Source organism: Pararhizobium polonicum, assembly GCF_001687365.1.
Taxonomy (GTDB): domain Bacteria; phylum Pseudomonadota; class Alphaproteobacteria; order Rhizobiales; family Rhizobiaceae; genus Pararhizobium; species Pararhizobium polonicum.
In genome coordinates this window covers 1-55,273 of record NZ_LGLV01000018.1, presented here as the reverse complement: position 1 = coordinate 55,273, position 55,273 = coordinate 1, and the positions used below count along the sequence as shown (strand labels likewise).

57 protein-coding genes are annotated in these 55,273 nt (G+C 62.1%); 32 read left to right on the top strand and 25 right to left on the bottom strand.

Going from position 1 to position 55,273, the window contains the following annotated elements; all coding sequences use genetic code 11:
• Positions 1-156 precede the first annotated feature (156 nt).
• Both ADU59_RS25165 and ADU59_RS25160 read right to left on the bottom strand, forming a co-directional pair.
• Entirely contained in the window at positions 157-786 is a 630-nt protein-coding gene (locus tag ADU59_RS25165) for a hypothetical protein (RefSeq protein ID WP_068957797.1), read from the bottom strand.
• A gap of 80 nt (positions 787-866) precedes the next feature.
• Entirely contained in the window at positions 867-1,706 is an 840-nt protein-coding gene (locus ADU59_RS25160) for a DUF937 domain-containing protein (RefSeq protein WP_068957795.1), read from the bottom strand.
• Positions 1,707-1,905: 199 nt separating this feature from the next.
• Here ADU59_RS25160 and ADU59_RS25155 point away from each other — a divergent pair, with 199 nt between their 5' ends.
• Positions 1,906-2,340 carry a GNAT family N-acetyltransferase gene (locus ADU59_RS25155; protein ID WP_068957793.1) on the top strand — a complete coding sequence of 145 codons (435 nt, stop codon included), beginning with the start codon at positions 1,906-1,908 and terminating at the stop codon, positions 2,338-2,340.
• A 10-nt stretch (positions 2,341-2,350) separates the two neighbouring features.
• Here ADU59_RS25155 and ADU59_RS25150 read toward each other — a convergent pair whose 3' ends face one another.
• The 5 genes from ADU59_RS25150 to ADU59_RS25130 form a co-directional block, all read right to left on the bottom strand.
• A complete protein-coding gene (locus ADU59_RS25150) occupies positions 2,351-3,724 on the bottom strand; it encodes a glutamate--cysteine ligase (protein WP_068957791.1) in 1,374 nt (457 codons plus the stop codon).
• A 146-nt stretch (positions 3,725-3,870) separates the two neighbouring features.
• Complete coding sequence (locus ADU59_RS25145; RefSeq protein ID WP_068957788.1) at positions 3,871-4,608, bottom strand: 16S rRNA (uracil(1498)-N(3))-methyltransferase; 738 nt, start codon at positions 4,606-4,608, stop codon at positions 3,871-3,873.
• A gap of 11 nt (positions 4,609-4,619) precedes the next feature.
• The gene (locus ADU59_RS25140) at positions 4,620-6,125 is read right to left on the bottom strand and encodes an inorganic phosphate transporter (protein WP_068957786.1); all 1,506 of its coding nucleotides are present in this window, start codon (positions 6,123-6,125) and stop codon (positions 4,620-4,622) included.
• Positions 6,126-6,239: 114 nt separating this feature from the next.
• On the bottom strand, positions 6,240-6,746 hold the full coding sequence (locus ADU59_RS25135) for an NUDIX hydrolase (protein WP_068957784.1): 507 nt from the start codon (positions 6,744-6,746) through the stop codon (positions 6,240-6,242).
• Between the two features lie 283 nt (positions 6,747-7,029).
• Entirely contained in the window at positions 7,030-7,824 is a 795-nt protein-coding gene (locus tag ADU59_RS25130) for a FadR/GntR family transcriptional regulator (protein WP_099050932.1), read from the bottom strand.
• 175 nt (positions 7,825-7,999) lie between these two features.
• On the opposite strand from ADU59_RS25130, the gene ADU59_RS25125 reads away from it, so the two are divergent.
• Together ADU59_RS25125 and ADU59_RS25120 are read left to right on the top strand one after the other, a co-directional pair.
• On the top strand, positions 8,000-9,283 hold the full coding sequence (locus tag ADU59_RS25125; protein WP_068957783.1) for a DUF3422 family protein: 1,284 nt from the start codon (positions 8,000-8,002) through the stop codon (positions 9,281-9,283).
• Between the two features lie 39 nt (positions 9,284-9,322).
• The gene (locus ADU59_RS25120; RefSeq protein WP_068957781.1) at positions 9,323-10,762 is read left to right on the top strand and encodes a DUF6880 family protein; all 1,440 of its coding nucleotides are present in this window, start codon (positions 9,323-9,325) and stop codon (positions 10,760-10,762) included.
• Here the strand turns inward: ADU59_RS25120 and ADU59_RS25115 are convergent.
• Positions 10,747-11,643 (bottom strand): LysR family transcriptional regulator, encoded by an 897-nt coding sequence (locus ADU59_RS25115; protein ID WP_068957779.1) that lies wholly within the window; start codon positions 11,641-11,643, stop codon positions 10,747-10,749. The genes ADU59_RS25120 and ADU59_RS25115 overlap by 16 nt on opposite strands.
• 118 nt (positions 11,644-11,761) lie before the next feature.
• Between ADU59_RS25115 and ADU59_RS25110 the strand changes: the two genes are divergently transcribed.
• From ADU59_RS25110 to glcF, 3 genes are all read left to right on the top strand, one after another.
• Positions 11,762-13,201: an FAD-linked oxidase C-terminal domain-containing protein gene (locus ADU59_RS25110; protein ID WP_068957777.1), complete on the top strand. Its 1,440-nt coding sequence runs from the start codon at positions 11,762-11,764 to the stop codon at positions 13,199-13,201.
• Complete coding sequence (gene glcE, locus ADU59_RS25105; RefSeq protein ID WP_068957775.1) at positions 13,198-14,400, top strand: glycolate oxidase subunit GlcE; 1,203 nt, start codon at positions 13,198-13,200, stop codon at positions 14,398-14,400. The genes ADU59_RS25110 and glcE overlap by 4 nt, the downstream gene beginning before the upstream one ends.
• Positions 14,401-14,602: 202 nt before the next feature.
• Positions 14,603-15,904, top strand: a complete 1,302-nt coding sequence (gene glcF / locus ADU59_RS25100; RefSeq protein ID WP_068957773.1) for a glycolate oxidase subunit GlcF — start codon at positions 14,603-14,605, stop codon at positions 15,902-15,904.
• Here glcF and ADU59_RS25095 read toward each other — a convergent pair.
• The 3 genes from ADU59_RS25095 to ADU59_RS25085 all read right to left on the bottom strand — a co-directional run bounded on the left by ADU59_RS25095 (position 15,895) and on the right by ADU59_RS25085 (position 18,339).
• On the bottom strand, positions 15,895-16,572 hold the full coding sequence (locus tag ADU59_RS25095; RefSeq protein WP_068957771.1) for an outer membrane protein: 678 nt from the start codon (positions 16,570-16,572) through the stop codon (positions 15,895-15,897). The two genes, glcF and ADU59_RS25095, sit on opposite strands and share 10 nt — an antisense overlap.
• Before the next feature lie 132 nt (positions 16,573-16,704).
• Complete coding sequence (locus ADU59_RS25090; protein ID WP_068957769.1) at positions 16,705-17,397, bottom strand: L,D-transpeptidase; 693 nt, start codon at positions 17,395-17,397, stop codon at positions 16,705-16,707.
• Between the two features lie 168 nt (positions 17,398-17,565).
• Positions 17,566-18,339, bottom strand: a complete 774-nt coding sequence (locus tag ADU59_RS25085) for a L,D-transpeptidase (RefSeq protein ID WP_068957767.1) — start codon at positions 18,337-18,339, stop codon at positions 17,566-17,568.
• 252 nt (positions 18,340-18,591) lie between these two features.
• On the opposite strand from ADU59_RS25085, the gene ADU59_RS25080 reads away from it, so the two are divergent.
• A complete protein-coding gene (locus ADU59_RS25080) occupies positions 18,592-19,221 on the top strand; it encodes a DNA-3-methyladenine glycosylase I (RefSeq protein ID WP_068957765.1) in 630 nt (209 codons plus the stop codon).
• 1 nt (position 19,222) lies between these two features.
• Here ADU59_RS25080 and ADU59_RS25075 read toward each other — a convergent pair whose 3' ends face one another.
• The 4 genes from ADU59_RS25075 to ADU59_RS25060 all read right to left on the bottom strand — a co-directional run bounded on the left by ADU59_RS25075 (position 19,223) and on the right by ADU59_RS25060 (position 20,889).
• The gene (locus tag ADU59_RS25075) at positions 19,223-19,435 is read right to left on the bottom strand and encodes a hypothetical protein (protein ID WP_068957762.1); all 213 of its coding nucleotides are present in this window, start codon (positions 19,433-19,435) and stop codon (positions 19,223-19,225) included.
• Between the two features lie 125 nt (positions 19,436-19,560).
• The gene (gene copM / locus ADU59_RS25070) at positions 19,561-19,956 is read right to left on the bottom strand and encodes a CopM family metallochaperone (protein WP_068957760.1); all 396 of its coding nucleotides are present in this window, start codon (positions 19,954-19,956) and stop codon (positions 19,561-19,563) included.
• A 53-nt stretch (positions 19,957-20,009) separates the two neighbouring features.
• Positions 20,010-20,450, bottom strand: coding sequence for a hypothetical protein (locus tag ADU59_RS25065; protein WP_139093220.1), 441 nt, complete (start codon positions 20,448-20,450; stop codon positions 20,010-20,012).
• A gap of 22 nt (positions 20,451-20,472) precedes the next feature.
• The gene (locus ADU59_RS25060) at positions 20,473-20,889 is read right to left on the bottom strand and encodes a hypothetical protein (RefSeq protein WP_068957756.1); all 417 of its coding nucleotides are present in this window, start codon (positions 20,887-20,889) and stop codon (positions 20,473-20,475) included.
• A 283-nt stretch (positions 20,890-21,172) separates the two neighbouring features.
• Here ADU59_RS25060 and ADU59_RS25055 point away from each other — a divergent pair, with 283 nt between their 5' ends.
• From ADU59_RS25055 to hisG, 4 genes are all read left to right on the top strand, one after another.
• Complete coding sequence (locus ADU59_RS25055; RefSeq protein ID WP_083198413.1) at positions 21,173-21,796, top strand: helix-turn-helix domain-containing protein; 624 nt, start codon at positions 21,173-21,175, stop codon at positions 21,794-21,796.
• Positions 21,797-21,895: 99 nt separating this feature from the next.
• Positions 21,896-23,407 (top strand): histidine--tRNA ligase, encoded by a 1,512-nt coding sequence (gene hisS, locus ADU59_RS25050; RefSeq protein WP_068957753.1) that lies wholly within the window; start codon positions 21,896-21,898, stop codon positions 23,405-23,407.
• Positions 23,408-23,686: 279 nt separating this feature from the next.
• Positions 23,687-24,838 carry an ATP phosphoribosyltransferase regulatory subunit gene (locus ADU59_RS25045; RefSeq protein ID WP_068957751.1) on the top strand — a complete coding sequence of 384 codons (1,152 nt, stop codon included), beginning with the start codon at positions 23,687-23,689 and terminating at the stop codon, positions 24,836-24,838.
• On the top strand, positions 24,835-25,533 hold the full coding sequence (gene hisG / locus ADU59_RS25040; RefSeq protein WP_068957749.1) for an ATP phosphoribosyltransferase: 699 nt from the start codon (positions 24,835-24,837) through the stop codon (positions 25,531-25,533). Before ADU59_RS25045 ends, hisG begins: the two co-directional genes overlap by 4 nt.
• 53 nt (positions 25,534-25,586) lie before the next feature.
• Here the strand turns inward: hisG and ADU59_RS25035 are convergent, their stop codons facing one another.
• Positions 25,587-25,910, bottom strand: a complete 324-nt coding sequence (locus ADU59_RS25035) for a type II toxin-antitoxin system RelE/ParE family toxin (protein WP_068957747.1) — start codon at positions 25,908-25,910, stop codon at positions 25,587-25,589.
• 6 nt (positions 25,911-25,916) lie between these two features.
• Positions 25,917-26,180 (bottom strand): ribbon-helix-helix domain-containing protein, encoded by a 264-nt coding sequence (locus ADU59_RS25030; RefSeq protein WP_068957745.1) that lies wholly within the window; start codon positions 26,178-26,180, stop codon positions 25,917-25,919.
• A 188-nt stretch (positions 26,181-26,368) separates the two neighbouring features.
• On the opposite strand from ADU59_RS25030, the gene ADU59_RS25025 reads away from it, so the two are divergent.
• Complete coding sequence (locus ADU59_RS25025) at positions 26,369-27,076, top strand: glutathione binding-like protein (protein WP_068957743.1); 708 nt, start codon at positions 26,369-26,371, stop codon at positions 27,074-27,076.
• 93 nt (positions 27,077-27,169) lie between these two features.
• Positions 27,170-28,387 (top strand): NAD(P)/FAD-dependent oxidoreductase, encoded by a 1,218-nt coding sequence (locus tag ADU59_RS25020; RefSeq protein ID WP_068957741.1) that lies wholly within the window; start codon positions 27,170-27,172, stop codon positions 28,385-28,387.
• A 9-nt stretch (positions 28,388-28,396) separates the two neighbouring features.
• Here the strand turns inward: ADU59_RS25020 and ADU59_RS25015 are convergent, their stop codons facing one another.
• On the bottom strand, positions 28,397-28,846 hold the full coding sequence (locus tag ADU59_RS25015; protein ID WP_068958014.1) for a hypothetical protein: 450 nt from the start codon (positions 28,844-28,846) through the stop codon (positions 28,397-28,399).
• Between the two features lie 318 nt (positions 28,847-29,164).
• Here ADU59_RS25015 and ADU59_RS30415 point away from each other — a divergent pair, with 318 nt between their 5' ends.
• Entirely contained in the window at positions 29,165-29,500 is a 336-nt protein-coding gene (locus ADU59_RS30415; protein ID WP_139093219.1) for a hypothetical protein, read from the top strand.
• Between the two features lie 49 nt (positions 29,501-29,549).
• On the opposite strand, the gene groL is transcribed toward ADU59_RS30415, so the two are convergent.
• Positions 29,550-31,193 (bottom strand): chaperonin GroEL, encoded by a 1,644-nt coding sequence (groL, locus tag ADU59_RS25010; RefSeq protein ID WP_068957739.1) that lies wholly within the window; start codon positions 31,191-31,193, stop codon positions 29,550-29,552.
• Between the two features lie 67 nt (positions 31,194-31,260).
• Positions 31,261-31,557, bottom strand: coding sequence for a co-chaperone GroES (groES, locus tag ADU59_RS25005; protein ID WP_068957737.1), 297 nt, complete (start codon positions 31,555-31,557; stop codon positions 31,261-31,263).
• Between the two features lie 269 nt (positions 31,558-31,826).
• Here groES and ADU59_RS25000 point away from each other — a divergent pair, with 269 nt between their 5' ends.
• The 5 genes from ADU59_RS25000 to ADU59_RS24980 all read left to right on the top strand — a co-directional run bounded on the left by ADU59_RS25000 (position 31,827) and on the right by ADU59_RS24980 (position 36,294).
• Complete coding sequence (locus ADU59_RS25000; protein WP_068957735.1) at positions 31,827-32,660, top strand: chromate resistance protein ChrB domain-containing protein; 834 nt, start codon at positions 31,827-31,829, stop codon at positions 32,658-32,660.
• Complete coding sequence (gene chrA, locus ADU59_RS24995) at positions 32,653-34,023, top strand: chromate efflux transporter (RefSeq protein ID WP_068957733.1); 1,371 nt, start codon at positions 32,653-32,655, stop codon at positions 34,021-34,023. The genes ADU59_RS25000 and chrA overlap by 8 nt, the downstream gene beginning before the upstream one ends.
• 123 nt (positions 34,024-34,146) lie before the next feature.
• Entirely contained in the window at positions 34,147-34,995 is an 849-nt protein-coding gene (locus ADU59_RS24990; RefSeq protein ID WP_068957732.1) for a TIGR01459 family HAD-type hydrolase, read from the top strand.
• 48 nt (positions 34,996-35,043) lie between these two features.
• Positions 35,044-36,042 carry a bifunctional riboflavin kinase/FAD synthetase gene (locus ADU59_RS24985; protein ID WP_068958012.1) on the top strand — a complete coding sequence of 333 codons (999 nt, stop codon included), beginning with the start codon at positions 35,044-35,046 and terminating at the stop codon, positions 36,040-36,042.
• A 12-nt stretch (positions 36,043-36,054) separates the two neighbouring features.
• Positions 36,055-36,294, top strand: coding sequence for a BrnA antitoxin family protein (locus tag ADU59_RS24980; protein ID WP_068957730.1), 240 nt, complete (start codon positions 36,055-36,057; stop codon positions 36,292-36,294).
• A 213-nt stretch (positions 36,295-36,507) separates the two neighbouring features.
• Here the strand turns inward: ADU59_RS24980 and ADU59_RS24975 are convergent, their stop codons facing one another.
• Positions 36,508-36,759: a DUF1902 domain-containing protein gene (locus tag ADU59_RS24975; RefSeq protein ID WP_068957728.1), complete on the bottom strand. Its 252-nt coding sequence runs from the start codon at positions 36,757-36,759 to the stop codon at positions 36,508-36,510.
• A gap of 340 nt (positions 36,760-37,099) precedes the next feature.
• On the opposite strand from ADU59_RS24975, the gene ileS reads away from it, so the two are divergent.
• The 3 genes from ileS to ADU59_RS24960 all read left to right on the top strand — a co-directional run bounded on the left by ileS (position 37,100) and on the right by ADU59_RS24960 (position 41,240).
• Positions 37,100-40,003 (top strand): isoleucine--tRNA ligase, encoded by a 2,904-nt coding sequence (gene ileS, locus ADU59_RS24970; protein WP_068958010.1) that lies wholly within the window; start codon positions 37,100-37,102, stop codon positions 40,001-40,003.
• 137 nt (positions 40,004-40,140) lie between these two features.
• Positions 40,141-40,758: a hypothetical protein gene (locus ADU59_RS24965; protein WP_068957726.1), complete on the top strand. Its 618-nt coding sequence runs from the start codon at positions 40,141-40,143 to the stop codon at positions 40,756-40,758.
• Complete coding sequence (locus ADU59_RS24960) at positions 40,740-41,240, top strand: GNAT family N-acetyltransferase (protein WP_244506508.1); 501 nt, start codon at positions 40,740-40,742, stop codon at positions 41,238-41,240. The genes ADU59_RS24965 and ADU59_RS24960 overlap by 19 nt, the downstream gene beginning before the upstream one ends.
• Positions 41,241-41,251: 11 nt before the next feature.
• Here ADU59_RS24960 and ADU59_RS24955 read toward each other — a convergent pair whose 3' ends face one another.
• Positions 41,252-41,701, bottom strand: coding sequence for a nucleoside deaminase (locus ADU59_RS24955; RefSeq protein ID WP_068957722.1), 450 nt, complete (start codon positions 41,699-41,701; stop codon positions 41,252-41,254).
• A gap of 76 nt (positions 41,702-41,777) precedes the next feature.
• Between ADU59_RS24955 and ADU59_RS24950 the strand changes: the two genes are divergently transcribed.
• From ADU59_RS24950 to ADU59_RS24940, 3 genes are read left to right on the top strand one after another with little or no spacing between them, the layout of a single operon-like run.
• Entirely contained in the window at positions 41,778-43,802 is a 2,025-nt protein-coding gene (locus ADU59_RS24950; protein ID WP_068957719.1) for a pseudouridine synthase, read from the top strand.
• Positions 43,803-43,808: 6 nt separating this feature from the next.
• Complete coding sequence (rsmD, locus tag ADU59_RS24945; protein ID WP_068957718.1) at positions 43,809-44,366, top strand: 16S rRNA (guanine(966)-N(2))-methyltransferase RsmD; 558 nt, start codon at positions 43,809-43,811, stop codon at positions 44,364-44,366.
• Between the two features lie 19 nt (positions 44,367-44,385).
• Complete coding sequence (locus tag ADU59_RS24940; protein WP_068957716.1) at positions 44,386-45,255, top strand: patatin-like phospholipase family protein; 870 nt, start codon at positions 44,386-44,388, stop codon at positions 45,253-45,255.
• Positions 45,256-45,261: 6 nt separating this feature from the next.
• Here the strand turns inward: ADU59_RS24940 and ADU59_RS24935 are convergent, their stop codons facing one another.
• Positions 45,262-47,121: a monovalent cation:proton antiporter-2 (CPA2) family protein gene (locus ADU59_RS24935; protein WP_068957714.1), complete on the bottom strand. Its 1,860-nt coding sequence runs from the start codon at positions 47,119-47,121 to the stop codon at positions 45,262-45,264.
• Positions 47,122-47,294: 173 nt separating this feature from the next.
• On the opposite strand from ADU59_RS24935, the gene ADU59_RS24930 reads away from it, so the two are divergent.
• The 5 genes from ADU59_RS24930 (at position 47,295) to ADU59_RS24910 (ending at position 51,951) form a co-directional block, all read left to right on the top strand.
• Positions 47,295-48,641, top strand: coding sequence for a TldD/PmbA family protein (locus ADU59_RS24930; protein ID WP_068957712.1), 1,347 nt, complete (start codon positions 47,295-47,297; stop codon positions 48,639-48,641).
• 62 nt (positions 48,642-48,703) lie between these two features.
• Positions 48,704-49,516: a 3'(2'),5'-bisphosphate nucleotidase CysQ gene (locus tag ADU59_RS24925; protein WP_068957710.1), complete on the top strand. Its 813-nt coding sequence runs from the start codon at positions 48,704-48,706 to the stop codon at positions 49,514-49,516.
• A gap of 60 nt (positions 49,517-49,576) precedes the next feature.
• Positions 49,577-49,813 carry a DUF4170 domain-containing protein gene (locus tag ADU59_RS24920; RefSeq protein ID WP_037161704.1) on the top strand — a complete coding sequence of 79 codons (237 nt, stop codon included), beginning with the start codon at positions 49,577-49,579 and terminating at the stop codon, positions 49,811-49,813.
• Between the two features lie 91 nt (positions 49,814-49,904).
• A complete protein-coding gene (waaA, locus tag ADU59_RS24915) occupies positions 49,905-51,218 on the top strand; it encodes a lipid IV(A) 3-deoxy-D-manno-octulosonic acid transferase (RefSeq protein ID WP_068957708.1) in 1,314 nt (437 codons plus the stop codon).
• Positions 51,219-51,243: 25 nt separating this feature from the next.
• Complete coding sequence (locus tag ADU59_RS24910; protein WP_068957706.1) at positions 51,244-51,951, top strand: HAD family hydrolase; 708 nt, start codon at positions 51,244-51,246, stop codon at positions 51,949-51,951.
• Between the two features lie 18 nt (positions 51,952-51,969).
• On the opposite strand, the gene ADU59_RS24905 is transcribed toward ADU59_RS24910, so the two are convergent.
• Complete coding sequence (locus tag ADU59_RS24905; protein ID WP_068957703.1) at positions 51,970-53,067, bottom strand: flagellin N-terminal helical domain-containing protein; 1,098 nt, start codon at positions 53,065-53,067, stop codon at positions 51,970-51,972.
• Between the two features lie 42 nt (positions 53,068-53,109).
• Between ADU59_RS24905 and ADU59_RS24900 the strand changes: the two genes are divergently transcribed.
• Together ADU59_RS24900 and lpxK are read left to right on the top strand one after the other, a co-directional pair.
• On the top strand, positions 53,110-53,316 hold the full coding sequence (locus ADU59_RS24900; RefSeq protein ID WP_068957701.1) for a hypothetical protein: 207 nt from the start codon (positions 53,110-53,112) through the stop codon (positions 53,314-53,316).
• Positions 53,317-53,388: 72 nt separating this feature from the next.
• Positions 53,389-54,426: a tetraacyldisaccharide 4'-kinase gene (gene lpxK, locus ADU59_RS24895; protein WP_068957699.1), complete on the top strand. Its 1,038-nt coding sequence runs from the start codon at positions 53,389-53,391 to the stop codon at positions 54,424-54,426.
• 42 nt (positions 54,427-54,468) lie between these two features.
• On the opposite strand, the gene ADU59_RS24890 is transcribed toward lpxK, so the two are convergent.
• Positions 54,469-54,699, bottom strand: coding sequence for a DUF2093 domain-containing protein (locus tag ADU59_RS24890; protein WP_068957697.1), 231 nt, complete (start codon positions 54,697-54,699; stop codon positions 54,469-54,471).
• Positions 54,700-55,273 lie beyond the last annotated feature (574 nt).

Sequence of the window (55,273 nt, the reverse complement as noted above, 5' to 3'; positions counted from 1 at the left end):
GCCCGGTGCATGGTCCAAGGACCGGCATCGGGCTTTTTCTTTTTTGGGGGGCGAGGGTGGTGATAGAGGAAGGCTGCGGTTTGGCGAAAGTTTAATATCTGGCCGTCGGCCAGCCTCCTCCGATTTGCGGAGGCACCGTTGCGGGCGTCAAAAACGTCAGTCGTCGAACCGCTCTCGCAGAAACTGCCCGCCGCGACGTAGGGCACTGACAACGCTCTCACCATCCCACGAGAATTCCAGCAGCTTCTGATGGCCTTCTTTGGTGACGCTGATGATTACGAGGTTGGGTTGGATCCTCGTGGAACTCCAGTCGTACACGTATCCATCATCCGTTATTTTTCCCGAAAATATCTCGGTAAGGCGGCGCTCGACAGTCCGTCCGACCGGTTCCCACGTATGATCATTGGCCAGTGTCCTGACTTGATTGTCAAAATGGTCTGTGTCGAAAACGATGGGCTTCCGGTTGAGGCACGACCATTCTACTGATCTCGTCGTCCTCTTTATATCCACGACGAGATCATCACATCCTAAAACTCCGCAACCGCAACGGCCTAGGATAAGGCGGCTTCGACGCTCTTCGGTGAGCTGACTGACAAGATCAGGCGGATCGAGGCCCAAATGCCCTTCTCCGATCCAGTCGGTGCCATCAACGATCAATCTAACTTCGTGGGTGTTGTCGTCCGGATTAGGGAGGATTCGATACGAAAGGCTGCTCATCGTGAAGTAACAGTACAATCGCAGTTCAAAGTCCGCAATGGTCCAGCACTGGCCTGTTTTTTTGATCAAATGGCGATCAATTCTCGATGACCATCAACCTCTACGCCGTGAGGTGTGTTTAATATCGCCAGCCCCAGGAGGCATGCGGATCAAGCCTTCGTATTCTTCCGATACGTCTCGAACAACCCGTCGATGCTCTTCTGATATTCCTTCTGCGCCTCCAGCCCGCTGTCGAACATGCTGTTGAACATGTCGGTAAACGGCGCCATCGGGTTCTTGTCCGCAGGCTTTTGTTCGGGGGCAGCCGTGGCACTGCCGCTCATCATGTCCTGGAATGCCTTGATGAAGGGATTGTTGGCAAACATGTCGGGCGCGGTCGGCTGCTTTTCTTCCGGCTTGCCCATACCGAAGAAGCCTTGCATGGCCTGGGTGAAGGGATTGTCGAAGGGATTGGCGGCAGGCTCGGGCTTTTTGGCAAAGCCGGAAGCTTCCAGCCACGGCTTCATCATCGCTTCCATCGGCGTATTGGCAAAGGGGTTCTGCATCGCGCCCGCCTGGCCGCCCATCTGTCCCGAGGCTTGCTTGAACAGCCCGCCCATGATGGCGCTGGCAATCACCGGCAGCATCTGCTTGTAGATTTCCTGGCCGATGCCGGTCATCTGGGCTGCCTGCGCGGCAATGGCCCGCGACATGTCCTTGGAGCCGAACAGCTGGCCGAGAATGCCATTGCCGTCAGCCATGCCCTGCGGCGTGAAAGCCTTGCTCATGTCCTCGAAATATTGCGCGTGGTTGCCGCTGGACATGGCGGTCAGCAACGCGCCGAAATCATAGGGATTGGCGGTGTTGCGCTTGAGCGCGGTGGAAAAGGCCGGCATCAGGGCCGCCGTCGCCTTGGCCATCTGTTCCTGGGCAAGGCCGAACTGTTTGGCCATCACGTCCATGGCATTGCCGTTCTGCGCCTGCATCATCATGTCAAAAAGCGGGATCATATTCCGTCCTCTCCTGCAGGCAGCACAACGCATGTCGTTGCACTATAACGGGAAAAAACCGGGTGCAAACCGCTTTTTGTTAGCCGGGAAATGCGGGGGATAAAGACTGCGGCAAAACAGGAAGCCGGACCCGGCGACTGCCCAAGCCGCCGGTCATCGCCTATGATGGCCGCGACATCTGCAGATTGGACATGGCCGCATGAAAACGCCCCTCATCGATATCATATCCGAAAACCCCGCACCGGAGCATCGCGCCGCGATTGTCACTGCGCTGGACGAATATAACAAAGCCAACAAGGGGCCGATCGAGGACAAGGCGGATTTCGCCATCCTCATCCGGGATCCCGATACGCACAAGGTGGTCGGCGGGCTCTACGGTGTGGACGGCTATGGCTGGGCCTTCGTCAAATACCTGGTGATACCGGATCGATATCGCGGCCAGGGCCTCGGCTCGCGCCTGATCGCCGAAGCGGAGACGATTGCACGGGCGCGGGGTTATCTCGGCGTCTGGCTGGACACGTTCGAGTTCCAGGCCAGGCCCTTCTATGAAAAGCTCGGCTACGAAGTGTTCGGCGAACTGGAGGGCGGGCCGAACGCCATTCCCCGTTATTTTCTGAAAAAGCGGCTATCCTGAAGGTTTGCCCTCAATACTGGTAGTCGGTGAACACCGGATCGACCGAGCCGTTCCAGCGGCCGTTGTAGAGCGACAGAAGATCTTCGGCGAGCGTCGCCTTCTTGGCCAGCACCTCGTCGAGCGGGGCGAGGAAGATGCTTTCATCCACCTCGTCGCCGTTCAGCCGGTTGCGGTTCTTCAGGCCGAGACGGGAAATCGACAGAACCTCGCGGGCAACGTCGAACAGCGAAACGCCGCGATGCGTCGCCGCAAGGCCTTGCGCCGGCACGGCATTGCGCATGGCGACCGTTTCCTCATAGGTCCAGTCGCGCGTCAGGGCTTCGGCGGCATCAAGCGCTGCGTCATCATACAGCAGGCCGACCCAGAACGCCGGCAGCGCACAGATCCGGCGCCAGGGGCCGCCATCGGCGCCGCGCATCTCAAGGAAGCGCTTCAGGCGAACGTCCGGGAACAGCGTCGAGAGATGGTTGGTCCAGTCGCCCATATTGGGCTCCCAGTCGGCAAGTTCGCCCTTCAGTGCGCCGTTCATGAACTGGCGGAAGGTGACATGCGTACAGTCGTGATACTTGCCGTCGCGCACGACGAAATACATCGGCACGTCGAGTGCCCATGTGACGTAATCCTCGAAGCTGAAATCGCTATTGAAGACCGCAGGCAGTACGCCGGCGCGCTGGTTGTCGGTATCGCGCCAGATGTCGCCGCGCCAGGAGAGCAGGCCGTTCGGCTTGCCGTCGGTAAAAGGGGAACTCGCAAACAGCGCCGTCGACAGCGGCTGCAGCTTCAGCGATACCTGCATCTTGCGGCGCATGTCCTCTTGCGAGGAGAAATCGAGGTTCACCTGGATCGTGCAGGTGCGGTACATCATGTCGAGGCCCTGGGTGCCGACTTTCGGCATATAGCGGCTCATGATGTCGTAACGGGATTTCGGCATGCGCGGCGTTTCTGCCAGCGTCCATTTCGGTGAGCCGCCGATGCCGAGGAAGCGGATGCCGAGCGGCTCGGCGATCTCGCGCAACACCGCCAGGTGACGGTTGGATTCCTTGCAGGTCTGGTGCAGGTTTTCCAGCGGCGCACCGGATAGCTCGAACTGTCCACCGGGCTCAAGCGAGATCGCGCCCTGGCCGGACTGCTCGGCAAGGCCGATGATATTGCCCGCGTCGATGATCGGCTCCCAGCCGGTCTTTTCCGCCATGCCGTTCAGAAGCGCCGAGATGCTGGCTTGCCCGAAATAGGGAACCGGGCTGTTGTCGGCCTTGAAGAAGGCGAACTTCTCATGCTCCGTTCCGATGCGGAACCTGTCCTTCGGCTTGTTGCCATCGGCCAGATATTCGGTCAGGTCTGCGACGGAGGTAACCGGCGTCTGGTCGGTAGTATCTCTGGCCATGGGCGTCTTCTTTTGAACGGACAGAACCTGCCGGGCGGCAGATATCAGGAGGGTGATTGAACCGGATTGAAGTGTGGTGCAAGTGAAATTGTTTCACGGTGGGTTCAAATTTTCAACACGACCAACGCACTTGAAACAGGCCTTTGTTATTGCCAGTCGCCGATCGCTGCCTGGATCACGGCCATTGCCGCGACAGCGGCCGTATCCGCCCGCAGAATCCGGGGTCCGAGCGGAATGGCGGTGACGAAATCGAGACTGCGCAGCAGCGTCCGCTCGGCATCGGAAAATCCGCCCTCCGGGCCGATCAGCAACGCCAGCTTGCGCTCTTTTATCCCGGCCAGAACCGGCAGCGGATTCTGGCCCGCATCGCCCTCGTCGCAGAAGATGATGCGCCGCTCGGCCGGCCAGCCGGCCAGCAGGTCTTCGAGCTTGCGCGGTTCGGTAACCTGCGGAATGCCGAGAACGCCGCATTGCTCCGCCGCTTCGATGACATTGGCGCGGACGCGGTCGATATTGCTGATCTTGCCCTGGACATGCTGGGTCATCACCGGCTGCAACAGGCCGGCCCCCATCTCGACGGCTTTCTGCACGAGATAGTCGAGCCTGCCCACCTTCAGCGGCGCAAACAGGTAGTGCAGGTCGCACGGCGTCGGCTGCGGCCGCGTCTGTTCGGTGGCTGTCAGGAACAGGCGTTTCTTGGTGGGAAAGGAGAGGTCTGCCCGCCATTCGCCATCGCGCCCGTTGAAGACGAGAACGGCATCATCAGCCTCAAACCGCAGCACGTTGACGAGATAGTTGAACTGCTCGCGGGTGGCCTCGACGATCGTCCCCTTTGCGAGCGGCGCCTCAATGAAAAGCCGCTGCATGCGGAAATTGGCACGCATATGATCAATCCTCAGATGAAAAACGCCGACAGGATATAATAGACGGCAGCCGAGAGCGCCGCCGAAACCGGAACGGTGATGACCCAGGCGGCAACAATGGTCATGAAATGCGATCGCCGCACCAGACGCCGCCGCTGCGATTCTTCCGGGCTGTGCACGGCATGCCGCTCGAAATCTGCCTGCCCGGTTTTCCGGCGGACATAGTCAAGCCGCCGCTTGGAGTTGCGCGTGTACCATTCGCGGAAAAAGCCGATGCCGAAAACCGCGCCGACCGCCGTATGCGTGGTCGAGACGGGCAGGCCGAGCGACGTTGCCAGAATGACGGTGATCGCGGTTGCCAGCGCAACGCAGAAGGCGCGCATCGGGTTGAGCTTGGTGATCTCCTCGCCGACGACGCGGATCAGCTTCGGCCCGAACAGCAGCAGTCCGCAGGAAATGCCGAAAGCGCCGATCAGCATGACCCAGAGCGGAACATAGGTCGTCTTGAGGATCGCCAGCCCATTGACGTTGGCCACGATCGCCGAAAGCGGCCCGACGGCATTCGAGACGTCGTTTGCCCCGTGGGCAAAGGACAGCAGCGCCGCCGACAGGATCAGCGGCATCCGGAACAGCTTGCGCAGCGACTGGTTGCGGTTGTCGAGCCCGCGCGCCTGACGGACGATCCATGGCCGGCTTGCAACAACGGTGACAGCTGCCACGGCCAGGCCGATCAGGATGCCGTTCGTCATGGAGATTGCCACGACCTTCTCCAGCCCGATCAGGGCGAAATAGGCGGCAAATGCGCCGGTCATCACGGCGATCAGGATCGGCGTCCAGAAGATGGCGGCGTCGATCTTGTCTTCGCGGTAGATGATGAAGGTCTTGACGAAGGCAAGAAGCAGCGCCGCGATGCCGCCGCCGAGGATCGGCGAGACCATCCAGCTTGCCGTTATGCCGGCGAGCGACACCCAGTGGACGACGGAAAAGCCGGCGGCTGCGATGCCGGATCCGAGAATGCCGCCGACGATCGAGTGGGTGGTGGAAATCGGAGCGCCGGACCAGGTGGCGATGTTGATCCACGCGGCGGCCGAAATCAGCGCCGCCATCATCACCCAGACGAAAGCCTGGCCGGACGGCATCTGCGCGGCATCGACAATGCCCGCCTCAATGGTGGAGACGACGCGCCCTCCGGCAAACACGGCGCCGGCGATCTCGAAGACGGCGGCGATGACGAGCGCCGTCGTCATGGTGATCGCCTTCGAGCCGACGGCGGCGCCGACATTGTTGGTGACGTCGTTGGCGCCGATGTTCATTGCCATATAGGCCGCCACGGCGGCGGCGGCGACGATGATCAGATAGCCCGGCTGTTCCGAAACATAGGCGGCCGCGAAAATCATGCTGATAAGCAGGAACAGCAATCCAAGCCCGATGCCGGCCCATGGTCTCAGGACGTGGTGGGTGGCTTCTTCCGCAAGCGTGATCTTGTCCAGATATTTGTCGAGCGTCGGCTTTTCGAGGCTCGGGCGCGGTTTTGCCACCGTCTATTCTCCATTCATGTCGGCGGCGCGCAGGCCGGCACCAGATGTGCCGGACCGGGATTGCGTCGTGCTATCTGCTTTGCGCGAATACCGCTTGTCTCGGATACCAGGCGCTTATCGCGCCACCGCTTTGGCAACCGGATGCATTGTGGCAAGCAAACGTTGTTCGAAACTCAGGATTAGATCCTTCAGCATCGGTTCGGCAACGCGCCCGGCAGCCTCCGTGAAGGTTACCCACTCCATTTTTCGGCTGCCCTTTTCCGGAAAGGTCTTCAGCATTTCCAGAACGACCAGCGGATAGACCTGAACCATGCACTGGACTTTCAGCCCGTGGTCCATGCCCTTGTCGTACATATAGAAGCCGATCCGTTCTGCTCCGGCCTCGCCTTTGACGCCGGCTTCTTCATAGGCTTCCCGGGCGGCAGCTTCATGACACATCTTGCCTTCCATCGGCCAGCCCTTGGGAATGACCCAGCGGCCGGTGTCACGGCTGGTGATCAGCAATATTTCCGGCGTCGCGCTTTTCTTCCTGAATCGATAACACAGCGCAGCACACTGCATTCTCACCGGGCGGCGGAACATCAGGCGGACGTCTGTGGCGATGCGATTGAGGATGTTCAACGTCGGAGCGACCTTTCAAAAAAAGAGAATCATTCTGATCTGCAATATCGTTTCAATATGCTCGCTTTATGCGGCCTGTAAACGCGCAGATTTTATGAAACACATATAGTATCGCGGCACCCTCGCATGAAGGGGGCGGCGATACGCAAGACAGGCAATTTAATGAGATTGCGCCATCGAAATGTGTCGATTGCGCCCTTATAGGATGTGTTTGCGTCATTGGCGAGACGGAGGCGGAAATTTGTACGCCGCCCTTCGTATCAGGGCGGCAGATGACCAGCGGTTAATGTCCGGTCTGCCGGTCGCGCTGCTGCATCCTCAGCTGTGAAATGCGGGCCCATTCGCCGGATCGCTCGGCGTCGCGGGTCGCCGTGATGATGAAGTCGATATGCGCCTGCGCCGCCTTGCGGGCAGCGTCCGGGTTGCCGGCCATGATCGCCTCGTAGATGGCCTCGTGCTGGGCAAGCAGTTTTTCGCCGGCACCGGGGGCGGCGAACAGAACCTCGCGGCTGAAGAAGATCCCGCCGCTCAACAGCCGGTAGCAGGCCCGCAGGGTGTGCAGCAGGATGATGTTGTGGGCGCATTCGCCAATGGCGCTGTGCAGTTCGACATCGGTTTTCAGTCCGCCCTCGGCCGAGCCTGAAAGATGCGCTACGCGCATCTCCTCCATGATCCGCGTCAGCATGTCCTTGTCGAAGCGGGTGGCGCGGCGCGCGGCCAGCTCCGCCGTCATGCCTTCCAGTTCGCGGCGGTATTCCAGATAATCCTGCGTCGCCTTCTGGTGGCGTGCGATCAGCTCGATCACCGGTTTGGAAAAGACCTGGCCGATGACATCGGCGACGAACGTGCCGCCGCCGTGATGGCTGACGAGCAGGCCGCGCGTTTCCAGTTCCTTCAGCGCCTCGCGCAGGATCGGCCGCGAAACGTCGAAGCGGCGCGACAGCTCCCGCTCGCTCGGCAGCCGCTCGTTGTCGCGCAGCACGCCTTCCAGAATCAGGAGCTCGATCTGCTGGATGATTTCGCCGGAGGTGCGGCTGTGAGGGATGCGGGCATAGGCATCGATGGTGTCGTCTGTCACGGCAGCTCTCCTTGGCGGCAATCTAACGATGTGCTCCAAAGTGGTCAATTTCTTTTGCCACTTTGTAAGGCGAGATCGGCAAACAAAGTCGCGTCTGCGTCAAAGCGTCCTTTCCCTTTTGCTCAACCTGTTGATAAGAGGGTTCTGATTGACGCGTGAGAGGGGAAAACGCCTCATGGCCAAAGGTAGTTTCGCATTTCCGTCGGCACCGGCCCGCGCGCAGGCGCTGGGTGAGATCCATGCGCGTCCGTATGCGCTGGTGACGGCGCCACGGGTCATCTTCCAGCTTGCCTTCATGACGGATGGCGGCGCGGCCGTCGATCATGCCGTCCTGTCCGAATTGTCGCGCGCCCGCGGCGTCTCGCCGCCCAGCCGCGATGCCAATCATCATGCGCTGGCCTGGGGGCAGGGCACCTTGCGCTGGGAGCGCCACACCGAATTTTCGACCTATTTCTGGGATGGTGTCATTCCTGAGCGCTTTGGCGGTGAGGTGACGACCCATCCGTTCGGTGATGGCTTCTCGCCGCCGGGAACGCTGATCTCAGGCATTCGCCTGGAAATCCGGCCGGATTCGGAGGAAACCCGCGCGGCGATGAGCGCGTTCGATCCGACCAGCCTCTGTTACAGCGACGTCAAGAACGGCCAGGCCGTGGTGCTGACCGATTTCCGCCAGAACGGCGATGGCCTGACACAGATCCTCGTCATCGATCGCGGCATGACGGAGGCTGGAACCGGTGCGCTCGTCCAGCGGCTGCTCGATATCGAAACCTATCGCACGCTGGCAATGGTCGGCCTGCCCCTGGCGCAGTCGCTCTCTCCGGATATCCGCCGGATCGAGGATGGATTGACCGGCCTCACCCAGAGGATGCGCACCAGTGCCCGCGAAAAGGCCGACGAGATGCTGGCGGAGATCACGCTTCTGGCCGCCGAACTCGAGGCGGGCGCGGCGCTCAGCCTCTATCGCTTCGGTGCCAGCCGCGCCTACTACGGCATCGTCCAGGAGCGCATCCGCTCGCTGACCGAGACGGGCGTGCCCGGCTACGAGACGCTCGGCACCTTCCTCGAGCGCCGCCTTGCCCCGGCGATGCGCACCTGCCAGTCGGTCGAGGAGCGCCAGGCCAACCTGTCGCGCAAGCTGACCCGCGCCACGGCACTGCTGCGCAGCTGGGTCGATGTCGAGCTGGAACGGCAAAACAGCGTGTTGCTCAATTCCATGGACCGCCGCGCCAAGCTGCAACTGCGCCTGCAGCAAACCGTCGAAGGCCTCTCCGTCGCGGCGATTTCCTATTATGTCGTCGGCCTGTTCGGCTATCTCGCCAAGGCGCTGGAAAGCGAAGGCCTGCCGATCAAGTCCAGCGTGCTGACCGGGTTCTTCGTGCCGGTCGCCGTTCTGGCCATGTGGCTGGTGGTGCGGCGCATCCGCAAGCACCATGCTGACGAGGACCGCGAAAGCCTTTAAGTCTTGCCGGATATTCGAAACGAATCGACCGGCACACCCATGGCAAAAGTTGCAAAAGCGCCGAAAAAGGCAAAACTCGACCGGGACGGCCTGACCGCTCTCGGTCTGGAACGGCTGATCGAGATCGCGCTGGATGAAGCAGCCCTCAACACGTCCTTCAAGAAGCGGCTGAACGCGGCACTCGCTGGAATCGGTGGCGCAGCCGGCGTCGCCAAGCTGATCGACAGCCGCCTGACCGCGCTCGAAAAGTCGGGCACGCGTATCCGCTGGCAGAAGGAGCGCGCCTTCGGCAACGATCTCGACAGCATCTCGGCCAGCATCGTCAAGGAGTTCGGCGCAGTCGATCCCGGCATGGCGCTCGAAAGGTTGATCCGTTTCGTCTTCGGCTATGAAGGGATTTCCGAGCGCGTCAACGATTCCAGCGGCCGCATCGCCGGCATCTATGTCCAGGCCTGTGAGGCCGCCGCGCGGCTCGCGCCACGCGTGCCTGTCGACCAGCAGGCACGTATCCCGCCCTTGCTGACACCCGGCCTGCGCGGCATGGACTATCATGGCGTCAGGACATTGCTGGCGGTGCGGATTGCGGCCGCGCTGTCGCCCGACGTCCTGAAGGCCTGGGATGAAACCCTGGCCGCGGCCATGAAGATACCGGCCGGAACCACCTTTCTGCCGGCCATCGTCCATGTGCGCCGCGCCATTGCCGATGCCCGCGGCGATCTCAATGCCTACGTCGCAATCGAGGAAAGCCTGCCGGAGGCGTTGCGCGAGCCGGTCGTGGTTGCCGAGCGGCTCTATGCTGCAGGCCGTCATGCCGAGGCACTGATCTGGGTGCGCAAGCCCCGCAAATCGCGGATCGGCTTTGCCCGGCGGGTCGATATCCTCAGTGGCGACATGAAGCCGTTGCCGGACAAGGACAGGCTCGAGGCCGCCATTCTGGATGGAATGAAGGACCGCGCCGCATCGCAGGCCGTGCGCTGGAAGATTTTCGAGCAAGGGCTCGATGCGGGGATCTTGCGGGAATACATCGCCAAGGCCGGCGATTTCGAGGAGTTCGAGGCACTCGATAAGGCTTTCGCCTTCGTGGAGAGCTACCGCGAGCCGCATGCCGCCCTGCGGTTTTATCTGGCCTGGCCAAGGCTCGATCTGGCGGCGCGTTACGTTGTCGCCCGGTGGGGCGTCTGGGAGGGGGAATTCTACGAGTTTCTTCTGCCTGCAGCCGAGGCTTTCGAAACCGACTATCCGGCCGCGGCTACCGCTCTCTACCGCGCTTTGCTCGACCGCATTATCGGCCGTGGCCTGTCAGAGGCCTATGGGTACGGCGCCGATTATCTGGCGAGGCTTTCGGCACTGGCGAAACGTCCCGGCGGCAATGACGGATTGATGTCGCATGCCGATTATGTGGCGGATTTGCGCAGGCAGCATATCCGCCGGCACGGCTTCTGGGACCGCATTCCGCCCGAAGCCTACCGCTCCCAGTAAGGCTCCGGTCCATAGAGCCCGGCCAGATAATCGATGAACAGCCTGACCTTGGCCGGCAGGAACTGGCGGCTGGGATAGAGTGCCGAGACGAAGAGATTGCGCGATCCTTCCCAGGCGGGCAGGACCTGCACGAGCCTTCCCGATTTCAGGTCGCCACCGACGTCCCAGGTGGAGCGCAGCGCGATGCCGGCTCCAGAAAGGACGGCTTCACGCACCACCTCGGATGAATTGGTGATCAACCGGCCCTGTGGCTTGTAGCTCATCGAGCCACCTTCGCTTTCCAGCTTCCAGGTGTCGTGGTTGTGCTGGCGAAGGCAGATATGGCGGCCAAGATCGTCGACGGTTTCCGGCATACCGTATCGCCCGAGATAGGCCGGCGAGGCGCAGAGGATGCGCCGCACCGGCGCCAGCTTGCGGGCCACCAGCGTCGAATCGCTGAGTTCGCCGATGCGGACAGCCAGATCGAAACCGTCTGCGACGATGTCGGTGAATTCGTCCGAGAGCACGATGTTGAGGATGAGATCGGGATGCGCCTCGATGAAGCGGGCCAGATGCGGCGCCACATGCATGCGGCCGAAGGAGGTGGGGGCGGTGATGCGCAGAGTGCCCTGCGGCTGGCCGGAGCGGCCGGAAGCAAAGGCTTCGGCTTCCTCGATGCCGGCCATGATCCCCAGCACCCGGTCGTAAAATCCCTGTCCGGCTTCCGTGAGCGATATCTGCCGTGTGGTCCGCTGGAACAGCCGCGTGCCGAGCCGGTCTTCCAGCCGTTTGATGCGTTTGGAAATAACAGCTGGGGAAAACCCCAGTGCCCGCCCTGCCGCCGACATACTGCCGGTCGATACGACACGCGTGAAGACCTCGAGATCGCCCAGATTTGTCATCAATCTTGACCATTGTTTCTAAAACGGAAAAACTGATTAGCATTTGCCGGGTCGTGACGATAGTGGTAAAGAAAAATTACCAATTGATGCCGCGGTGCAAATGCGCAGGGAGGCCAGCATGCCTGAGACGATCGCCTTTCTGGAACCGAAACAATCCGTGCTTGCCCGTCGCGCCGCGATCATCGAGGATCTGACGGAGCTTTTGCCGGCGGGCTGCCTGATCAGTGAGAAACGCGGGTTGGTGCCGTTCGAGACGGATGCCTTCATCGCCTATCGCCAGGTGCCCTTGGCCGTTGCCCTGCCGGAAACCACCGCGCAGGTAGCGGCGGTGCTGAAATATTGCGGCCGCTATGGCATCCCGGTCGTGCCGCGCGGTGCGGGCACATCGCTGTCGGGCGGCGCTATCCCGCAATCCGATGCGGTGGTGATCGGCCTGTCGAAAATGTCGCGCATTCTCGATATCGACTTTGCCAACCGCACCGCGACGGTGCAGGCGGGCGTCACCAATATCAATATTTCCGAAGCCGTTTCCGCCGATGGCTTCTTCTATGCGCCGGACCCGAGCTCGCAGCTTGCCTGTACCATCGGCGGCAATATCGGCATGAATTCCGGCGGCGCCCATTGCCTGAAATACGGGGTGACCACCAACAATCTGCTCGGCGTCAGGATGGTGCTGTTCGACGGCACGATCGTCGATCTCGGCGGCAAGGCGCTGGATGCGCCGGGCTATGATCTGCTTGGCCTCGTCTGCGGCTCGGAAGGCCAGCTCGGCATCGTCACCGAGGCGACCGTCCGGCTGATCGCCAAGCCGGAAGGAACGCGGCCGGTCCTGTTCGGCTTCATGTCGTCGGAAGAGGCGGGGGCCTGCGTCGCCGAAGTCATCGGCTCCGGCATTATCCCGGTCGCCATCGAATTCATGGACAAGCAGGCCATCGGCATCTGCGAGGCTTTCGCCCATGCAGGCTATCCGATGGATGTCGAGGCGCTTCTGATCGTCGAGGTCGAGGGATCCGATGCCGAGATGGATGCGATGCTGGCCAGTATCATCGAGATCGCCCGCCGCCACGGCGTTTCCACCATCCGGGAAAGCCAGTCGGCCACGGAAGCGGCGCTGATCTGGAAGGGCCGCAAATCCGCCTTTGGCGCCACCGGCCGTATCGCCGACTATATCTGCATGGATGGAACGGTGCCGCTCGGCCAGCTCTCCTATGTCCTGAACAGGACCAGCGAAATCATCGACGGCTACGGCCTGCGGGTCGCCAACGTGTTCCATGCCGGCGACGGCAACATGCATCCGCTGATCCTTTACAATATCAACGACCCGGAAGACGCCGCGCGTGCCGAAGCGGCCGGAAACGACATCCTGCGTCTCTGCGTCGACGCCGGCGGTTGCCTCACCGGCGAGCATGGCGTCGGCATCGAGAAGCGCGATCTGATGCTGCACCAGTTCACCCAGATCGATCTGAACCAGCAGATGGCCGCCCGTGCCGCATTCGATCCGCAATGGATCATGAACCCGTCCAAGGTCTTCCCGCTGGAAGGACGCCCGGCCGCATGAGCATGTCCTTCGAACCGGCATCCGAGACGGAAGCAGCAGAGATTGTCAGGCAGGCATCCGAGGTGGGAACGCCGCTTGCGATCGCAGGTGGGGCAACGCGGTCAGGCCTTGGCAATCCAGTTCAAGCAGAGCAGCATCTGTCGACGCGAAAACTGACCGGCATTGTCAGCTACAATCCGGCCGAAATGACGATGAGCGCCAAGGCGGGAACGCTGATGACGGAGATCGAGGCGGCGCTGGCTGAAAACCGCCAGATGCTCGCCTTCGAACCGATGGATCATCGCGGCGTCATGGGCACCCGGGGCGAGCCGACCATCGGCGGCGTCTTTGCCGCCAATATCTCCGGCCCGCGCCGCATCACCGCCGGTGCGGCGCGCGACCATCTGCTCGGCATCCGCTTCGTCAACGGAGTGGGCGAGGTGATCAAGTCCGGCGGCCGGGTGATGAAAAACGTCACGGGCCTTGATCTCGTCAAGCTGCTTTGCGGTTCGCATGGAACGCTCGGGCTTTTGACGGAGGTTACCTTCAAGGTCCTGCCCTTGCCACCCGCCGCGGTCACGATCGTCCTTTTCGGCCTCGATGACGCGCAGGCCGCCGCTGCCATGGCGCATGCACTGGCGATGCCGGTCGAAGTGTCCGGCGCGGCGCACCTGCCCGATAGCGTGCGCTACCGCTTCGTCGGCAGCAGTCATCCCGAAGGCGCCGCAACGGTGCTGCGTCTGGAGGGCTTGGCCGCGTCGGTCGCCGTTCGGGCCGAAACACTGAAGGCGGCTTTTGCCGGCGCTGCTCCGGTTGCCATGCTCGACCAGAAGGCGACCGAAACGCTCTGGCGGGACATCCGCGACGTCAAACCCTATGCCGACGGCACGCAAAAGCCGCTCTGGCGCGTCTCGGTCGCTCCCTCCGCCGGTCACCAGCTGATCGCGGCCTTGCGGCTCGAAGCCGGTGTCGATGCCTTCTACGACTGGCAGGGCGGCCTGATCTGGCTGCGCATGGAGGCTGACGCCGAAGCCGAGCTTTTGCGCCGCTACATCAAGGGCCTCGGCGGCGGGCACGCGACGCTGGTACGGGGTTCGGATGCGGTGCGGGCCGGGATTCCGGCATTCGAGCCTGAACTGCCGGCCGTGGCGGCGCTGTCGGCGCGGATCAAGGAGAAGTTCGATCCCAAGGGGATTTTCAATCCGGGGAAGATGGGGTGATGGACACGATGAGTATGCGGCGCGCTACCCCCCTCTGTCACTTCGTGACATCTCCCCCTCAAGGGGGGAGATCGTTCTTTTACCCAAGTGACCTCCCAGTAAGGCGGGCACAGAGTCTACGGCCAATCTCCCCCCTTGAGGGGGAGATGTCCCGGAGGGACAGAGGGGGGTATGCCTCCGCACACTCGGAGCGCCTGACCTGATGCAAACCAACTTCACCCCCGCCCAGCTTGCCGATCCGCATGTGGCCGAATCCGAGGCGATCCTGCGCAAATGCGTGCATTGCGGCTTCTGTACGGCCACTTGTCCGACCTATGTGACGCTCGGCAACGAGCTCGACAGTCCGCGTGGCCGGATTTATCTGATCAAGGATATGCTGGAAAACGGTCGTCCGGCGGATGAGGAGGTGGTCACCCATATCGATCGCTGCCTGTCCTGCCTTGCCTGCACGACCACCTGTCCCTCCGGCGTCGACTATATGCACCTGGTGGATCACGCCCGCGTCCATATCGAACAGACCTACAGGCGTCCGCTGAAGGACCGGCTGGTGCGGGCTGTTCTGGCGGCGGTTCTGCCGTATCCGTCGCGCTTCCGACTGGCTCTGAAAGCGGCCCGGCTCGGCCGGCCGTTCGCCGGACTGATGAAACGGATGCCCTTCCTGAAGACGTTCGGGGTCATGCTGGATTTGGCGCCATCCGAGATCGCCCAGGCGTCCGCAGCCGCAATGCCCGGCGTTCGCGCGGCTGAAACGGAAAAGCGCGGCCGGGTCGCCATCCTCACCGGCTGCGCCCAGCCGGTGCTGAAGCCCGGGATCAACGAGGCGACGATCAGGCTGTTGACGCGGCTCGGCGTCGAGGTAGTGGTGCCGCAGGGCGAGGGCTGTTGCGGCGCGCTGGTGCATCATATGGGCCGCGAGGAGCAGGCGCTCACGGCTGCCCGCCGCAATGTCGATGTCTGGGTGAAGGCGGCCGACGAGGGCGGCCTCGACGCCATCATCATCACCGCGTCCGGCTGCGGCACGACGATCAAGGACTACGGCCATATGCTGCGGCTCGATCCGGCCTATGCGGACAAGGCGGCGCGTGTTTCGGCTTTGGCCAAGGACATTACCGAATATCTGACAAGCCTCGACCTGCCGCGCCAGGAGACAAGGAACATCACGGTCGCCTATCATTCCGCCTGTTCGATGCAGCATGGCCAGAAGATCGTCATGGCGCCGAAGCTGCTCTTGAAGAATGCCGGCTTCACCGTCCGCGATCCGGCCGAGGGCCATCTCTGCTGCGGCTCGGCCGGAACCTACAATATCCTGCAGCCGGAGATTTCGGCGACGCTCAAGGCGCGCAAGGTCAAGAATATCGAGGCGACCAAGGCCGATATCATCGCCACCGGCAATATCGGCTGCATCACCCAGATCGCCACCGGCACGGCCATGCCGATCCTGCACACGGTGGAGCTTCTCGATTGGGCCTATGGCGGCGAAAAGCCGGCCTTGCTTCAGAAGTGAAACGAGACGCCGAGATTGACCGCATTGGTGATGATGTCGGTCTTCAGGCGGGCGCCGCTGTCGATCGGCACGTCGATGAAGGAATAGTTGCCCTTGTATTCGCCGAAGACGGACCAGCGCTCTGAAATCTGGTAGGAAATGCCGGCCTGGGCCTGCAGGGTCACGCCGCCGAATTCATAGCCGAACGTCTTGCCCGAGGGACGGGTGACCTCGACATGCGGTACGTTGATGCCGACGCCAGCGCCGATATAGGGCGTCCATTTCCGGTCCGGTTTCTGGATGCGGTAGATGCCGTTCAGCGTCAGCAGGTTCAGCCCGTCGGTAAATTCGAAATGGGTCCATCCCGGCGTCTTGCCGAATGTCGCGTCGTCGGCATAGACCTTGGCATGCGTATAATCGATCGACAGGCCGATATTCGGCTTGCCGAGGTCGGTCAGCCACCAGGTACCGCGCACGCCGTAATATTGCGGCGACTTGAAGGAGTTGCCTTCCCAGCCGGCGGTAAAATCCGTGCCGTCCGACACTTTCACATCGCTGTGCGGCGCCGTCTGGTAGCCGCCGTAAACCGAGATTTGCAGGTCCTCCGCGCGGGCGGAGCCGGGGGCAATCGGTGCAAAGGCCAAGATCGCAGACAAAAGGGCTGCTGCCCGTCCGGTGTTCAAGCGCATGTCGGTCCCCAAGCCGTTCCACTCTGGAAAAGCCGTATAATTGTGGGGCAACAGCCGTATGACAGGTCAGCCGCCGGAACGAAAAAAAGCGCCCGCCGGAGCGGACGCTTTTGATAGGCTATCGCCGGATGATCAGCCGCCGAAGATCGTGCGCAGGATGTCGACGCCGCGGTCGTCATAGGAGACGTCGCCCTGCTTGTTGCCGGGGCCGATGACGATCACCTTGGTGCCGATCGAGGCGCGGTCATAGAGATGTTCCACGTCCTTGTTCATCATGCGGATGCAGCCCGACGACATGTTGAGGCCGATCGTCCAGGGCTGGTTGGTGCCATGGATGCGAAACCCGGAATCGTTCTTGCCCTTGTAGAGATAGAGCGCGCGGGCGCCGAGCGGATTGTCGATGCCGCCTTCCTGAAAGTCCGGAAGGATATGGCCCTTCTTGCGTTCGCGGGCGATCATCTCCTTCGGCGGGGTCCAGCCCGGCCATTCGGCCTTGCGCTGTACCTTGACGACGCCCGACCAGCCGAAGCCTTCGCGGCCGACGCCGATGCCGTAGCGGGTCGCCCGGTTCGGCCCTTCGATATAGTAGAGATACTTGTTGTTGGTATCGACGATGATGGTGCCCGGCGCTTCAGTGGTGCTGAGCCGCACCTTGGTGCGCATGAATTGTTTCGCCGGCTTTTTCTCCACCGCCACCAGCGTGACATCCGATCCGGATGCCGCACCGGCCGGCTGACCCGGCGTGAAAGCGGATGCGCTCGACGCGCCAAAAGTCACAGCGGCCGCAAACCCGACTGCGGCCAATGTCTGCAAGGCATATTTCATAGACAGATTCCCTCATCCAGTCTCAAGTTGCGAAACGCTATTCAATATCGCGTTTTACGCAAGTCTAACGGGGCCTGGATAGAGCAAATGTGATGGTTCGGCCTGTCACCATGGGAACCGCTGTTGCCGAAAGGCCACGTTGCGGCCCTTCGGCATGTAAGTTGCGGCTTAGATCACGATGACCTTGGTGCCGACATTGACGCGTTCATAGAGGTCGGTCACGTCCTCGTTGCGCATGCGGATGCATCCCGACGAAACGGCATAGCCGATCGTCCACGGCGCGTTGGTGCCGTGAATGCGGTAGAGCGTCGAGCCGAGATACATGGCGCGGGCGCCAAGCGGATTTTCCGGGCCGCCTTCCATGCTGACCGGCAGAAAATGGCCCTTGGCCGCCTCGCGGGCGCGCATCTCGGAGGGCGGCGTCCAGGTCGGCCATTCCGCCTTGCGCGTCACCTTGTGGGCACCGGCCCATTCGAAGCCCGGCTTGCCGACGCCGACGCCGTAGCGCCGCGCTTCGCCATTGCCGGTGACGAGATAGAGAAAACGGCTGTTGGTATCGATGACGATCGTTCCCGGCTTTTCCTGGGTTTCATAGGCAACGGTCTGCGGCAGGAACTGCGGATCGATCTGGCGCTGCTTGGGCTTTTGCGCCCGCATCATCGACACCGGCTGCACCGGTTGCGCGGTGGTCGTACCGGAGCGCTGAACACGGCGCTGCAGCAGATACTGTTTTCGGGTGGCGCTCGGCTGCTGAACCGCTATAGGGCGCTGCTGGCGATAGACGACGGGCTCGACGGTGCCGCCAAGCTGGGTGACCCAGGGGGCGGTGAGGTCGGGGCTGATGATGATCGGCGGGCGGTTCTGGTAGCGGTCGTTCGCTTCCGCAAGACTGGACATAACAACCAGGATGGCTGTGGCAAGGATCAGGGATTTTTTCAGCATCGGACGGGCTCGCTATCTTTTCGCCGGGACTATCTCATAGCTCCGCCGTCCGCAGGGCGGTCGGATGACGGGCGCGATTTTGAACGCCAGGGCACTGGCGGAATGGGACGATGGTGGCACCGGGCGGCAACCGAATGGTAAACGCCGGTTCATTAAAGGCCGATCGAACCGATAAAGCTTTGGGTAGGGTTATCGCCGGCTTTAGGACTATGGTTGGCAAATGGTAAAGCGGGAAAAATCAGGGAGAATCGTGTGACGGCAAAGGGTATCATCACCGGCGTGGACGGCCTTGACCGCTGTGCCTGGCATGCCAATCTGGACGACTACCAGCGCTACCATGACGAGGAATGGGGCAAGCCGATGGCCGACGACATCCGGCTGTTCGAGAAGATCTGCCTCGAAGGGTTTCAGTCCGGCCTGTCCTGGCTGACGATCCTGCGCAAGCGCGAGGCCTTCCGCGCCGCCTTTGCCGGCTTCGATTTCGACGTGGTCGCCACCTTCGGCGATGCCGATATCGAACGCTGCCTTGCCGATACCGGCATCGTCCGCCATCGCGGCAAGATCGTCTCGACCATCAACAACGCCCGGCGGGCGCAGGAGCTCAAAGCGGAGTTCGGCTCGCTTGCCCGCTATTTCTGGGGTTTCGAGCCGGGCGGCAACGAGCGGCCGAAGACGGTGACCTGGGAGGCGATCGCCGCCAATCCGACCACGCCGACCTCGACGCTGATATCGAAGGACCTGAAGAAGCGTGGCTGGACCTTCGTCGGCCCGACCACGGTCTATGCCTTCATGCAGGCCATGGGCCTGGTCAACGACCATATCGACGGATGCTATTGCCGGGAAAAGATCGAGGCCATGCGGCAAGCCTTCGTGCGGCCCTGATCTATTCTTCGCCCGGCATGCCGTGCACCCGCGCCACCGGCCTGTTGTTCATATAGAGGAGAACCGCGCCGAAGATCACCAGCATGACGCCGATCACCAGCCATTCCCTGTTGTCGGACATGGCGGTTCCGGAAATGATGTTCGAGCCTTGCAGTATCCAGAGCCCGCCGAGCAATACAACGACGATACCTGCGATATTCTTGAATATCTTCATGACGTCCTCCCATGCACTGGCCGAAATTATGGGCCTGCGGCAGGCTTCGGTCAACGTGGGATCATCGGGCAAAGGCGCGAACGCCGGAGACCAGGCTCCGGCGTTGCTGTTTATTCCATCAGGGATCAGCCACCGTTCCTGGCGAGCCAGTCCTGCATCGTCCGGATCTCCGCTTCCTGGGCGGAGATGACACCTTCGGCAAGTTTGCGAAGACCAGCATCCTTGCCATATTCAAGCTCGACCTTGGCCATGTCGATGGCGCCTTGATGGTGGGCGATCATGCCGCGCACGAAATCGGCGTCGGTATTGCCGGTGAAGGTAATGTCCATACCCGCATGCATTTTGGCATTGGCTTCGGCGAAGGCCTTGCTGGAGGGGCCGGTATCGCCCTTCGGCTGGGCCATCCCCTCCATGGTCATGGCTCCGTGGCCCATCTTGCTGTGATCCATCTCCTGTGCGGTGACGGGGGCGATGACGGTGAGGGCCAGCGTTGCCGCGGCCACGATGATTTTCAGAGACATCCTGTGCTCTCTTTCGTTTCCATATTTGCAATGTGCGGGCTTTGGGCCCGCGTTCAGGAAAAAGAGAGGACGGTCTTGGGAGGCGGGAACCGCGGTTTCAGCGCCGTCGTCTGCATCGGTTTCTGCGGCAGGGGATGGACGGTTGCTGCCGGGAGTTCAACGCGGTCGAGGCCGTGGGCGTCGAGGACGACGGCGAAACAGGCGGCACAGAGCAATGGATGCACCGTCTTCGAATGCTTGTCGCAGGGATGGCCTGCCGAGCAGGAACGGTCATGCTCCGCGCCACTGGCCTGCATATCATGGCCTGCCGCCGCATCGGCATGATGCATCGCCGCCATGCCGCCGAGATCCTGCACCCGGGCAAGCGATGCCGTCCAGCCGCTGATCAGCGCGCAAAAGACGGTAAGGGTGAGGATGGCGAGACGCATGAGCCGAAGATAGGCGCTGCGAGCGCGGAAGAAAAGATGGCGGCGAAGTGTTTTTGCCGGCGGCACGTTCACCCCACGGCAGGGCGCGTCAGCGCGCCGGCGCGGAAAAGGCGAAGACGCCCTGCATTCGGCCGGCGGCGGCTGGCGTGTCGATCGTCGACGTGCCGATGCAATAGAGCGGACCGGCTGAACCGTCGTCGTGAACGATGGTTGTGCAATAGTAAAAGGAAGACGCTGCAGCCGTTGCCTCTTCCAGAATGTTCAGCACGATCTTGCGATGGTCGTTCTCATATCCCCGGATGATATCCAGCAGGCCGCAGGGGCTCTGTTCGAGCGCATGAATGCGTTGTGCTGTTTCACCGAGCGAGAAGATGCCGGTCGAGAGATCGCAATGCCAGCCTTCGACGATATAATCGTGCTGGGTCAGTTCTGCGATCCATTGTTCGTGGGCGCGCGCATCTTCGGGCATGATGGTGGCGAAGCCGGGTTTCACGAATCTGAGCATGCTGTTTCGCTTTCGATATCCGCTCGCGCCGCGGTATTTTCAATTCTGAGGCACCTTTTTTGGTGCGTTCCGCATCCTGCTGAAAAAGCGCTTTACCGGCAGTCTGAAAAGCGTTGATCTGATGCAATACCGCAGCGTCGTCGTCAGCAGATGTTGGTTCTCATGATCTTAAAAATACGCGACAAACGTCCGTTCTGAAACGGCTGCAATTGATCATTTATTCTTCCTTTGGTGTTAATGAATTATTAATTACAATCTATGATTTCACAAAGAGTCTGTCCGAATGAACGTGATCCTGAGCGAGCTGATCCGGCAATTGCGAGAGTACAGATTGAAGGCCGGGCTGACCCAGGGCGATATTGCCTGGAAACTCGGCTTCTCGCTTCCTGCGGTGTCGCGCTGGGAACGCGGGATTTGCACGCCCGATCTGCGCGCCATCGGCGCCATCGTCGATTTTCTGCGCCGTGCCGATGCGCATGCGGAAAAGGTGCTGCTGCGATCCATCCTTGCCGCCCGCGACAGCCGCAATCTCTGGGAGGGTGACAACATCCGCTATCTCGCCGGCTCCAGGCAGGAGTTCCTCGAAACACCGGAAATGCGGGCGATGCTCGGCAAGAGTATCCGGCGCTACATCACCGGGCATTACCGTGATTTCATCGAGGACCCGGCGATCGTCTCGAGCCTGAAGGCCGGCGATTTGGCCAGCGTCGATTTCTACGGCGGGGCCGCCATGTCGGTTACCAGCATTCCGGATGGCTTCGTGCAGCTCAAGCGCGTCAGCTTCCAGCTGGAGGCGCAGGGCCTTGTGCGTGGCGACACCTATTCGGTCCTCATTCCGCAGGCCGAGGCGCCGATGGCGGAGGGCAGGGTGATCCATAACTGGGATATGCTGTTGCGGCCGCTTTAGGACATGCGGATCAGCGCAAAGACTTGCCGCCTTTGCCCTGATCGGATAGGGAAAGCGCCGATATACCGTTGACCGATCGACGCTGAAAGTGCGGGTGCCATGAACGACAAAAAGAAGAAGCCACAGAAGCTCAGAGCCCGTCTGCCGCGCGGTTTCGTCGATCGCGCCGCCGCCGATATCCGTGCCGTCGACGAGATGACCGCCAAGATCCGCGAAGTCTATGAGCGCTATGGCTTCGATCCGGTCGAAACGCCGCTGTTTGAATATACCGATGCGCTCGGAAAATTCCTGCCAGACGCAGATCGCCCCAACGAAGGCGTCTTCTCGCTGCAGGATGACGACGAGCAGTGGATGAGCCTGCGCTACGACCTGACCGCGCCGCTTGCCCGCCACGTCGCCGAAAATTTCAACGACATCCAGCTGCCCTACCGCACCTATCGCGCCGGCTACGTCTTCCGTAACGAGAAGCCAGGCCCCGGCCGCTTCCGCCAGTTCATGCAGTTCGACGCCGACACGGTGGGCGCCGCCGGCGTCCAGGCGGATGCCGAAATGTGCATGATGATGGCTGACACGATGGAAGCGCTCGGTATCAAGCGCGGCGACTATGTGATCCGGGTGAACAACCGCAAGGTGCTGGATGGCGTGCTCGAGGCGATCGGCCTTGGTGGCGAGGAGAATGCCGGTGCGCGGCTGAATGTGCTCAGGGCGATCGACAAGCTCGACAAGTTCGGGCCGGAAGGTGTGAAGCTGCTGCTCGGCCCCGGCCGCAAGGACGAGAGCGGCGATTTCACCAAGGGAGCAGGGCTGAATGAAGAGCAGATCGCCAAGGTTCTGTTCTTCATCGGTATCACCGATTATGCGGCAAGTGCCGCCGATCTGGCTAGCCTCGTGGCAGGAACGTCGAAAGGCGCCGAAGGTGTAGAAGAGCTGAACCTGATCGGCAGTCTGGTCACAAGCGCGGGTTACGGTCCTGATCGCATCAAGATCGACCCCTCCGTTGTTCGTGGTCTCGAATATTACACCGGCCCGGTTTTCGAAGCCGAACTCCAGTTCGCCGTCACCAATGAAAAGGGCGAAAAGGTCGTCTTCGGCTCGGTCGGCGGCGGTGGCCGTTACGATGGCCTCGTCTCGCGCTTCATGGGCCAGCCGGTGCCGGCAACCGGTATCTCCATCGGCGTCTCGCGTCTGATGACGGCGCTGAAGAATCTCGGCAAGCTCGGCATGGAAGAGGTGATCGCCCCGGTCGTCGTCTGCGTCATGGACCGCGATACGGAAAGCCTCGGCAAGTACCAGCAGTTCACGCAAACGCTGCGCCACGCCGGCATCCGCGCCGAAATGTACCAGGGCAACAAGAAGAACTTTGGCGACCAGCTGAAATATGCCGACCGCCGCGGCTCGCCGCTGGCCATCATTCAAGGGTCGAGTGAGCGTGAAGCCGGCGAGGTTCAGATCAAGGACCTGATCGAGGGCAAGCGCCTGTCGGGTGAGATCGAGGACAACACGGCATGGCGCGAAGCCCGCGTCGCGCAGGTCTCGGTGCCCGAGGCTGACCTCGTCGCCAAGGTCCGCGAGATGCTGGCGGCGCAGGCGGAAGATCGGGTACGCGGCTAAGATGTTGGACGGGAAGTGCGCGAGAAGGCCCCTCCCCAACCCTCCCCACAAGGGGGAGGGGGCGATTTCGCACGAGCCAGTGTTTCCGGCAATCCAAGCAATCGATCTCATCGGTAAACCTGCAAGACGTCAGTCTGTCAGGCACGGCGGTCTTTCGCAGATTGCGACGTGTCAGGATTTGAATATGAAAAAGGATGGGTACGGCAGATTGACTCCCTCCCCCCTGTGGGGAGGGTTGGGGAGGGGCCTTTCCTCACTTTCCTGCATCGCGAGTTCCCCATGCCCCTGATCAACCTCCCCACCTTCGCAGCCGACCTCTTGGCCGATTTCGAGCGGCTGGGAACGCTGCACGTCGATACGCCGGTGATCCAGCCGGCCGAGCCGTTCCTTGACATGGCGGGCGAGGACCTGCGCCGCCGCATCTTCATGACCGAGAGTGAAACCGGCAAGAGCCTCTGCCTGCGCCCGGAATTCACCATTCCCGTCTGCCTGCGCCATATCGAGACCGCCACCGGTACGCCGCAGCGTTACTCCTATCTCGGCGAAATCTTCCGCCAGCGGCGCGAAGGCGCCAACGAATTCTACCAGGCCGGCATCGAGGATCTGGGCGAGACGGATGTGGCGAGCGCCGACGCCCGCGCCATCGGTGACGCCATCGCGATCCTATCCGCGCGCCTGCCGGGCAAAAAGCTCGACGTGACGCTCGGCGATCAATCGGTGTTCGAAGCCGTCGTTGCCGCCTGTGGTCTGCCCGCCGGCTGGCAGAAGCGCCTGATCCACGCCTTCGGCAACCCCGCGCAGATCGATGCCCTGTTGACGCGGCTGTCGAGCCCGCAGCCGGTGACGGGCCTGAGCCCCGAAATCGAGGCGCTGCTGGTTTCCGGCGACGATGCCACGCTGATTGCTCATCTCGACGACACCATGGAGGCGACCGGCTATTCCACCAATGCCAGCCGCAGCCCCAGGGAAATCGCCGAACGGCTGAAGGAGAAGCGGGCACTGGAAAAGACCGCGCTGGACGGGCGCACACTCGCCGTTCTGCGCGAATTCCTGTCGTTGAACATGCCGCTTGCCGATGCGCCGGCAGCCCTTTTTGCGTTTGCGGAAAAATCCGGGCTGACGCTCGATGGCGCGCTGTCGCGGTTCGATGCGCGCGTGGCAGCTCTCGGCAATGCCGGCGTTGACGCGAAGCTACTCTCCTACCGCGCCGCTTTCGGCCGTCCGCTCGACTATTATACCGGCATGGTTTTCGAGATCGTCATCGAAGGCTCTCCGGCGGTTCTGGCCGGCGGCGGCCGTTTCGACCGGCTGATGACGCTGCTCGGCGCGAAAGAGCGCATTCCGGCTGTCGGCTTCGCACTCTGGCTCGACCGGATGGAGCAGGCGCTGGCTGAGCCGCAGCCGAAGCAACAAGGGGAGGCGGCCCAATGACCATCACCATCGCGCTGCCCTCCAAGGGCCGGATGAAGGACGATGCGTCCGCCATCTTCGAAAAGGCCGGCCTGAAGATCGTCGCCGTCGGCAATGAGCGCTCCTATCGCGGCCGTGTCGAAGGCCTCGATGATGTCGAGATCGCCTTTCTTTCAGCGTCGGAAATTTCCCGGGAGATCGGCAGCGGCTCGATCGATTTCGGCGTCACCGGCGAAGACCTGATCCGTGAGGGATTGTCGGAAGCCGATGCCCGCGTCGAATTCTGCGCCCGTCTCGGTTTCGGCCATGCCGATGTCGTTGTCGCCGTTCCGGAAATCTGGCTGGATGTCGATACCATGGCCGACCTCGGCGATGTCGCCGCCGATTTTCGCGCCCGTCATGGCCGCCGGCTGGCGATCGCCACCAAATACTGGCGCCTGACGCAGCAGTTCTTCTCGGCCCAGCACGGCATCCAGCTCTACCGCATCGTCGAAAGTCTGGGCGCCACCGAGGGCGCACCGGCCTCGGGTTCCGCGGACATTATCGTCGACATCAGCTCGACCGGCTCGACGCTGAAGGCCAACCACCTGAAGGTGCTGTCGGACGGGGTCATGCTGCGGTCGCAGGCCTGCCTCGTGCGGGCTCGCAAGGCGGAGCATGCGGGCGATCCGCTGGTGGCGAAGATTATCGAGGCGGTTGGCGGGGTTGTCGGTTAGGTTCGCAGCAGAGAGCGATGCCAGCCTTGCCACCGGTTGCGCCGGATATATCGTTATTCATCCGTGGGCGTCTGGCGCAGCAGTGTGGCGTAGTCGCGCCGGCCTGAGAAAATGTTGGTGATCCAGACAGTCCTGTCGCGAACGGCGTAGAGAATGACGGCCTTCCTTTCGAAGGGCACACTCCGGATGCCCGGACCGAGATCGTCTCTCGAAACGCCGCCGAAGGGAGCGTCTCCAATTTTCTCGCAGCGCTCGAAAACACGATCGATGAAGCGGGCTGCCGTCACCGCATCAAAACTGGTTTCGAGTATGTAGCTGAAAAGCTGCTCGATATCATCGACAGCCTCGGGGCGGTACTCGACCGGCAGACGCTCCATTTCCCGTCAGCTGCCGTGTTTTGCATAAAGCGCGTTGAGCCGCTCCCGCACCTGCTTGCCAGACAAATTCGGCCGAGGGTCTTCAAGAGAACGACGCACGCGGGCACGCAGTCCTTCCATGCGCGCTTCGTGCTCTTCTTCCAGACGAAGCCACGTCCGCATCGCTTCGCGCAGGACTTCGCTGGTCGATGCATAGGATCCGGCTTCGACGCGGCTTTTGATGGCATCGACCATTTCGGTGGGGAGCGTAATACTCAGCTTTTCGACCATCGGAGGACTCCTGAACTTATTCGCGGATAAGAGTAGGATAAAATGCTACCGCTCGCAACCTATCACCGATGATGGCGTTGGCGGGAGCTTCAAGCCGATTCAAAGTTGCAGACAAAAAGCCCCATCACCGCCCTGACAATCTGGACACGGCTGTCCTATATTCGAGCACCCATCTCAAGGAGTTCTCCATGGCCGATCTCTCTTCCTTTCCGATCACCACCCGCTGGCCCGCCAAAAATCCCGATATCATCCAGCTCTATTCGCTGCCGACGCCGAATGGCATCAAGATTTCCATCGCTCTGGAAGAGCTTGGTCTGGCCTATGAGCCGCACCTCGTTTCCTTCGGCACCAACGACCAGAAGTCGCCGGAATTCCTCTCCCTCAATCCGAACGGCCGCATTCCGGCGATCATCGACCCCAACGGCCCGGACGGCAAGCCGATCGGTCTGTTCGAATCCGGCGCCATCCTGGTCTATCTCGCCGAAAAGACCGGCAAGCTCATTCCGGCCGATGCCGCCGGGCGCTATGAGACGCTGTGCTGGGTGATGTTCCAGATGGGTGGTGTCGGCCCGATGTTCGGGCAGTTCGGCCATTTCTTCAAATTCGCCGCCGACAAGGTTGCCAACAATTCCTATCCGGTGGAGCGTTACCGCGACGAAGCCAAGCGCCTGCTCGGCGTGCTCGAGGCGCGTCTTAAAGGCCGTCAGTGGTTGATGGGCGATCAATATACCATCGCCGATATCACCACGTATTCCTGGATCGAAGGCGCCCGCAAATTCTACGGCGCTGCCGATGTGCTGGAATATGCAAGCTTCCCGAATGTCATGGCCTGGGTTGACCGTGCCCTTGCCCGCCCGGCCGTACAGAAGGGCATGGACATTCCCAAGCGCGATTGATCGCCTCCTTTCCCATTGTCCGCCCGAGTTGACGGCACTCGGGCGGACAGGCTACTTCTTTGGAAAAGAAGCATTCTCGACGGGTGAACAAACGTGACAGGCAGACTGGTTGTGGTGGGCGGCGGTCAGGCCGCCTTTGCTTTGGTGGCCAAGCTCCGGGCTTTGAAGGATGAGCGGCCGATCACGATCGTCGCGGCCGAAGCAAGCCCCCCCTATCAGCGTCCGCCGCTCTCGAAGAAATACCTGCTGCGCGAAATGGACCTCGACCGGCTGCTCTACCGGCCGGAAAGCTGGTATGCCGAGCACAATGTCGATATCCGCCTGTCGACAGCGGTGACGTCAATCGACCGCGCCGCCAGAACCGTCACCCTCAGCGACAGCTCGACGCTTGAGTATGATGTGCTGGCGTTGGCCACCGGCTCGACGCCGCGAAAGCTGCCCGCCAGCCTTGGCGGCGATCTCGAAGGTGTCTTCGTCGTGCGCGACTTCACCGACGCCGACCGGCTGGCCGGCGAGCTGAAGCCCGGCAAACATGCGCTGATCATCGGCGGCGGTTACATCGGCCTGGAAGCGGCCGCCGTGGCGCGCTCGAGCGGGCTTGATGTCACCGTCATCGAAATGGCCGACCGCATCCTGCAGCGCGTCGCCTCGGCTGCGACCTCCACTCTGGTCAGAGACATCCACACGTCGCGGGGCGTCGATATCCGCGAGGGTACCGGCCTTGTCCGGCTGGTCGGAACCGATGGCCGGGTAACTGCGGCGGAACTGACCGATGGCTCGACCATCCCGGTCGATCTCGTCATCGTCGGCATCGGCGTGACCGCCAACGATGCGCTGGCTGCGGATGCCGGTATCGAGGTTGCCAACGGCATCGTCGTCGATCATTTCGGACGCACCTCCGATCCTGCCATCCATGCGATGGGCGACTGCGCCGTGCTGCCCTGGAAGGATATGCGCATCCGGCTGGAATCGGTGCAGAATGCCGTCGATCAGGCCGAGGCAGTTGCAGCTCTGCTGGCCGGCGGAGAGGCGCCCTACGATCCCAAGCCGTGGTTCTGGTCGGATCAGTATGACGTCAAGCTGCAGATCGCCGGCTTCGGTTTCGGCCACGACGAGACGGTCGTGCGCAAGGGCCAGCGCGAGGGCAGCGTCTCGGTCTGGTATTTCCGCGACGGCAAGCTGATCGCCGTCGATGCGCTCAATGATGCGAAGGCCTATGTGACGGGCAAGAAACTGCTCGATCTCGGCCTGACGCCCGGCCGGGCGGCTCTTGAGAACCCGCTGACCGATCTGAAGACGCTTCTGCCGTAAAGGGCAGTTCTATTGATGGTGATTGAGGACCCGCCCCTTGGCTTCCAGCTGGAAGCGGGGGAAGAAGAAGACGCCGAGCAGGGCGCCGGAATAGCGCTGCTCCAGCCCTGTCGATTCACCGATGCAGAAGACCGGCTGTTTCTGTCCGGAGGCCAGGATGATCGTGGTCGAGAAGCAGAAGGATGAGGCGGTTGTTGCCGCCTGCTCGAAAAGCGCCAGCACATGGTTGCGGTCGGCGCTGTCGTAACAACGCACGAGATTGAGCAGGCCGCATTCGGTCTGCTGCAGGCCGTGCATCGCCGCCGCACTCTCGCCGAGGCGAAACAGGCCGTTCGACAGATCCCCGGACCAACCCTCGGAAAAGCAGAATTGGCTGAGCAATTCCTGCCCGCTTTCACCAAGGGAGTAGGAACTGGCAGAATGGGACTGGGAAAGACCTGCTCTTGCAATCTTAAACACGGCCAACCCCGGTCTCTGCGCAATGTCCGAACGTCATTCGTCTGTTCCCCTTAAGGGTTCGAAAGAAACAATTTCCATGTCTCAACAAGGCGATAGGACGCGAAATATACTTTGCGCGATCCGGACGTCTGCAGGAGATAGAAAGCTCAACTTTCAAGTCTTGGCCGTTTTTTGTGCTCAAGACGAAACAAATTGTATGCGAGAAAAATCGATAGGCTTTATGAATTGGGATCAAAGTGATGTTTTGTAGATAGGTAATACGTAAAAATCGAGCATTTTTAGTGTCAATTCTTCCGCGCTTTGGATCCCCGTGAATCTATGGTTCACTTGGAGCGCTGTTATAATTGCTTTTCCTCCCGCATCAATGGTGTTTTGACAAAAATCTTACAATTTGCAGTCAATGCGTGGAATATATCTCAGGATTGTGGCGGCAAGGAACGATGCAATCAGAACATGATTCTCGTGCGGTTCGGCAATGGGTCAAATACCGTAGGCGCGGACCATTCTCGGGATATTCAGCGCGAAATGCGCGTGGCCAAGCAAAAAGGGCGAACCTTGCGGCCCGCCCTTTTCTCAAATCCGGAAACCGGAGCTGATCTGATCATTCTACCCATGCCGTCCCTTCAGCGCGACTGGCGCGCTGAAGCACTTTGAAACATGGGAAAGTCGTATGGTCGTCATTGGTAATAAGGCAGACGCCCTATTACATCATGCCGCCCATGCCACCCATGCCGCCCATGTCAGGCATGCCGCCGCCGGCAGCTTCCTTCTTCGGCAGTTCGGCAATCATGGCTTCCGTGGTGATCAGCAGCGAAGCAACCGAAGCTGCGTTCTGCAGAGCCGTACGGACAACCTTGACCGGATCGACGATACCCATGGCGATCATGTCGCCGAATTCGCCGGTCTGGGCGTTGTAGCCGAAGTTGTCGGTGTTGCTTTCGAGGATCTTGCCAACGATGATCGAGCCTTCGTCGCCTGCGTTTTCAGCGATCTGGCGAACCAGCGACTGAAGCGCCTTGCGGATGATGCTGATGCCGGCCGTCTGGTCGTCGTTGGCGCCCTTGAGGTCGAGAACGATCGAAGCGCGGAGCAGAGCCGTACCGCCGCCGGGGACGATACCTTCCTGAACGGCAGCGCGCGTTGCGTTGAGCGCGTCGTCGATGCGGTCCTTCTTTTCCTTGACTTCGATTTCAGTCGCACCGCCGACGCGGATGACGGCAACGCCGCCAGCGAGCTTGGCAAGACGTTCCTGCAGCTTTTCGCGGTCGTAGTCGGATGTGGTTTCTTCGATCTGGCCCTTGATCTGCGCAACGCGGCCTTCAATTTCGGCCTTCTTGCCGGAACCGTCGACGATCGTCGTGTTTTCCTTGGAGATCGAAACCTTCTTCGCACGGCCGAGCATTTCGAGCGTGACGTTTTCCAGCTTGATGCCGATGTCTTCGGAGATGACCTGGCCACCGGTCAGGATGGCGATGTCTTCGAGCATGGCCTTGCGGCGATCGCCGAAGCCCGGAGCCTTGACGGCAGCAATCTTCAGGCCGCCGCGCAGCTTGTTGACGACGAGCGTTGCAAGAGCTTCGCCTTCGACGTCTTCCGAGATGATCAGGAGCGGCTTGCCGGTCTGAACGACGGCTTCCAGAACCGGAAGCATGGCCTGCAGGTTGGAGAGCTTCTTCTCATGCAGAAGGATGTAAGCGTCTTCCAGCTCGGCAACCATCTTTTCCGGATTGGTCACGAAGTAGGGCGAGAGGTAGCCGCGGTCGAACTGCATGCCCTCGACGACTTCGAGTTCGGTGTCGGCGGTCTTGGCTTCTTCAACCGTGATGACGCCTTCATTGCCGACCTTCTGCATCGCTTCAGCGATGTACTGGCCGATTTCCTTTTCGCCATTGGCGGAGATCGTGCCGACCTGGGCAACTTCTTCCGAAGTGTTGATCTTCTTGGCCTTGGCAACGAGGTCCTTGACGATGGCTGCGACTGCGAGGTCGATGCCGCGCTTCAGGTCCATCGGGTTCATGCCGGCGGCAACGGCCTTGCCGCCTTCGCGAACGATGGCCTGGGCCAGAACGGTCGCCGTCGTCGTGCCGTCGCCGGCGATGTCGTTGGTCTTCGAAGCAACTTCGCGGACCATCTGGGCGCCCATGTTTTCGAACTTGTCTTCGAGTTCGATTTCCTTGGCGACGGAAACGCCGTCCTTGGTGATGCGCGGTGCGCCGAAGGACTTGTCGATGATGACGTTACGACCCTTCGGACCGAGCGTTACCTTCACTGCGTCTGCGAGGATGTCGACGCCGCGCAGCATCTTTTCGCGCGCGGTGCGGCCGAACTTAATTTCTTTGGCTGCCATGTTAAAAACTCCCGGGCTGGTGCCCAATTGGTTTTCTGGAATTGAAGGTGAAGATCAGCGGCTCAGATCAGCCGATGATGCCCATGATGTCGGCTTCCTTCATGATCAGAAGGTCTTCGCCGTTGAGCTTGACTTCGGTGCCCGACCACTTGCCGAACAGAACGCGATCGCCAGCCTTGACGTCGAGCGCAACGAGGGCGCCCTTGTCGTCACGGGTGCCAGTGCCGACGGCGACGATTTCGCCTTCCTGCGGCTTTTCCTTGGCGGTATCCGGAATGATGATGCCGCCCTTGGTCTTGGCTTCAGACTCGACACGGCGTACGACGACGCGGTCATGCAGAGGACGGAAATTGGTGCTTGTCATTGTCTAATCCCTCGATCAAATGACTTCACGGATCGTGAACCGACCCGATGGATGGATGTTAGCACTCCTGTTGCTTGAGTGCTAGCGGCCCCGAGATAAGGATGCTCGGGAGATGAGTCAAGAACAAGACAGCGCGTTTTTTTAAATCGAAACGCCGATTGACTCGAATTGCTATTTTTTGTTTAACGGCTGCATGGGGTCTGCGAATGCCCCACGAGGCGTCATGCCGGAATTTCGCGTCCACTCTTTACAAAAAAAAGGGACGTATCATGGCCTCGTACAATTCCATTTCCGTTGAAAAGCTCGCTCGTCTGACCGGAACCCCGAAAGGTCCGGTCGTCATCGATGTGCGCGACGATGAGGATTTCGCAGCACTACCCTCGCTTCTTCCTGCGTCGACGCGCCGCCCTTATGCCTCGGCATCGCAATGGGCGGCGGAATATCGCGGCCTCTGGGTGGTCGTGGTCTGCCAGAAGGGCAAGAAACTCAGCGAGGGCGTCGCCGCCTGGCTGCGGCATGCCGGTGCCCAGGCCGAGAGTCTGGAAGGGGGCGTTGAAGCCTGGACAGCAGCAGGTCTGCCGCTCGTCCCGGTCGCAGCGATACCCGGCGCGAACACCCGCAGTGGCTCCGTCTGGGTGACGCGCTCGCGTCCCAAGATCGACCGCATCGCCTGTCCATGGTTGGTCCGCCGCTTCGTCGATCCCGCCGCATCCTTTCTCTTCGTTGCGCCTTCCGAAGTGGAGGCCGTTGCCGACCGTTTCGAAGCGACGCCGTTCGATGTCGAGGGTGTGTTCTGGAGCCATCGCGGCGAGGGCTGCACCTTCGATACGATGATCGCGGAGTTCGGCCTGTCCTTTCCCGCCCTTCAGCATCTGGCGCTGATCGTTCGCGCCGCCGATACCGACCGCCTCGATCTGGCGCCCGAGGCCTCCGGCCTGCTCGCGGCCTCGCTCGGTCTCTCGCGGATGTTCTCCGATGATCTGGAGCAGCTGGAAGCGGGCATGCTGCTCTATGATGCCTTCTACCGCTGGGCGCGCGATGCCACGCAGGAAAAGCACGAATGGATTTCGCACGTGCCGAAGAAGGGCAGGGATCATGAATGAGGCGGTGGCGGTTACGTTTCCACCGCCGCATCCGACATTCGCCGAGGCGGCCAGGGTCTGGGCGAAGATCGGGCTGTTGAGCTTCGGCGGGCCGGCGGGTCAGATCGCCCTGATGCATAAGGAACTGGTGGAGGAGCGTCGCTGGATCTCCGAGAGCCGGTTTCTGCATGCGCTGAATTTCTGCATGCTTTTGCCAGGTCCGGAGGCGCAGCAGCTTGCCACCTATATCGGCTGGCTGCTGCACGGTACGCGCGGCGGCATCGTCGCCGGAATGCTGTTCATCCTGCCGGGTTTCTTCGTCATCCTCGGCCTGTCATCGGCCTATGCGGTGTTTCATGAGGCGGACTGGCTCACCGGCCTGTTCTTCGGGTTGAAGGCGGCAGTGCTGGCCATCGTCATCGAGGCGGTCATCCGCGTTGGCCGCCGGGCGCTGAAGACCGGCTTTGCGCTCACCGTCGCGGCGCTTGCCTTTTCCGCCTTGTTCCTGTTCGATCTGCCGTTTCCGCTCGTCGTGCTGGCGGCCGGTGTCGCCGGCTATGTCGCCACGCGCCTGCAGCCGGCAGCGGGCGAAAAAGCGGTTGCCGCAGCGGCCAAACAGGCGCTTGCCGACCGGCCGTCCGTCATCGACAGCAATTTTCCCGACATCGTGTCGTCCTGGAGCCGGACATTCCGGGTTCTCGCCGCCTGGCTGGCGCTCTGGATCGCACCTTTCGTTCTCATCGGCGGAGTGCTCGGTTTTGATAACGTCTATACCACCATCGGTCTGTTCTTCTCGAAGATGGCGGTGGTGACCTTCGGCGGCGCCTATGCCGTACTCGCTTACGTGGCGCAGCAGGCGGTCGAGACCTATCACTGGCTGAAGCCCGGCGAAATGCTGGATGGCCTGGCGCTGGCCGAAACGACGCCGGGACCGCTGGTTCTGGTCTTGAGCTTTGTCGGCTTCATGGCCGCCTTTCGCGCCCCGCTCGGCCTTGATCCTCTCTCAGCCGGTTTGCTGGGAGGCACACTGGCGACATGGGTGACCTTCGTGCCGTGCTTCCTGTGGATCTTTCTCGGTGCCCCCTATGTCGAGACCCTGCGCAACAACAGGGCGCTGTCGGGGGCGCTGGCGGCAATCTCGGCGGCGGTCACCGGCGTCATTCTCAATCTGGCCGTCTGGTTCGGCCTCCATGTTCTGTTCGCCGTGGTAAACCGGTCGGCGGCCGGGCCGATCTCGATGCCGCTGCCGGTCTGGCAGACCTTCCAGCTGCCGGCATTTTTCCTGGCGCTTCTGGCGGCATTGCTGCTCTTTCGCTTCCGGCAGGGCGTCGTGACGACGCTTGCCGTCTGCGCGGCCGCCGGCTGGCTGATCCGCGGATTTTAGCGGTTCCGTCGAATTCCACGCCGGAAACCTTGGAATTCGGCCGCCATTTTCCCGATGGAGACTTGTGTTTTTTACGCCTGCCTGCGATGTCACCCCGACCAATTTTTTCTGCGGGAAACCAGCATGGCCGTTCGGATCAACAGTTTTCGCGATATCGCCAGCCGCTACGATGTCGTGCTGTGCGATGTCTGGGGCGTGCTGCACAACGGTGTCGAGGCCTTCAAGGGAGCTTGCGAAGCGCTGACCGAGGCGCGCGCCCGGGGCCTGACCGTCGTTCTCATCACCAATTCGCCGCGCCCGCATCCCGGCGTCATCGTCCAGATCCGCGGCCTTGGCGTGCCGGATACGGCCTACGACCGGATCGTCACATCAGGCGATGTCACCCGTGCGCTGATTTCGGCCGGGCCGAAGAAAATCTATTTCATCGGCGCGGAGAAGGATTTTCCGCTGCTCGAAGGCCTCGGCGTCAGCATGGTGTCGTCCGAGGAGGCCGAAATCATCGTCTGCGCCGGCTTCTTCGATGATGAAACCGAAACGGCCGACGATTACCGGGCGACGCTGTCGGGCATGGCCAAGCGCAAGGTGCCGTTCATCTGCGCCAATCCGGATCTCGTGGTCGAGCGCGGCCACAAGCTCATTCCCTGCGCCGGCGCCATCGCCAAGGTCTACGAGGAACTCGGCGGCGAAACCCGGATCTCCGGCAAGCCCTATGTGCCGATCTATCGCGCGTCGCTGTCCGAAGCCAAGGCGGTTCGCGGCGGGCTCGACCTCACGCGGGTGATCGCGGTGGGCGACGGCATGCCGACGGACGTCAAGGGCGCGCAGGATTTCGGCCTCGATATCCTCTATATCAGCGCCGGCATCCATGCGGCCGAATATATGGCAGCCGAAAAGACCGACGAAGCCAAGCTGACGGCATTCTTGAAAAGCGAGGGCGCCACGCCGAAATGGTGGATGCCCAGACTGGCGTAACGGATGTGGCGTGATCGAACGGCATAAGAGATGACTGGCGTGACGGATATGACGGTTTTCCATCGCAACGAGACCCGCGAACCCCTGCCGCAAGCTTTGCGCGGCGGTGTCATCGCCATCGGCAATTTCGACGGTGTGCATCGCGGCCATCAATCGGTCCTCAACCGGGCGCTGGAGGAGGCCCGGGCGCGCGGCGTTCCCGCCCTGGTGCTGACCTTCGAGCCGCATCCGCGCAGCGTCTTTCGGCCCGACCAGCCGGTGTTCCGCCTGACGCCGGCGCCGCTCAAGGCCCGCATTCTCGAAGGCATGGGTTTTTCCGCCGTTATTGAATATCCGTTCGATCGCACCTTCTCCGAATTGACCGCCTCCGATTTCATCCGCTCCGTGCTGATGGACTGGCTGCATGCCAGCCATGTGGTCACCGGCTTCGATTTCCATTTCGGCAAGGGCAGGGAAGGTGGCCCGGCCTTCTTGATGGCCGCCGGTGGCGAAAACGGGTTTGGCGTGACGCTGGTCGATGCCTTCAGGGACGAAAATGCCTCGGTGATCTCGTCCAGCCACATCCGCGCGCTTCTGGGCGAGGGCGATGTGTCTCATGCCGCAGGTCTGCTCGGCTACCGCTATACGGTGGAAGCCGAAGTGATCGACGGCAAGAAGCTCGGCCGCACACTCGGCTATCCCACCGCCAATATGCAGCTTCCGCCGGAAGTGGAACTGAGGAACGGCATCTATGCCGTCCGCTTCCGCCGGCCCGATGGCAGCGTCCACGACGGTGTTGCCAGCTTCGGTAAGCGCCCGACGGTCGACAGCAACGGCATTGCCCTGCTCGAAACCTTCGTCTTCGATTTTTCCGGCGATCTCTATGGCGAAATCTGTTCGGTTTCCTTCTTCGGCCATCTGCGCGACGAGCTGAAATTCGATGGCCTGGATCCGCTGGTGGTGCAGATGAAGCAGGACGACGCGGAAGCGCGCGCGTTGCTATCCGGCGTCAACCCGCTCAGTATGATCGACGGCAAGATCGCCTTCGCTTCGGATAAAACCCCTTAAAGGATCACCTCGATGGCCACCACGCCCCGCCGGCCCGTCAGCGCCATGGATGCCGCAGAAGCCCTGTTCAAGCCGGTGAAGAAACCGGCCGCGCCCGCCGTCGAACGGCGCGCCCTGCCGGAAACGAAAGAGCTCGTATCACTGAAGCTCGACAGCGCCGTGCTGCACTATTTCCAGGATGACGGCCCTGGCTGGCAGGATCGCATCAACGATGCGCTGCGGACGGTAATGCTGGCGAAGCCGAAGGACTGAGAAGGCACGAAAGCCGGCTCAAAGTTTGCGGTCGGAACCCGCTGTCTTGAGGATGGCGTTCGCAGTATGCCGGCTTTTCAAGTTTCGCGGAACGAGCACCATTTTGCCTGTTGCGCGCGATTGCCATTTTTCGTGCGAGCCCTTCGCATTCGTCAGGTATTCATAGCCGAGAGCAAGAAGGATATCGCAGACGATCTTACTATCCTTGCGCCATTATGCCGCCGCCGGAACCTCTGGCCTCTGCCAGAGAATGGCCGGAATGAGGTCGCGCAACGGCGTGTCGGCAAGGTCGGGCAGGCTCATGTGGTTGGCGACGATCAGGTCTATTGCCGTGTCGAAGATTATCTCTTCGAACTCATCGACTGTGTCGGCTTCGATGTGGAAACCTTCGATGTCGCTTTCCGAATAGAAGACCTTCGCGTCGGCGTCCCAGACCGCCTTTACAAAAAAAGTCCGTTTGACCATCTGCTGCTCCGCATCGAACGTGCCGTGGATATCGCGTTACCGGATCCAATATCATATAATACGCCGGAAATTGCATTCCATCGCCATCAACCACATCGTTCTTTGAAACTTTGCCATTGTCATCTTCCTTTTCGCGCAAAAACCGCTTAAACAACCGGCCACCATGACCCGATATCGTCGATTGATACGCGATCAGCGAATTATTGGCCCGGCCTTCCCAGCGCTTTGATAGCCGCCGGAAGGTCCGGGTTTTCGGCGTTCGACACGAGCGCCACCGTTTCCCTTATGATATCCCGTTCGCATGCGCGGCGACACGCGCCCAGATATGATTGCTGAAACCATGACCGATACCTCCGAAAAACTCGATTATTCCAAGACCCTCTACCTGCCGGAAACCGAATTCCCGATGCGCGCCGGCCTGCCGCAGAAGGAGCCGGAAACGGTTGCCCGCTGGCAGAAGATGGGGCTCTACAAGAAGCTGCGCGCGTCCGCCGCCGGCCGCGAAAAATTCGTGCTGCATGACGGCCCGCCCTATGCCAACGGCAACATCCATATCGGCCACGCGCTCAACAAGATCCTGAAAGACGTCATCACCCGCTCGTTCCAGATGCGCGGCTATGACTCGAACTACGTTCCGGGCTGGGACTGCCACGGCCTGCCGATCGAATGGAAGATCGAGGAAGCCTACCGCGCCAGGGGCAAGAACAAGGACGAGGTTCCGGTCAACGAGTTCCGCCAGGAATGCCGCGACTTCGCCGCGGGCTGGATCAAGATCCAGTCGGAAGAATTCAAGCGCCTCGGTATCGAGGGCGATTTCGACAATCCCTATACGACGATGGCCTTCCACTCTGAGGCCCGCATCGCCGGCGAACTGTTGAAGATCGCCAAGACCGGCCAGCTCTATCGCGGCTCCAAGCCGATCATGTGGTCGGTGGTCGAGCGCACGGCGCTGGCGGAAGCCGAGGTCGAGTATGCCGATATCGAGAGCGACACGATCTGGGTGAAGTTCCCGGTGCAGGAAGGGCCTGAAAGCCTCAAGGATGCCTCGGTCGTCATCTGGACCACGACTCCGTGGACCATCCCGGGCAACCGTGCGATCGCTTACTCGGCGCGGTATCCCTATGGTCTGTTCGAGGTCGAGAGCGCCGAAAACGATTTTGGCCCGCAGCCGGGCGAAAAGCTGATCTTCGCGACGCGCCTTGCCGATGAATGCGCTGCGAAGGCGAAGGTTACGCTCAAGCTGCTTCGCGAGGTTACGGCGGAAGAGTTGGGTGCGATCACCTGCGCCCATCCGCTGGCCGCCCTCGGCTACAGCTTCAAGGTTCCGCTGCTTTCCGGCGATCACGTCACCGACGATGCCGGTACCGGCTTTGTCCACACCGCGCCCGGCCATGGTGCCGACGACTTTGAAGCCTGGATGAACAACGTCCGGGCTCTCGAGGCGCGCGGCATCTCGCCCAAGATCCCGTTCACCGTCGATGATGCCGGTTTCTACACGGCTGACGCGCCCGGCTTCGGCCCGGATCGCGAGGGCGGTGCCGGCCGCGTCATGGATGACAACGGCAAGAAGGGCAATGCCAACGATCTCATCATCAAGGCGCTGATCGAGGCGAAGAACCTGTTTGCCCGTGGCCGCCTGAAGCACAGCTATCCCCATAGCTGGCGCTCGAAGAAGCCGATCATCTTCCGCAACACGCCGCAATGGTTCGTCTACATGGACAAGGACCTTGCCGACGGCACGACGCTGCGCTCGCGCGCCCTGTCCGCCATCGACAACACCCGTTTCGTGCCGGCAGCCGGCCAGAACCGCCTGCGCGCCATGATCGAAAACCGCCCCGACTGGGTGCTGTCGCGCCAGCGCGCCTGGGGCGTGCCGATCGCCGTCTTTGCCGACGAGCAGGGCGAGGTCCTTGTGGATGAGGCCGTCAACGCCCGCATCATCGAGGCCTTCGAGGCCGAAGGCGCGGACGCATGGTTTGCCGAAGGCGCCAAGGACCGCTTCCTCGGCAAGGATCACGACCATGCCAAGTGGACGCAGGTGCGCGATATCCTCGATGTCTGGTTCGACAGTGGCTGCACGCACACCTTCACGCTGGAAGATCGCCCGGATATGAAGTGGCCGGCCGATGTCTATCTCGAAGGCTCCGACCAGCATCGTGGCTGGTTCCATTCGTCGCTGCTGGAAAGCTGCGCCACGCGCGGCCGTGCGCCTTACAATGCCGTCGTTACCCACGGGTTTACGATGGACGAGAAGGGCGAGAAACAGTCGAAGTCCAAGGGCAATGTCGTTGCCCCGCAGGACGTGATGAAGGAATCCGGCGCCGATATCCTGCGCCTCTGGGTCGCCACCACCGATTACTGGGAAGACCAGCGTCTCGGCAAGGCGATCATCCAGACCAATATCGACAGCTATCGCAAGCTGCGCAACACCATCCGCTGGATGCTCGGCACGCTGGCGCACGACAAGGGTGAGGACATCGCCTTTGCCGATATGCCTGAACTCGAGCGCCTGATGCTGCACCGCCTGTCGGAACTCGACCAGACCGTGCGCGAAGGTTACGACGCCTTCGATTTCAAGCGCATTGCCCGTGCCCTGATCGACTTCTCGAATATCGAGCTGTCGGCCTTCTACTTCGATATCCGCAAGGACGCGCTCTATTGCGACGCGCCGTCGAGCCTGCGCCGCCGTGCCAGCCTGTCGGTCATCCGCAAGCTGTTCGATTGCCTTGTCACCTGGCTTGCCCCGGTGCTTCCGTTCACCACGGAAGAAGCCTGGCTGTCGCGTGATCCGTCGGCCGTCTCCGTCCATCTGGAACAGTTCCCGCTGGTCCCGGGCGAGTGGCGCGACGAGGCTCTGGCCGAGAAGTGGAAGAAGATCCGTACCGTGCGCAAGGTCGTCACCGGCGCACTCGAAGTCGAGCGCCGCGACAAGCGTATCGGTTCCTCGCTCGAAGCGGCTCCCGTCGTCCATGTCGGCGATGCCGATCTGCTAGCGGCGATCGAGGGCGAGGATCTGGCGGAAATCTGCATCACCTCGGCGGTCACCATCGTTGCCGATAGCGGCCCGGCGGATGCCTTCCGGCTGGACGATGTCGCCTCCGTCAGCGTCGAGCCGGTGCTGGCCGAAGGTGTCAAATGCGCCCGCTCCTGGCGCATCACCGCCGATGTCGGCACCGATGCGGCATTCCCGGACGTATCCGCCCGTGACGCGGCAGCGCTGCGCGAACTCGGATACGCTTCTTAAGGGATTGTTTACCGGATGAATTGCGTAATTGCGGTTCATCCGGTAAACCTGCCTGAAAATCGGCGGATTTATCCGTCATGGGCGCAGCAATGCCGCCTTGAGATATCGATCGTGCCGGCGCTGCTGGAAGGGTTTTCATGGGAATGACGCGAGAGTTTCGAGTGTATGCCGGTCTATTCGGTATCATGGCTGGCAGCCTCGTTCTGACCGGCTGCATCGGCGGCCCGACCTACGGGACGGACAAGACCGCCGGCGAGCAGCTGATCGACGGCCTCGGAAGCGCAGTCAGCCTTCAAGCTGAGAAGCCGAAAAACGTCAAATACCAGCCGCGCCCCGGCCTCGTGCTGCCGCCTTCGGGCGAAACCGCGCAATTGGTTCAGCCGCAGCAAAATATGGCCACCAAAGACAATCCGCAATGGATCGAATCCCCGGAGGAGACGCGCCAGCGTCTGCGCGAGGAAGCCGATGCCAACGCCGATAATCCGAGCTATGTTTCGCCGCTGGCCAAATCGAGCGCCAATGGCCGCAAGCTGACGACGGCCGAACAGACCCAGGCCTACCGTGACGCCCGCAAGATCCAGATGGGCGCCTATGCCGACAAGCGCCGCTTCCTGAGCGATCCGCCGCTCGAATACCGCAAGCTGCCGGAAGAGGCGACGGCGGATCTCGGCGAGCCGGAGCAGGTCAAGGAACGCCGCCGCAAGAAGGAAGCCGCGATCCAGGGCAGCGGCAAGAAATGGTACCAGATTTTCTGATGCCGCTGTTTGAAGTCCGCAAGGCGACGCCGGAGGACGCAGGCACCATCCTGCGCTTCATCACCGAACTGGCAATCTACGAAAAAGCCGGACACGAGGTCGAGGCGACCGTCCAGTCGGTCACCTCTTCGCTGTTCGGTCCGAATTCCGTGTCGCAGGCGGCGATTTGCGAACGCGACGGCGTGCCGGTCGGTTTCGCCATCTGGTTCTTCAGCTATTCCACATGGCTGGCGCGCAACGGCCTTTATCTCGAAGACCTTTACATCACACCGGATCAGCGCGGATCGGGGGCCGGACGCCTGATGCTGCGCCATCTGGCGCGGATCGCGGTGGAAAAGGGATGCGGCCGGTTCGAGTGGAGCGTGCTCGACTGGAACGAGCCGGCCATCCGGGCCTATGAGGCGATCGGTGCCGAACCCCTGACGGAATGGACACGCTATCGTCTGTCGGGTGCGGCACTGGAAACCTTTGCCGCCGGCTGAGGCTGTTCGGCTCAGCGCCTTACGGCAAAGAATTCCTTGAGGATTTCGGCCGCACTCCGGCCGGAAAGACCGGAATAGACATCCGGCGCATGATGGCAGGTCGGCTGGTTGAAAAAGCGCACGCCATTGTCGACGCCGCCGCCTTTCGGATCTTCGGCACCGTAGTAAAGCCGGCGCAGCCGGGCAAACGAAATGGCGGCCGCGCACATGGTGCAGGGCTCCAGCGTCACGTAGAGATCGGCTCCACCAAGCCGTTCGGCACCGATGGCGCTGGCAGCCTCGCGGATCACTTCGATCTCGGCATGCGCGGTGACATCGTTGCGTTCGCGCGTGCGGTTTCCGGCGCTGGCAATGATCTTGCCATTGACGACCAGAACGGCACCAACCGGTACTTCGCCGCGCGCTGCCGCCAGCCGCGCCTCCGATAAGGCCAAATCCATGAAGCGGCTCGTTTCAGCCATCGTTGAGACCCGTGATAATTTCTCTTAACCCTTGGGCTGTGACCTGATAGGACAGCCCAAAAGGCAGGCAACACAAATGACATTCAAAGACAAGCCCCAGCGGCCTGGCGGCAAACCCGCACGGTCCGACAAGAAGCCCTATACCGGCGCGCGCAAGGCCGCTGCCGATCATTCGGCTGTTGATAACAGCGAAACCGAGAAGCCGCGCAAGCCGAGGCCGACGGCGACGGAAACCGTTGGTGCGGATGTGCCGCAGCGCATTTCCAAGATCATGGCGCGCGCAGGCGTCGCCTCGCGCCGCGATATCGAGCGCATGATCATGGAAGGCCGCGTCTCGCTCAACGGCAAGCTGCTCGACAGCCCGGTCGTCAATGCGACGCTCGCCGACCATATCGAAGTGGACGGCCAGCCGATCCGCGGCATCGAGCGCACCCGCCTCTGGCTCTACCACAAGCCATCCGGTCTGGTGACCACCAATTCCGATCCGGAAGGCCGCCCGACCGTCTTCGACAACCTGCCGGAAGAATTGCCGCGCGTTTTGTCCATCGGCCGCCTCGATATCAACACCGAAGGCCTGCTGCTGCTGACCAATGACGGCGGCCTCGCGCGGGTTCTCGAACTGCCTGCTACCGGCTGGCTGCGCCGTTACCGCGTCCGCGCCCACGGCGCCATCGACCAGGCGGCGCTGGACAAGCTGAAGGACGGCATCGCCGTCGACGGCGTGCTCTACGGCGCCATCGATGCCACCCTCGACAAGGTTCAGGGGTCCAACGTCTGGATCACCATGGGCCTGCGCGAAGGCAAGAACCGCGAAATCAAGAACGTCATGGGTGCGCTCGGTCTCGACGTGAACCGGCTGATCCGCATTTCCTATGGTCCGTTCCAGCTCGGCGAACTGCCGGAAGGCCAGGCCCAGGAAATTCGCGGCCGCACGTTGCGCGACCAGCTCGGGCCCCGCCTGATCGAGGAAGCCAAGGCGAATTTCGACGCGCCGATCTTCGATGCCGCCGTAGCCGAAGAAGAAAAGCCGCAGAAGAACGAATGGGCGGCCGGAAAGCCGGAAGCCCGCGAGCGCGGTGCGTTCAAGGAAAAGGCCGGCGACAAGCGCGAGCGTGCCCTGTCGCGCCTGGATACGACACGGCGCGATGACCGTGGCGGCTCCCGCCCCGACCGGAACGACCGTGGCGGGCGCGATGCGCCTGATGCGAAATTTGACGGCCCCAAGCGCGAACCGGGCTTCCGCGCCCGCAAGGCCAATGTCTGGATGGCACCGGGTGCCCGCCCTCTGCCGGAAAAGAAGCCGAAGGATGCGCAAGCCGCCGACGTGGCTGAAAAGCCCGTCCGCCGCGAGCGTCCGGAAGGCGCACCGGCGGTCAAGCGTTATGGCAAGACCAAGGATGGTCTGCCGATGAAATCCAACCGCAAGTTCGACCCGGACCGCAAGAAGGCGAGCGTCTACGACCGTCCGGATCGCGGCCCGCGCGTCATCGTCACCCGCGACGCCGACGATAATGACTGGATCCGTGCAACGGACGAGCCGAGCCGTGACGAAGGCCGCGGTGGCGACCGCAAGCGTTCGGGCGGCGACGATCGTGGCGCCCGCAGCTTCGGTGACCGCGCCCCGCGTGGTGATCGTCCGCAAGGTGCCCGTCCCCAAGGTGATCGCCCGCCCCGCCGCGAAGGCGGTGACAAGCCGTTCGGTGATCGCAAGCCGCGTGCCGAAGGTGCCCGTTCTTTCTCCGACCGCCCGAAAAGCGACCGACCGCAAGGTGACAAGCCCCAGGGCTATCGTCCTGCAGGCGACCGTCCGCGCAAGCCTTTCGGTGAAAAATCGTTCTCGCGTGAGGATGGCGACCGCAAGCCGCGTGATTTCGGTGATCGTCCCCAGGGCGACCGCCCGCCGCGTCGCGACGGTGACCGTCCGTTCGGCGGCAAGCCATCGGGCGACCGGCCTGCGGGCGGAAAATCGTTTGGCGGCAAGCCGGGCGATGCAAAGCCGTTTGGCGCGAAGACCGGTGGGCCGCGCAAGCCCGGCGGTGGTGGCAAGCCTTCGGGCGGGCGCCCTGCCGGTGGTGGCAAGCCGCGCGGACGCGGGAACTAAGCGCGTATGCGGATCGTCGGTGGCGAGTTTCGCGGGCGCGGGCTCGCAACGCCCAGCTCCAACGACATCCGGCCGACAACGGACCGGACGCGTGAAAGCCTGTTCAACATCCTCAGCCATTCCTATCCGGACGCGCTCGAGGGCCGGGTTCTCGATCTCTTCGCCGGCACCGGCGCGGTGGGGCTCGAAGCCCTGTCGCGCGGCTGCCGTCAGGCGCTGTTCGTTGAAATGGGCGCCGAGGGCAGGGGCCTGTTGCGCACCAATATCGAAGCGTTCGGCCTGACCGGCCGGGCGCGCGTCTTCCGCCGCGATGCGACGGACCTCGGGCCTGCAGGCACCGTCGAGCCGTTCCATTTCCTCTTTGCCGATCCGCCCTATGGCAAGGGTCTTGGCGAAAAGGCGCTGGCGTCCGCAGCCGGCGGCGGCTGGCTGGTGCCGGGTGCTCTTGCCATTCTCGAAGAGCGGGCCGATGTACAGCCGGTGTTGCCGGATGGCTTCGAGTATATCGACGACCGTCTGTTCGGCGACACGAAGATGCATTTCTACCGTTACCGCACCGCGTGACACCGGAAAGACGCTGAGCATGACGCAAGGCCTCGAAACAGCGAAGACATCATCCGATCCGACGGTCGCCATTGCCTTTGGCGGCGGCGGTGCGCGCGGACTTGCCCATATTCATGTCATCGAGGCTCTGGACGAGCTTGGCATCCGCCCGGTCGTGATTGCTGGTTCCTCCATCGGTGCGATCATGGGGGCCGGCATGGCGGCAGGCGTCAGTGGCGCGGATATCCGTGAACACACGTTGGCGACAGTCGGCCGGCGCAAGGAAATTTTCAACCGTCTGTGGAGCCTGCGCCCGGCCAGTTTTGCCAAGGCGGTCGCCGGCGGTTTTCGTGTCGGTCAGTTCAATCTCGAGCGGATTCTTCCAGCCTTCCTGCCGGATGCCATCCCCAAAGATTTCGCGGCTCTCGCTATCCCGTTGCACATCACGGTCACCGACTATTACGGGCAGACCGAGCATGTCTGCCGAAGCGGCGATCTTCATCAGGCTCTGGCGGCCTCCGCGGCGATCCCGGCGATGTTCATGCCGGTCCGCATCGATGGGCGGGTGATGATCGATGGCGGCATCTGCAATCCCGTGCCGTTCGATCATCTGAGCGGGCTGGCCGATATCGTCATCGGCGTCGATGTCGTCGGCGGGCCGGATGGCGACGGCGAAACCATGCCGAGCCGGATCGACAGCCTGTTCGGCGCCAGCCAGCTGATGATGCAGTCGATCATCGCCATGAAGATGAAGGCGCATCCGCCGGATATCCTGCTGCGCCCGGAGGTCAACCGTTTCCGCGTCATGGATTTCCTCAAGGCACAGGAGGTGCTGACGGCGACGGCCGGGGTCAAGGATCAGCTGAAGACCGCGCTCGACGCGGCCTTCAAGGCAAGAAGCCGGGGCTGAGGAAGCTCAGTCCACGCCCGCCAGCACGTCGTTTTCCGGTTTGGCCTTGCTGCTGGTGGTGGCCGGCAGGATATCGTCGTCGGCTGCCAGCGATGGCGGCGTTTCGCGCCGCGGCTTGATCAGCGGTTCCGGCTTGACCGGTTCGAAAAGCAGCATGTCGCGTCCGGCGCTGATGCCTTCCGCCGCCTGAACCACCAGCCGCGCTTCGTCGCGCCTGCGGATGTCGTCCATGATCGCCTGTGCCTCGTTGTCGCCGATCCCCAGCCCTTCCAGCGTCTTGCGCCCGAAAACCAGGCCGGATTCGAATGTCTCGCGCAGCTCGTAATCGACATCGCGCGCCCGAAGCGACAGGGTGTGCGAGCGATCGTAGGCGCGCGCATAAATCCGGGCGTTCGGATATTCCGCCTGTACCATATCGACGATCCGATCGGTGATCTCCATCTTCTGGGTGCAGACCGCAACGATCTTCGCCCGTTCGATACCGGCGGCACGCAAGACGTCCAGCCGCGTGCCGTCGCCGAAATAGATGCGGAACCCGAAGGTGGCAGCCTGGCGGACACGGGCGGCGGAATGATCGATGATCGTCACGTCACGGCCGCCTGCCAGCAGAATTTGCGCGGCGATCTGGCCGAAACGGGAAAAGCCGATCATCAGCACGTCGGCGCCGGCGCCGTCAAAATCTTCCTCAAGCTCTTCGGTCTCCTCGTCCTGTTCCCGGATGAGAAGACCTGCGAGCGCGGAGGCGGCGGGCGTCAGCGCCATCGACAGGGTGACGATGGCGATCAGCAGCGACGCCCAGCCGGCGGAAAAGACGCCGGCGGTTGCGGCGGCGGTGAACAGCACGAAGCCGAATTCCCCGCCCTGCGGCAGGAGCAGGCCGATGCGCACCGCATCATTGTGCGGCGAGCCCGTCAGACGGCAGAGCGTGTAGATGACGGCGGCCTTGACCAGCATCAGTGCCGGCACCGCGACAAGGATCAGCTGGTAGTTGTCGAGAATGACCCGGATGTCCAGCGACAGCCCGACGGCCATGAAGAACAACGCGAGCAGCAGCCCGCGAAACGGCTCGATATCGGCTTCCAGCTCATGGCGGTAGGAGGATTCGGCCAGGAGGACGCCGGCGAGGAACGCGCCCATGGCCATGGAAAGGCCGGCAAGCTGCATGAGGGTGGCAGCGCCAAGCACGATGAGCAGGGCCGCGGCGATCATGACCTCGCGTGCGCCGGTGCGGGCGATGATCTGGAACAGCGGATTGAGCAGATAGCGGCCGGCGATCACCATGGCCAGGATAGCGCCGACGGCGACCGCGAAGTCTTCAAGCGGTGTCGTCCTGTCCTGCGCTGTCTGCAGGGCCAGCAGCGGGATCAGCGCCAGCAGCGGTACGATCGCCAGATCCTGCAGCAGGAGCAGAGAAAAGGCGCGTTGGCCGTAGCGTGTGTTGGTATCGCCTTTCTCGTCGAGAATCTGCAGGGCAAAGGCTGTCGATGACAGCGCCAGCCCAAAGCCGGTGATGACGCTGCCGCTCCAGTCGAGCAGCCCCGTCTCGTAGAGGATGGCCGACACGGCGGCGCCGGTCAAAAGCACCTGCGCGGTGCCGAGCCCGAAGATATCGCGCCGCATCTGCCACAGGCGGGATGGTTTCAGCTCCAGCCCGATGACGAAGAGCAGGAAGACGATGCCGAGTTCGGCAAAGCCGAGGATCTGTTCGCCCTGGGTGATCTGGTGCAGCAGTGGGCCGATGATGACGCCGGCCGCGAGATAGCCGAGAACCGTGCCGAGTCCGAACTTCTTGAAGATCGGTGCCGCCACGACGGCGCCGCCGAGCAGCATCAGAGCCTGTGAGGTGAGGGCAGGTGACGTTGACATTGGGTATGCTCTTTCTTGGCCACGGCGGTTTTCACGGGGCTTTGGCGTCTCGGCTTGGGCAGGAGTTTGCCCGCAATTCGGTATTTCATCGGGGGCGTCGGCGAAGAATCAGGATATGCCCTTGATGCCCGTCCCAGTGCACAATAAATGGAGCGGGAATGAAAGGCCAAATCATGTCCGATATTATCGATTCCGCCGTTCTCCAGACAAGGGCGACCGCACTCATCGATCTGGCGCTGAAAGCCGGCGCCGATCAGGCGGATGCCGTGGTGGTCCGGGGACGTTCGCGCTCCGTCTCGGTACGGCTCGGCAAGGTCGAGGGAACGGAGGCTTCCGAGAGCGACGACTTCTCGCTGCGTGTCTTCGTCGGCCGCCGTGTCGCCAGCGTCTCGGCCAATCCGGGTTTCGATCTGAAGGTGCTGGCCGAGCGGGCCGTCGCCATGGCCAAGGCCTCTCCCGAGGATCCGTTCGCCAGCCTTGCCGATGGCGATCGCCTGGCGAAATCCTACCCCGATCTCGAGCTTTTCGATCCGACGGATGTATCGACGGAGGCTCTGACCGCCGCCGCGCTCGAGGCCGAAGAGGCAGCCCTTGCCGTTGGCGGCGTCACCAATTCCAGCGGCGCCGGTGCGTCGGCCGGCATGGGCGGCATGGTGCTCGTCACCTCGCATGGATTTTCCGGTGCCTATATGGGGACGCGCTTCGGCCGCTCCGTCAGTGCCATTGCCGGCACCGGCACCAAGATGGAGCGCGATTATGATTTCGACAGCCGCCTCTATTTCGCCGACCTGAAGTCCGCCGTAGAGATCGGCCGCACCGCCGGTGAGAGGGCGGTCGCCCGCATCGGTCCGCGCCAGGTGCCGACCCAGAAGAATGTCACCGTCGTTTTCGATCCGCGCATGTCGCGCGGTTTTGCCGGCCATATCGCCGGTGCCATCAACGGCGCCTCGGTTGCCCGCAAGACCAGCTTCCTGCGCGATATGATGGGCAAGCCGGTGATGAAGGCCGGCATTACCGTCACCGACGATCCGCTGGTGGTACGCGGCTCGTCCTCGCGCCCCTTCGATGGCGAAGGCATCACCGGGCAGAAGCTGTCGATGATCGAGGATGGGGTGCTCCAGCACTGGTTTCTCTCCACCTCTACCGGCCGCGAACTGGGTCTCGAAACCAACGGCCGCGGCGCGCGCGGTGGCACTACCGTTTCGCCATCGTCGACGAATTTTGCGCTGGAACCCGGCGAACTCTCACGCGAGGAGCTGATCCGCAACGTCAGAACCGGTTTCTACGTGACCGAATTGATCGGCCAGGGCGTCAATATGCTGACCGGCGAGTATAGCCGGGGCGCTTCGGGCTTCTGGATCGAGAACGGCGAGTTGACCTTCCCGGTATCGGAAGTCACGATTGCCTCGAACCTCAAGCAGATGTTCATGGCGATCACGCTTGCCGACGATATCGACCGCAAGTTCGGTGTCGCCGCACCGACGCTTGCCATCGAGGGCATGACGCTGGCCGGCAAGTAAGCCGCCGTCCGGCACCGATCTTCAACGCGGCCGATGGCGCCGCGGGAAATGGAAAGACTGAGATGAACGCCGCCCGCCCAGCGCCGGAGCAATGGTCCAGTGATCTGGAACTGATCACGATGGCGGCGAAGGCCGCGGGCGAAAAGGCGCTCTCCTATTTCCGCAAGGATCCTGACGTCCAGTGGAAGAACGGCGGCCGTTCGCCTGTCAGCGAAGCCGATTATGCCGCCAACGATATTCTCAAGGAAAAGCTGCTGGCGGCGCGGCCCAATTACGGCTGGCTGTCGGAGGAGACCGACGATGACGAGGCGCGGCTCGGCTGCGATACCGTCTTCGTCGTCGATCCGATCGACGGGACCCGTGCCTTCATTGCCGGCAAGGATGTCTGGTGCGTCAGCGTCGCCGTCGTGCATCTGGGGCGTCCGGTCGCAGGCGTGCTGTTTGCGCCGGCGCTCGGCGAACTGTTTCAGGCGACGCAGACGGGGGTGGCCCTGAAGAATGGCGAGCCGATCGCGGTCCGGGCGGAGAACGGCGCGGTGCTCCGGATCGCGCTGGCCGAGGAGACCGTCGGCTTGCTCGAGCCCGGCTACCGGTCGGGCATGTCGCGCATCGCCCATGTGCCCTCTCTTGCCTACCGGATCGCCATGATCGCCGATGGCCGGATCGATGGCACCATCGTCAAGAAAAACTCCCATGACTGGGATCTGGCAGCCGCCGACCTGATCCTCGAACGGGCGGGCGGCGTGCTTTCCAACCTGGATGCACAGCCGCTTTCCTACAATCGCCCCAATGTTCGTCATACGGTCCTGTGTGCTGCGGCAAAGCCCGCGTTACCGGCATTGATTGCCGCGTCGCAAGGGCTGGAGGGCCATTGACCTTTCCGGCTGAATGCCGCAAACCACGAGCAAAATACGTCAAGAAAATCGGAAGGTCTGATGGCTCAGAATTCGGAAGTAAAACAGCGGCTGCATCTGGTGTTCGGCGGCGAATTGACGACACTCACCGGCGTGCAGTTCCGCGATCTGGACAAGCTCGACGTCGTCGGCATCTTCCCTGATTACGACAGCGCTCTGACCGCCTGGAAGTCCAAGGCGCAGATGACGGTCGACAACGCCCATATGCGTTATTTCATCGTGCACATGCACCGGCTCCTCGATCCGGAACAGGCTTGATGCCGGAGCGTTTCGGACAGGCACGGCGCGCGCCTGAAGGGGCCGCTATTGGCGTGGGCGCTTTGCGTTCCGGCGGCGGAGGTCTGTCCTCATGAGCCGCATGCTTGCCCGGCTGGCGCTATCCAGCTACCGCTGGATCGGCACCGCGATCTACCCGTTCGTCTGGTCCTATCTGGCCGCCCGCGCCGCCAAGGGCAAGGAAGACGGCACCCGCCGCCAGGAGCGCTACGGTCACGCCAGCGCGCCGCGCCCGCAAGGGCCGCTGGTCTGGTTTCATGCCGCCAGCGTCGGCGAGACCACCGCTGTCATTCCGCTGATCAAGGAAGTCTCGCGCCGCGGCATCGCCATCGTGCTGACCACCGGAACGAAGACATCGGCGCGCGTTGCTGCCGAACGGCTGGGTCCCAGCATCATCCATCAATATGTGCCGCTCGATTTCAAGCCGGCCGTCAGCCGCTTCCTCGATTACTGGGAGCCGGATCTGGCCATCATCGCCGAATCCGAGATATGGCCGATGACCATGGTGGAGCTTGGCCAGCGCCATATTCCCCAGGTCCTGGTCAACGGCCGCCTGTCGGACCGGACCTTCGGCCGCTGGAAGAAGCGCCCCTGGCTTGCTGACGCGCTGTTTGAGAACCTGGCGCTGGTCATCGCCCAGTCGGAACTCGATGCCGATCGTTTTCGCACGCTCGGTGCGCTGCCGGTCATGGTATCCGGCAATCTGAAGGTCGATACCGACGCGCCGCCGCATGACGGCAACGCCCTGAAGCACTACCGCCAGCAGATCCGCGACCGTAAGACCTGGGCTGCCATCTCGACCTTCGAGGGCGAGGAGAATGCTGCCGGCATCGTCCACCGTGCGCTCAAGGAGCGCACGGGACTGCTGACCATCATCGTGCCGCGCCACCCCGAACGTTGCGACGCGATCGAGGCGATGCTGAACGCCAAGGGACTGACGGTCGCCCGGCGTACCCGCAACGACCCGATCACGCCGGAAACGGACATCTTCCTCGGCGATACGATCGGCGAGATGGGCCTGTACCTGCGGATGACCGAGGTGGCCTTCGTCGGGCGCTCGCTGTTTGCCGAGGGCGGGCAGAACCCGCTGGAGCCGGCCATGCTCGGCTGCGCCATCCTGTCGGGCGGCAATGTCCAGAATTTCCGCGACACCTACCAGATGCTGGCCAAGAACGGCAGCGCCAAGATCATCCGCGATGTCGAGATGCTGGCCAAGGGCGTCAACTATCTGCTTATCAACGACGAAGTGCGTCGCAAGATGATCGATGCCGGGCTTGAAACCGTGCATGAAATGCGCGGAGCACTGTCGGCGACGATCCGGGGACTGGAGCCCTATATCAATCCGCTGACGGTGAAGGCGCGGCTGCAGCCGCGCGGCGACAACTGACCCTTAATCTTCTGGCGGAATGCATATGACAACCGAAAAAGGGATAGCCGGCATCCTCTTCGACAAGGACGGCACGCTGCTCGACTATGCCAAAAGCTGGGTTCCGGTGAACTATGAAGTGGCCAGCATCGCCGCCGATGGCGATGCCGAACTGGCGAGGCGGCTGCTGGTGGCGGGTGGTATGGACCCGGACACCGGCTATGTGACGCCGGACAGCCTGCTCGCAGCCGGCAACACGGTCGAGATCGCCACCGGCATGGTCGCCGCCGGTGCGCCCTACACCGTCGAGGGGCTGACGGTGAAGCTCGACGGGTTGTTTTCCAATTCGGCCGCCTATGCGGTGCCGGTCACCGATCTCGCCATCTTCTTCGCCGGCCTGCACGCCAAGGGCTACCGGCTCGGCGTTGCCTCCAGCGACAACGAACGCTCGATCCGCGAGACGGCCAAGCGCTTCGGCTTCGATGGCTACCTGCATTATGTCGCCGGCTATGACAGCGGCTTCGGCACCAAGCCGCAGCCGGGCATGGTGCTCGGCTTCTGCGCGGCGACGGGGCTGGAACCGCATCAGGTCGCCGTGGTCGGCGACAACAACCACGATCTCCACATGGGCCGCAATGCCGGCGTCGGCCTGACGGTCGCCGTACTCACCGGTACCGGCTCGCCGCAGTCTCTGGCTGCGGCGTCTGATCATTGCCTCAACGACATCACCGAACTTGAGACGGTGCTCGTCTAGCCGCTGCCTCTGCCTGTCTTACCGGAACAGCTGCATCAGCAGGGACGGGGCATTGTTGGCGATGTTGAGCGCCTGAACGGCCAGCTGGACCTGCGACTGGATGGCTTTCAGCTTGGTCGAGGCATCGCTCATGTCGGCATCCACCAGACGGCCGATCCCCTTCTGGATCGTTGCGGTCAGGGTTTTGTTGAAATCCGTCTGCATGTCGATGCGCATGGCGAGCGACCCGAGCGTCGCGGCGCGGTCGGTCAGCGTCTTATGGATATTATCGTAGCGCGCCAGAAGCTGGTCTGTGGCGTAATCGACGAGGCCGTCGGGCACTTCTCCCATATGCGAGGCGCTGAACATGTCGTCGGTCTGGCCGCCATTGGCAAAGCCGATCTGGGTGCGGCCGTTGAAGGCCGGCAGCCATGCGGTTGTCTTGGCCGGGTCTTCATGCGCCACGCCACCGGTCAGGCCGTCGGCCTGCGGCGTATCGACAAGCCCGCTCTGGGCGGAAATGGTGCCGTCCTCGTTCTTGTAGCTGGCCGGGCCGAAGACGTTGAGGTTGCTGTCGCCATAGATATTGATGATGCCGATACTGCCTTTGGTGTAGTTCGCCACGATGCCGTCGAAGACGAGATTGGCGTCCGGGGCGCCCATCTCGATATATTTCAGCGTCTTGCCGTTGCCGTCGACATAGGTTTTTTCCGTATAGTTCAGCTTGCCCGGCGCCAGAAGGTTGCGGCCATTGAACGACGCGGATTCGGTGATCGAGAGGAACTGTTTTTCCAGTTCGTAGATTTCCGCGCTGACCTTGTAGCGGTCGACGCCCGGCTCTTTCATGGTCAGGATCTTGGCCTTGATCTCCGAGGTGACGTCAACGAGGGCATCCATGGCCGTGTAGGCGACATCGACGAGTGCGGCGCCCAGTTCCAGGGCATCGATCACGGTGCTCGTCGCCTTGGTGGTGTTGCGCATGTCGGTGGCGATCGACCAGTAGGCGGCATTGTCAGCGGCTCCCGATACCCGCATGCCCGTCGTGACGACGTTCTGGAGCCAGTCATGTGCGCTGGAGTTACGGCGCAAAACCGCCAAAGCGGCCGTGGCCGCAGCGTTGAAGCTTACATTCGTCATTTTAAGGTCCGCTACGAAAAACAGGAAAACGGAAGTTACCAAATGTGGTTAATCCAGAGTGCCGCAGACTGGTTAATGCCCGGTTTATCACACGCGCTTTTGAACGTGCCGGGAGCGATGCCGCAATTGCTGGATGAACGGCTGATTGTGTGGCTGGCCCGTGCAAGGCTTGCAATTGCCGGCAATCTGCCGTTTTGTGTCGCGGATCGGGCCTCTTTTTTCCTTCAGAAAAAAGAGGCCCGGACATGACAAGAATTTCGCCGCGCGGAAGATTGCGAAAACCGGGAGCAACCGGCTGGCGGGGGAGGCCTGGAAGGACTGATGGTTTCTGATGCACCACCATTCTGGTGGACCAAGGCGGATTGGCGCGCTTACGGCCTTTGGCCGTTCTCCTGGATTTACGGACGCATTTCCGGCTCGCGCATGGATCATGCGCGCCGCGCCTCGGTGCCGGTTCCGGTCATCTGCGTCGGCAATTTCACCGTCGGCGGTGCCGGCAAGACGCCGACGGCGATCGGGCTCGCCCGCGCCGCCCGGCAGCGTGGACTGAAACCGGGGTTTCTCAGCCGCGGCTACGGCGGCTCGCTCGATGTGACCACCGTCGTCGATCCCGCCCATCATCGTGCCCGCGATGTCGGCGACGAGCCGCTGCTTCTGGCGCGCGAGGGGCTGGCGGTGATCTGCCGCAAGCGTGTCGAGGGCGCCCGCAGGCTGGTGGCCGAAGGGGCCGATCTCATCATCATGGACGATGGTTTCCAGAGCGCCCGGCTGGTGTTTGATTTCTCCCTGCTGGTGATCGATAGCCGCAGGGGGATCGGCAACGGTTTCCTCATTCCGTCCGGGCCGGTGCGCGCGCCGCTCCGCCAGCAGATCAGCCACGCCTCGGCTCTGCTGAAAATCGGCAATGGCGATCGCGCCGATCCGCTGATCCGCCGGGCGGCCCGGGCCGGCAAGCAGATCTACCAGGCCAATGTCGAGCATCTCGACGATGCCGGGCTGAAGGACGTCCCGGTTCTGGCCTGGGCGGGCATCGCCGACCCGGAGAAGTTTTTCCGGACCGTCCGGGAAACGGGCGCGGTGCTGACGGAGACCCGCAGCTTTCCCGATCATCACCATTTTTCCGAGGACGAGATCGCCGAACTGCTCGACCACGCGGCCGCCCACGGCTACCAGCTGGTGACCACCGCCAAGGACATGGTGCGGCTCGAACCCGAGCATGGCCGCGCCGCCGAACTGATGGAAAAGAGCAAGGTGATCGAGGTGGAAATCCGTTTCGACGATCCCGGCTCACCGGGCAAGATCATCGACGCGGCGCTGAAGGCGGCGCGGGCGCGCAGCCTGCGCAAACAACCGAAATAGTCGGAAACGCCTGTGTCATCTCTTGCGGGAAGAGAGGTGACTCTAGGCCGTCTGGTTCGGCAGGATTCCGGCGCGTTTGTCGGCCTCATAGGAGGCTTCCGCGTCGGCATAGGGCTCCTGGCGGGCGACACTCCAGTAGCGCAGCTCATCGACGGGAATGGTGGCGCCGGTAATGGCGCAGATGACATGCGATCCGGGCAGGACGATCTGGAAATCGCCATCGAGATAGCGGATTTTGGCTTCCCTGTTGCCGTTGCCCTCAAACCTGTTCATCGTCCTTCGACCCCGCATCTCTGTGTCCGCTTTTCGGGACGCGTCCTGGCCAGCATCGGTGCCGATGCAATCAAGGCCTCGAGGCATTGCGTCTCCGGACATCATCTACCGCGATCATCCCGCTGCGCGCAACAGCTTCGGTTGTCCGGCATTTGCAATACCTTCGGTCCACGCGCGAACAAGTCGCCGTGGGTTTTCAAAGAGCAGGTGGCCGGGGCACAACGTATGCCTCAGAGTAAAGTAGTAGGTGACACACGCCGTGCCCCGTTTCGGTGTCTTTTGCCGCGCTTCTCAGGTTCTTCTACGCCTCTCCCTTTTTGAGGGAAAAGCCTCCAATGCCCCAGCCTGGCCGCTTATCCGCCAGGCCTTTCAATGCGGCGGGGTTTAGCCCTGGACCCATGGACGGCAAAGCCGTCCGGCGGGGTGAACCGCCCGTGGTGTGGCTACCCGGCACGCCCGGCCCGCTTTCACGAACCGGAGGAGAACCGCCTTTCACGCAGCCCCGGGGATCTGACGCGCGTTTCGCCAAACCGTCCGGGCACCGGCTCCGCCTCGCCGGCAACGCAAACCGGTG

What these genes read in the sequence shown, in the direction of transcription:
- ADU59_RS25000 (WP_068957735.1), top strand. Translation starts at nt 31,827, where the DNA reads ATGGCCTCGTACAATTCCATTTCCGTTGAAAAGCTCGCTCGTCTGACC.
- ADU59_RS24965 (WP_068957726.1), top strand. Translation starts at nt 40,141, where the DNA reads ATGGGAATGACGCGAGAGTTTCGAGTGTATGCCGGTCTATTCGGTATC.
- ADU59_RS24900 (WP_068957701.1), top strand. Translation starts at nt 53,110, where the DNA reads ATGTGGTTAATCCAGAGTGCCGCAGACTGGTTAATGCCCGGTTTATCA.
- ADU59_RS25095 (WP_068957771.1), bottom strand. Translation starts at nt 16,572, where the DNA reads ATGCGCTTGAACACCGGACGGGCAGCAGCCCTTTTGTCTGCGATCTTG.
- ADU59_RS24975 (WP_068957728.1), bottom strand. Translation starts at nt 36,759, where the DNA reads ATGGTCAAACGGACTTTTTTTGTAAAGGCGGTCTGGGACGCCGACGCG.
- ADU59_RS24935 (WP_068957714.1), bottom strand. Translation starts at nt 47,121, where the DNA reads ATGTCAACGTCACCTGCCCTCACCTCACAGGCTCTGATGCTGCTCGGC.
- ADU59_RS24910 (WP_068957706.1), top strand. Translation starts at nt 51,244, where the DNA reads ATGACAACCGAAAAAGGGATAGCCGGCATCCTCTTCGACAAGGACGGC.
- ADU59_RS24950 (WP_068957719.1), top strand. Translation starts at nt 41,778, where the DNA reads ATGACATTCAAAGACAAGCCCCAGCGGCCTGGCGGCAAACCCGCACGG.
- ADU59_RS25060 (WP_068957756.1), bottom strand. Translation starts at nt 20,889, where the DNA reads ATGCTCAGATTCGTGAAACCCGGCTTCGCCACCATCATGCCCGAAGAT.
- ADU59_RS25055 (WP_083198413.1), top strand. Translation starts at nt 21,173, where the DNA reads ATGAACGTGATCCTGAGCGAGCTGATCCGGCAATTGCGAGAGTACAGA.
- ADU59_RS24925 (WP_068957710.1), top strand. Translation starts at nt 48,704, where the DNA reads ATGAACGCCGCCCGCCCAGCGCCGGAGCAATGGTCCAGTGATCTGGAA.
- ADU59_RS24940 (WP_068957716.1), top strand. Translation starts at nt 44,386, where the DNA reads ATGACGCAAGGCCTCGAAACAGCGAAGACATCATCCGATCCGACGGTC.
- ADU59_RS24990 (WP_068957732.1), top strand. Translation starts at nt 34,147, where the DNA reads ATGGCCGTTCGGATCAACAGTTTTCGCGATATCGCCAGCCGCTACGAT.
- ileS (WP_068958010.1), top strand. Translation starts at nt 37,100, where the DNA reads ATGACCGATACCTCCGAAAAACTCGATTATTCCAAGACCCTCTACCTG.
- ADU59_RS25085 (WP_068957767.1), bottom strand. Translation starts at nt 18,339, where the DNA reads ATGCTGAAAAAATCCCTGATCCTTGCCACAGCCATCCTGGTTGTTATG.
- ADU59_RS25150 (WP_068957791.1), bottom strand. Translation starts at nt 3,724, where the DNA reads ATGGCCAGAGATACTACCGACCAGACGCCGGTTACCTCCGTCGCAGAC.
- glcE (WP_068957775.1), top strand. Translation starts at nt 13,198, where the DNA reads ATGAGCATGTCCTTCGAACCGGCATCCGAGACGGAAGCAGCAGAGATT.
- ADU59_RS24930 (WP_068957712.1), top strand. Translation starts at nt 47,295, where the DNA reads ATGTCCGATATTATCGATTCCGCCGTTCTCCAGACAAGGGCGACCGCA.
- hisG (WP_068957749.1), top strand. Translation starts at nt 24,835, where the DNA reads ATGACCATCACCATCGCGCTGCCCTCCAAGGGCCGGATGAAGGACGAT.
- ADU59_RS25090 (WP_068957769.1), bottom strand. Translation starts at nt 17,397, where the DNA reads ATGAAATATGCCTTGCAGACATTGGCCGCAGTCGGGTTTGCGGCCGCT.
- chrA (WP_068957733.1), top strand. Translation starts at nt 32,653, where the DNA reads ATGAATGAGGCGGTGGCGGTTACGTTTCCACCGCCGCATCCGACATTC.
- ADU59_RS25160 (WP_068957795.1), bottom strand. Translation starts at nt 1,706, where the DNA reads ATGATCCCGCTTTTTGACATGATGATGCAGGCGCAGAACGGCAATGCC.
- ADU59_RS24955 (WP_068957722.1), bottom strand. Translation starts at nt 41,701, where the DNA reads ATGGCTGAAACGAGCCGCTTCATGGATTTGGCCTTATCGGAGGCGCGG.
- ADU59_RS25030 (WP_068957745.1), bottom strand. Translation starts at nt 26,180, where the DNA reads ATGGTCGAAAAGCTGAGTATTACGCTCCCCACCGAAATGGTCGATGCC.
- ADU59_RS25125 (WP_068957783.1), top strand. Translation starts at nt 8,000, where the DNA reads ATGGCCAAAGGTAGTTTCGCATTTCCGTCGGCACCGGCCCGCGCGCAG.
- ADU59_RS25075 (WP_068957762.1), bottom strand. Translation starts at nt 19,435, where the DNA reads ATGAAGATATTCAAGAATATCGCAGGTATCGTCGTTGTATTGCTCGGC.
- ADU59_RS24960 (WP_244506508.1), top strand. Translation starts at nt 40,740, where the DNA reads ATGGTACCAGATTTTCTGATGCCGCTGTTTGAAGTCCGCAAGGCGACG.
- ADU59_RS25045 (WP_068957751.1), top strand. Translation starts at nt 23,687, where the DNA reads ATGCCCCTGATCAACCTCCCCACCTTCGCAGCCGACCTCTTGGCCGAT.
- ADU59_RS24985 (WP_068958012.1), top strand. Translation starts at nt 35,044, where the DNA reads ATGACGGTTTTCCATCGCAACGAGACCCGCGAACCCCTGCCGCAAGCT.
- copM (WP_068957760.1), bottom strand. Translation starts at nt 19,956, where the DNA reads ATGTCTCTGAAAATCATCGTGGCCGCGGCAACGCTGGCCCTCACCGTC.
- ADU59_RS24980 (WP_068957730.1), top strand. Translation starts at nt 36,055, where the DNA reads ATGGCCACCACGCCCCGCCGGCCCGTCAGCGCCATGGATGCCGCAGAA.
- ADU59_RS25155 (WP_068957793.1), top strand. Translation starts at nt 1,906, where the DNA reads ATGAAAACGCCCCTCATCGATATCATATCCGAAAACCCCGCACCGGAG.
- ADU59_RS24890 (WP_068957697.1), bottom strand. Translation starts at nt 54,699, where the DNA reads ATGAACAGGTTTGAGGGCAACGGCAACAGGGAAGCCAAAATCCGCTAT.
- ADU59_RS30415 (WP_139093219.1), top strand. Translation starts at nt 29,165, where the DNA reads ATGGTTCACTTGGAGCGCTGTTATAATTGCTTTTCCTCCCGCATCAAT.
- ADU59_RS25035 (WP_068957747.1), bottom strand. Translation starts at nt 25,910, where the DNA reads ATGGAGCGTCTGCCGGTCGAGTACCGCCCCGAGGCTGTCGATGATATC.
- lpxK (WP_068957699.1), top strand. Translation starts at nt 53,389, where the DNA reads ATGGTTTCTGATGCACCACCATTCTGGTGGACCAAGGCGGATTGGCGC.
- ADU59_RS25025 (WP_068957743.1), top strand. Translation starts at nt 26,369, where the DNA reads ATGGCCGATCTCTCTTCCTTTCCGATCACCACCCGCTGGCCCGCCAAA.
- glcF (WP_068957773.1), top strand. Translation starts at nt 14,603, where the DNA reads ATGCAAACCAACTTCACCCCCGCCCAGCTTGCCGATCCGCATGTGGCC.
- ADU59_RS25115 (WP_068957779.1), bottom strand. Translation starts at nt 11,643, where the DNA reads ATGACAAATCTGGGCGATCTCGAGGTCTTCACGCGTGTCGTATCGACC.
- waaA (WP_068957708.1), top strand. Translation starts at nt 49,905, where the DNA reads ATGAGCCGCATGCTTGCCCGGCTGGCGCTATCCAGCTACCGCTGGATC.
- hisS (WP_068957753.1), top strand. Translation starts at nt 21,896, where the DNA reads ATGAACGACAAAAAGAAGAAGCCACAGAAGCTCAGAGCCCGTCTGCCG.
- groL (WP_068957739.1), bottom strand. Translation starts at nt 31,193, where the DNA reads ATGGCAGCCAAAGAAATTAAGTTCGGCCGCACCGCGCGCGAAAAGATG.
- ADU59_RS25120 (WP_068957781.1), top strand. Translation starts at nt 9,323, where the DNA reads ATGGCAAAAGTTGCAAAAGCGCCGAAAAAGGCAAAACTCGACCGGGAC.
- ADU59_RS24905 (WP_068957703.1), bottom strand. Translation starts at nt 53,067, where the DNA reads ATGACGAATGTAAGCTTCAACGCTGCGGCCACGGCCGCTTTGGCGGTT.
- ADU59_RS24920 (WP_037161704.1), top strand. Translation starts at nt 49,577, where the DNA reads ATGGCTCAGAATTCGGAAGTAAAACAGCGGCTGCATCTGGTGTTCGGC.
- rsmD (WP_068957718.1), top strand. Translation starts at nt 43,809, where the DNA reads ATGCGGATCGTCGGTGGCGAGTTTCGCGGGCGCGGGCTCGCAACGCCC.
- ADU59_RS25110 (WP_068957777.1), top strand. Translation starts at nt 11,762, where the DNA reads ATGCCTGAGACGATCGCCTTTCTGGAACCGAAACAATCCGTGCTTGCC.
- ADU59_RS25145 (WP_068957788.1), bottom strand. Translation starts at nt 4,608, where the DNA reads ATGCGTGCCAATTTCCGCATGCAGCGGCTTTTCATTGAGGCGCCGCTC.
- groES (WP_068957737.1), bottom strand. Translation starts at nt 31,557, where the DNA reads ATGACAAGCACCAATTTCCGTCCTCTGCATGACCGCGTCGTCGTACGC.